The sequence below is a fragment of the Rhabdobacter roseus genome (assembly GCF_014202275.1).
In the GTDB taxonomy this organism is placed as follows: domain Bacteria; phylum Bacteroidota; class Bacteroidia; order Cytophagales; family Spirosomataceae; genus Rhabdobacter; species Rhabdobacter roseus.
In genome coordinates, this window is sequence record NZ_JACHGF010000019.1 from 1 (window position 1) to 57,409 (window position 57,409).

Here is a 57,409-nt window from a genome sequence, read left to right on the forward strand (position 1 = left end):
TCTTCGACTGAAAATTTTCTCCTTGACATAATCCTACTAATTTAAGGGGTTTAATTAGTAGAATCCAGTTCCAGGTTTTTAGGGGGCTAGTACAGGAATTTCAAAAGATTTTGAAAAGTTGTCTATTTATAGTGTAGTCTCAAATGAATATAATAAAACTTTTGATATAGATACTGTCTCCATTGGAAATGGTGGTGATACCGGTATTGACGGAATTGCTATAATTGTTAATGGACAATTAGTGGAATCTATTGAAGAGGTAGATGACTTACTCGATAAAAATAATTCACTTGAAGTTTCCTATATTTTCATTCAAGCTAAGTCCTCTTCAAGTTTTGATAGTGGGTCAATTAATACATTTATTTTTGGTGTTTTAGATTTCTTTTCAGATGCCCCTAGCCTTGTTAGGAATGATGACGTTATTAAACATGCTGAAATTTCTAACTACATTTACAGTAAAGCTCCAAGATTTAAACAAAATCCAGCATTAAAGCTTTATTATATTACTACAGGTAAATGGCTGGAAGACCAAAATCTAATGGCAGTAATAAATAACGGAAAGCAAAGTCTAGAGCAAACTAATTTATTTGAAACTGTAAGCTTTATATCATTCGGTGCACGTGAACTCGCAGGCGCTTATAGAAAAACAAAAGAAGCAATTTCAACTACTATCACTTTCATGAAAAGAATAACGATACCTAATATAAACGGAGTGTCACAGGCATATATTGGGCTTTTGCCTTTCAACGAGTTTAATAAAATTGTTTCTGATACAGAGGGTAATTTATTAAATGTTTTTGAGGATAATGTTCGAGATTTTCAGGGAGAGAATAATGATGTAAATGGAGGTATATCGCTAACAATTAATGGAAATGATTCAGAAATTTTCAGTGTACTAAATAATGGTGTAACTATAGTTGCAAGCTCTATTTCACCTACCGGAGATCAGTTTACAATAAAAGATTATCAAATTGTTAATGGATGTCAAACAAGTAATGTGCTTTATAATAATAGAAAAAGTTTAAATATTAATAAGGTTCATATTCCTGTAAAGCTAATTGCTACAAGTGATGATGAAATAAAGACAAGGATTACTTTGGCAACAAATAACCAGACTCCCATTAAAAAGGAACAATTAGCTGCTCTTACTGCATTCCAAAGAAGCCTTGAGCAATATTATAATTCTTATAATGGTGAAATGAAACTTTATTATGAAAGAAGAGCTAAGCAATTTAACTCTGATAATTCTGTGGTAAAATCTAAAATAATCACAGTTCCACTACAAATAAAATCATTTGCGTCAATGTTTTTAAACGAACCCCATTTTGTTACCAGTTTTTTTGGTAGTATAGTAAAGAGATTGAACGAAGAAAAAGGTCAAATATTTAATTCTGATCATGCATATTCTCCTTACTATACGAGTGCATTTGCTTATTACAAGTTAGAAACTCATTTCAGAAGAAATAATATTGATAAAACGTATAAAAAGGCGCGTTTTCATATTATAATGTTATTTAGAGTATTGTTTGAGAAGGAAAACTTGCCTCCCTTTAATAATATAGCTAAAATGGATAAATACTGTGATACTTTGTTATCTATTTTAGCAGATGATCATAAGTCATTATTAGCGTTTCAAAAATGTATTTCTATTATTAATGATGCTGATTTTGATATTAGTGTTAAGCAAGATTTAAAGTATGTTTATAAGACAAGAATCCTAATTGATTATGTTAGTAGACATGAAAGTAATTTATGATCACATTTGTAAGCGTAATAAATTTATATTAAAAATTGTTACTTCTGAAATATCTCCCATAACTTCACCCTAGGGTGATTTTCCAGACCAAAAGGCTTGAAAAAAACAGGTAGTGGGTTTTTGGCCTAATACGCTTCGTGAGCGGCGGATAGCTCATTTATCCGCCGGTTATGCAACTCCATCGTTTCTTCGTCCAACACAGCCGGTACTTTCTTCTTGCGTCCCATCTTAGAAATGACAATCCCTACACATGTACTATTCCTGCGGAATCGCAACGGCAATACCATGGTTTGCTAGATTGAAATACATAGCAACTACATAATGTACATGTTTAGTACTTTCTATAAATACAATATTCCATGCCGATAGGGCCTTTGTAATCAGTATACGGAACTATCTAAACGGCTTTAGGGACACTTGCTACGGTTTCTCCCTAAATCATCGACAGCATTTTCTCGGTAGCGTCCAGGCCTTCTTTGATGGTCCGGACGGAAGGCGTGCCGTGGTAGTAACCGGCCAGGTGCAGGGTGTCGTAGGCCTCGTTGAGGTAGGAAAGAAGCGTTTTGTTGTATTTTCTCAGGCGGGTGCGGTAGTCGTCGATGCTCCGGGGTTTGGTATACTTGAGCCCTTCTTTCTTTTTGAGGTACTCATCCACGATCATAAGGGTAGCATTGTAGGCCGTTCCAGATGCCATCTGAACGTACTTTATGTCATGGTATTCGTTTCCTTCCTTGCGCGCTTTGGTCCGGAGTATTTCCTTGGCATTGTCCAGATAGCGATTTATTTCACTGTGTGAATCCATTTGTAAAAGGCTTTTTACCAAAGATACAACAAGAATTTTGAAATTGAGTTGCTACTAGTTCCAACAAAGTGCCATAAACACGCCATGTTTGTAGCCCAAAGTACCCCCAATCCCGCCGCTAAAGCGTGAAATCCCCGAGCGCAGCCTTCCGTTTTTTCAACCGGCCCGACCAGATCCTTAGCTAGAAGAACGCCCGTAACGCCACCACGCCCAGCAGGGCTAGCAAGAGGCCGTACTTGGCCGGGCTGAAATTTTTGTTAACCCTAAATCCTTATTTAGTACCCCTACGGGCAATATCAAAAGATCCCACTACGGTGCCGTCATCAATGTACATTTTGGCGTCCAGCTGCTTGGCAGTGGCCTGCACTTTGATGATGGTCCGGGTGCCGCCTTTGGCGGGCCCGGGGCCGGTACCCCAGCCGCCGCCCACGAGTACGGGGTAGTGGTGCGTGGCGGGATTGGCCGGACGGGCCGCGTAGCGGTGTGTATGCCCCGAGATCGCCAAATCTACTTTTCCCTTATTCAGCAGGGGATTGAAAAGCTTGGCGCAGTGCTCTCTGCCGTGCCAGTCCTTGCCTTCAAACATCGGAATATGGATGAACACGACCCGAAAAGCCGCTTTCTTAAACGCCGGGTTCTGGATTTCGGACGCGAGCCACTGGGCTTGCTCCTCCCGGTAGGGGTCAAAGGCTACCAGGCCCGAATACTCGTCGTCCGAGTCGGGCTTGTCTTCACCCGAGTCAAGTACCACAAAACGGACCGGCCCGCGGGTGAACGCGTAGTAACAGCGCTCCTCGGGGTAGTCGAAGTAGTCAAACATCTGCCGGGCAAAATTCCCCCGGGGCTCGTGGTTTCCCTGCACCATTACAAAAGGCAGCGACGTAGAAAACATCGTATTGGACGGCGCGATAAGATCGCTCAGGATAGGACCCTCACCGTCGCAAAAGTCGAAGGCATCGCCGTTGTACACCACAAAATCGTAATCCTTTTCGGGAGCAAATTTTTGCAGCATTTCCGTGATAATGGCCGGATGGTTATGCAGGTCGTTGAATACCACAAAACTTATTTCGTCTTCCTTTTCGGCGGGCGTTTTGAAGGTAAAGGGACCCTGCTCGATGGTTTCGCCGAAGGTCACTTTGTAGGGCTTGAACGAGAGGATTTCCCTCGAAAAAACGCGGTATTCATAGTCGGTGTCGGCGGTAAGGCCGGTGACCCTGATCTTATTGACGCGGTTGTAAGCCTGGTTTAGGCCGTGTTTAGCGGAGGTTACTTTGCGGGGCGTTTCCCCTTTTTTGTTAATCTCGACCCAATTGTACGCCTTGTTGGAATTGACCCACATAATCGTAACGGCCTGCGCCGAGAGGGTCTGGAGGTAGGGGGCCGTCAGGAATACGTTGGGCTCGGCCACCGGGCTTTTTTTCGCTTCCAGGTTCACGACCGGCAACGCGCCGATCAGCCCGGCTTTGGAAAGTCCGCTGAGAAAAGTTCTTCTTTTGATGTTTTTGTTTTTCATGAAGTAAAGGTCTTGCTGCTTGATTTTGAGGCCAATACCCGGATTCGGCGGAAGGTCTGAGAGATGACTATTCTTCCACAGCGGGCGGGATAGGGGAGATGGCAGGCGGGGGTGGTCGCATCCATCCGACTTTTAAAGGTAGAACAAGAATTTTGAAACTGAATAAGCTACGGGTATTGACTAACTACTGGTAACTTTACCCCTACTTTTTTTGCGCGGGCTCATTAGGAAGAAATCAATAAGAACGAGCCGAATCCGTGCCGTAGGCAGGCGATGTTTATAGCCCAAAGTATCCCGTGAACCTGCCCGCGTGCCGCTAGGTACGCAACCCACCGCACGTTGCGTACCTAGTGGCACGCGGGTTCCCCACTTACGTCTTTTCTACAAACATTCGACCGCTACGCGGCCAGGAAGGCGCGTTGTTGATTTGTACGTTTGTATGTAAACGCTTCTGAATTCCTAAAGCACATCCGCGGTTTCAGCGCCCTTGCTCGTTGGTGAAATCCTCAAGCGTAGCCTTCAATTTTTTCAACCGGCCCGACCACATCCTTGCCTGGAAAAACGCCTGTAGGATGACCACGACCAGCAGGGCCAGTAGGAGGCCGTACTTGGCCGGACTGAAGCTGATCACCGAGGCGAAGAACAAAAGCAGGCCGAGGGAAGCCAGTACCCGCACCGCCGTGGAGAGCACGGCCAATCGTTTGAGCTTGGCGTGGTAGGCGGTCAGTGCGCGCAGCAAGTCGGCATCGGCGGCTACTTTCCGGGCGGCCAGGTACCCTGCCGCCGTGTGGACAAGCAGCAAAACCAGCGTGGCCACCAGGGCCAGGTTGGCGTATAGGGGCTTTTGGTGGCCGTCAAAAAAGTCATAATAAAAAACCAGCAGCAGCGAAAAAAAGAACGCTTCGATGGCAAACTGTCGGCGTATCTTCTTCAGTACCGGATGGGCCCGTTCGGCGCGCATTTTTTTTAGCTGGTCGGGTCCTTTTTTGGGGTTGGTTTCGGCGTTCCAGGCCGCTTTGAGTTGGTCAAATTCCATAGCTTAGCTCGTTAGCAGGTTTTGTATTTTTTTCTTGATCCGGTTGAGTTTTACGCCTACATTTCCCACCGAAAGGCCGGTTATCTCGGCGATTTCCTGGTAGCTGATGTCTTCGAGGTACAGGGCTATGAGCGAGCGGTCGGCCTCGTTGAGCTGTTTGAGGGCCCACAGCAGTTGCTCCTGCCGGACGAGTAGGTTTTCGTCCGGCGCGTCCGTTTGCTCCGGCAAAGTACCGGGGTAGTGCAGGCGAGGGGCCTTTTGGCGCAGCGAAGCCAGGGCCGTATTCAGCCCTACCCGGTACATCCAGGTCGTTACCTTGGCGCGTTGTTCGAAGCGCTGTTTGGAGCGCCAAAGTTGGTAGACGATTTCCTGAAAGAGATCCTCGCGGTCTTCGGGCGTGTCGCGGTAGAGGCGGCACAGCTTGTGGATGAGCCCCTGGTGTTGCTCGATCAGGGAGAGGAATTCGGGCTCGGTCATGGTTCCATACGCATAAAAAGGATGTTTTGCCCGCGCCCATCGGCGCTCACCGAGGCAATGGTACCTTCGTCGTTTCTTTGAAAGGTAAACGTCACGGACACTTTTTTGCCAAAAAACCGAAGCTCGGCCGACTTAAAAAGCTCAAATGGCGGATTCCCGCCCAGCTTGGCGTAAAGCTTGCCGTCGGCCGTGAGGATACGAAGTACCTGGCCGGAGGTAGTTTGGTACGCGCCGGGTAGTTGCGTAATATCTTGCTGGGAGGGTACTTGGGCCTCTAGTAGTTCGGGCATCGAAAAGGGCAGCTCCAGCATGATTTTTTCAAGATCTGCCCACAACTGGTTGACGGGTAGAGTCGACACGTTGCTGAGGATGATCAGGCTGGTTTTGGTCCGCGGGTACATCACCGACAGGGCCGAGCACCCGAAGGTACCTCCGCCGGTATAGCGCGCCTCGGGAAGTACCCCCGACGCCCCCCGCAGGTACCAGCCGTAGCCGTAGGGGTCGGTGTGGCCGTTGACACTTCCCGGATTTTGCACCGAAAAGAGCCGTTCTGTCACTTTGGGACTCGTCCAGGTACCTTCCATCAAATGCGCATTCCACCGCACTAGATCCGCCGCTGACGTATACAAATCACCGGAGCCTTTCATCAGACTCATATCCCGGTAGGGAGCTACCTGCAAGCTGTCTCCGGCCAGATGGTAGCCGCTGGTCATGAGAGGTACCACACGACCGGACGAATACAGGCCGGAAGCGCGCATGTCCAACGGCTCCAAAACGTGTTTGTCCAGAATATTCGCGAAGCTATCCTGGTAGATCTGCTCCAGGATCGTAGCCAGCAGGAAATAGCCCGGACTCGAATAGTGCGTACCGGTGCCGGGTGGGAAAAGGAGCGGCATCCCGAAGATTTCGGCCTGGGCCTGCGAAGCACTGAGCGGAAGCCGGGACTTCACGGCCCAGTAGTCGCGGATGCCTTCGTTGTGCGGAATCCCGGCGGTATGGGTCAGGAGCTGATGGAGGGTGATCGAATGCCAAGGGGCGGGGGCCTCCGGAAAAAAACGGCTCAGTGGGGCGTCCAGGTGTAGTTTCCCGTCTTCAACGGCCTTAACGACCAAAGCGGCCGTGAATTGCTTGGTAATGGAGGCGATCCGGAAACGGGAGGACGTACGGATCGGGGCGGCCAGTTCAACCGACGCCAGGCCGATGGTATCCACGAAGACTTCGGCGGGGGTACCTATGAGCACGATTCCCTGAAAACCCATCCGTTTTTGCTGGGTAAGGAGGTACTGATGGATCTTGGCCTGAACGTGAGGTTTAAGCTGGCCGTGCGCGGGCAGGGAGAGGAGGAAGAGGCCGCAAAGTAGTCTGCTCATTGATTTCATTCGTTTTTGGCAATTAGTAGGAAAAACCAGGAAATACTTACAGCGCAGGCGAAAAGGAATTCACGCGGGCACCATACAGGTACCTTAGTATCCTTTTTGGGAAGTCAACTACTGTACGTTATGAAATGGCCGCTATAAACCGTATTTTTACTCTCCGCGCTGAATGGACTATTTTATCCACCTCTATGAATAAACGTATGACGCTTTCTGGGCTCCGTTCGGTTTTATTACCATTTCTCCTGATCCTGCTCTTCCTACCTTTTCCCAGCCAGGCCCAGGATTGCTCCGGTAGGGTCAGCACATTCCGCTTCCAGGACTTTACCATCAGCGAAAGTAGGAGTGAGGGGGGCATTTTGTTTTCAACCTTAATTCTTCCCACGGGCGATACGGTTTTTAGCATTACCGTAACCTTTAAGGCCTGGATGTCCATTCACTCCTTTGATGATATTTGGCTCTTTCCCGGGGAAGATACCTGGCGACCCATTAAGGTAGGTATTACTAATATCCGCCACGGAAAGAGCGAAGGACGGTATATCTACACGGCCAGCGCGCTACTAACCGCCGCCGAAGCTTCCCTGCTAGCGCACCACAAGATAGGCTACGCCCAGATGGATCTGTTTATCGAGCTAGTACCGGACGCCCTGCAAACCGAGCTGAAGCGAGCGGCCTGTTGTACTTTTCTGGCTCAAGCGGCTGAGTAGGGAAAGAGGGTATGCCACCTGGTGAGGTGCCTGCCAAGCCCGCAAAGTACCTAATAATGCCTATACCGTTAGTGCGGGGTACTTTCGTAAACATATGTTTTCTAAAAAAGGAGATTTTCCTACAAAGAGTCATGCACCAAGCGTTGCACGGTTTCTGGGGCCGCGTAGGCAAACCAAGCCAAGGACACAAAAACAGTAGCGTATTTCCAACCTTTAGGTACCTTGCCGGGTCAATCCACGTAAAAAGAAGAAAGATGCGCTACGTACTTTGTTTACTGTTATTGGTAGGTACTTTCGCTTGCCAGAAAGATCGGGTAGGGCCGGAGCGGGTGGCCTTCGTCAGCGGCCAAGATTTTGCCCTATGTGGAGGCTGCGGGGGTTGGTTTGTGGACATAGTCGAAGGGGCCGACACGGCCCGCTACCGGGCCGATGTACCCGCGCCCTTCAATCAGGCAGGTACCCCGGTCTGGATTCGGTACGAGCGTGACCTCAGCGACGGCTTAAAAGAACACGGCCGGTGGATCAACATTCGGTCTATCCGGAACAGAAAGTAAGGGACGAAAGCGCTCTCTTGTACGCCTTTTCTGAAAAAGCACACCAAGTACCCTACCAAAAAAAATCCCGGAGGCAATACCCCCGGGCTTTCTATTTTTTGTATCATTCAACACTATGTCAGTGCTGAATGACAAATATATAATTGTTTTATATATCGAAATACGAAGGAGTGCTATTTTAACTATTTTTTTAGTCATAGTTTTACGCGCTGGGTACTTGCCCGGATTTCGTTGAGCAGCGTGGTGAGTTCTTGTACCTGCTCGGGGTACTTTTGGTAAAGATCCTGGCTTTCGGCGGGGTCGATTTCCAGGTTGTAGAGCTGCCCGGTGGGTTGGCCGGGCTGGGGCGTAAGTACCCTAGGCTCGGTAAAGCCGCCAGAGCCCAGGCCCTCGATCAGTTTCCAGGGCCCCCGCCGGATGGCATAAAAACCGTTGGAAGCGCTGTGCACGATCGCGGGCTGGTGGGGTACTTCCGGGCGGCGGCCCAGCAGCACGGGCAGGATGCTGTAGCTGTCCTCCACGCTTTCTTCGGGGAAAGGTACCCCCAGCAGGTCGGCGCAGGTAGCCAGGAGGTTGGCCAGGGTGGTGGGGGCGTCGCTCACCGTCCCCGGCTTCACCTTACCAGGCCAGCGCACCAGGAAAGGTACCCGGTGGCCGCCCTCGTAGATGTCGCCCTTCATGCCGCGTAGCTTTCCGGCGGCCCGGTGCCCGAAGCGCTCGCTGAAGGCGGGCCGCCAGAAAGGGCCGTTGTCGCTGGTAAAAATAACGAGCGTGTTGGAGGAAAGCCGGAGGCTGTCGAGCGTGCGAAGTACCTGGCCCACCTGCGCGTCGACCATCTGCACGAAGTCGCCGTACTCACCCGCGCCCGACTGCCCCCGGTACTGCTCGGAAGGTACCCAGGGCGTGTGCGGAGCGGCCAGCGCCAGGTACAAAAAGAACGGCCGCGCGGACGACTGCCGCCGCAGGAAATCCTGAGCCTGCCGGGTGAAGGTGGGAAGTACCTGCCCGAAGTCGAACGAAGGTGCCATGAGGCCCGCCCGCCAAAACGGCCCCGTATAGCCCGACTCCAGGCTGTTGCCTTCGGTATGGGCGGTGGGTAGTTCCGTCAGCTGGTCGTTTTGGAGGTAGCAGTAGGGGGGCATGTCCAGCGAGGCGGGCAGGAAGTACGTAGCGTCAAAGCCGAGCTGCCGCGGCCCCGCAAGCGGCGGCTGCGCGAAGTCGATGTGCTCGGGGTCCATCTCGGACTGGATGCCGTAGAGCGGCTGCTGAGCCAGGCTGGCGTAGGCGGGTTGGCTGGCCCAGTCGACGCCCAGGTGCCATTTGCCCACCATACCCGTGTGGTAGCCCGCCTTGTGGAGCAGGGCCGGAACCGTGAGGCGGTCGGGCTCGATGAGGCTGCGGCTGTAGCCCCGAAGTACCCCCACCGGCAGGCGGCTCCGCCAGGGGTAGCGGCCGGTCAGGAGGGCGTAGCGCGTGGGGGTACATACCGAGGAGGGCGAGTGCGCGTCGGTAAAGCGCATGCCTTCGGCGGCCAGGCGGTCCAGGTGGGGCGTCCGGATTTTCCCCTCGGGGTTATACACCGACAGATCACCGTAGCCCAGGTCGTCGGCCAGGATGTACAGGATATTGGGCGGGTGCTGGGTCGTGGCCTTCGGGTGGGTGCAGGCCAGCAGCAGGAGCGAAAGCAGCAGCGGGGCGGAGGTTCGGGCCCGAAAGGGGGGTACCTGTTTTAGCATGGAACGAGAAGGAGGTGTTGGGTAAAAGTACCTTAGCAGAAAGCCCGACACCTCAGCGCTCTACTCATGGAGGCATCCGCAGCCGTCGTTGATGAGGTACATGGCAGAGAAAAGGGGGTACTTATGCCCGTGCTTGGGCTGGAAGCGGCGGAGGCACGAAGTTTTTAGCCATTAGCGCTAAACGATGTGCTACCAACATTTCACCAACTATGAGTACCCCCGAAATTACCAAGGAAATCAATAGCTTCTTCTTACCCATCCTCATGGAGTACGGCCAGGTACCTGCCTGCGAGATTGACTTCACTTCCGAGACCCACGACGCCATGCAGATCCTGTACCGGGTCAATACCAAGGAGCCCTACGCCGCGGACCGGCCGCATTTTTACCTGAGCTATCCGGCTTTTCCCAAGAAAGACTGGAAAAAGATTTTTTACAATGCCTCCTCCATGACCAGCTTTCGGGACGAGCTATACAAGGCCATCAATGCCTACCTGCGTGGGGAATCGGTTGCCGAAAAATCGGGTTTTTTCCTCAGTCCGCAGCTTTCCGAGGAGGTCGAAGCGCTATACTCCAGCCAGGAGTAGGTGGCCAGACAGGTACTTTATTAAGAGAGCGTGCGTTGGTGATCTCCAGCTGCTGGGCAGGGGCGGCACGCCTGAGCCTTTAGGCGTGCGAGGGTACTTCTTTTCCCTTTTCGATATACAAAAGGGGAAGCGGAAGTACTTGTGGCTATTTTTTTGATAATCAATACGTTATTTTTTTGAAAAGCTTTCATTCGGGCGCAAACTGTGCTACCTTTAAGGAGAATCCAAGGGGAACGAATGCCTGCGTCATTTTTTCTGGTGCGAAGCCTTGATTTCAAATTGCCTGTTGCTACTGTTGTTGACTACCACTGCGCAAGGTACTTTGGTAAAAACATCACGATAGAGAGAAGTAAACGTACCGACGATGTTAGGCGGCCTGCCACCTGGGTTAGTGTCAATGGAGGTACTTTATGAGCTGGTTAGCAACCCGTCCGCACCAACGGCTACCGTATGCATACAGAATTCCTCAACGTTTTAAAAACTGATTCAGTAAACGAATGAAAGCACCTAGTACTAAGAAAGCCTACAAGTACCCTGTCCTTACCCGAAGAGGTACTTTGGCTAAGCTCACGTTGAAAACCGGTTCGCTCTCCGACAGCTTCTCGCCCTATTCGGCCTAGCAGAAGTAGGTTTGCCAACCATCGAAATCCAAACCAGTGGCGCTCTACCGAGAGGGGGAGCGCCACTGGTTTGGAGCGGCGCTTCGGGCGTTGCTATTATATCTGAGCCAAGACCGAAATAGGCTGAATAAACCAAGTACCTTTGTAGAATAAGTGAAAATGAAATAATAAACCAATCAACGATTTGTGATTTTGGAAAATTTGAAAGAAGAAATAAAGCTGGGAGATGTAGTATGGCTCAAATCGGGTGGACCCATCATGACGGCCAATAACTGGGATACCATGACCCGCTCCGAACTGGGCTTGAAATGCTACTGGTTTGTGCAGGGCCAACTCTGCGAGGGCATTTTTAGCTCCCACGCCCTCACCAAGACCGCGCCAGACGCGCCCGCCCAGCGCTAAACGGGTAGAGAAGGTACTTGGCGAAGCCCCGGCTTCTCTGGGGTACTTTGGAATGAATGATCCGTAGGTACTGGCCAAGGTACCTATCCAAAACAAGGGCGCCCCGAATTGGGGCGCCCTTGGCATTTGTTCATGAAGTGTAGTATATGCTGCGGCCGGTTAGAGGTCGGCTACTTCCTTACGGATTTCGTCTTTGGTCTTACCTACTTTTTGTTGCAGGCGACCCCACATTTCGTCCTCTTGTCCTTCGGCGTAGGTCAGATCGTCGTCGGTGAGTTCACCGTACTTTTGCTTGATCTTTCCCTTCAATTCGTTCCAGTTTCCTTTTATGGTTTGCTCGTTCATGACTTTGAATCGTTAAGTGTAAAAAAAGCTTCTGTGATTTTGTTGTACTGTACTCTCCCTAGTAAAAAGGTTGTTCCAAGGCCGTTTGCGATGGTGAAATGAGGATTTTGCCGGGTACCTGGTCGTGGGTTGTGAAAAATAGTACGCATTCGGAGGAGAAATAACCCACCGCCTGGCCCAGCAGAGGGTCCCTGAGCCTTCAGCACCATAAAAAACAGCGGTGCCGGACAAACCGACACCGCTGTTCCATACAAAGAATAGGTATTTTACAAACCAAACCCAAGCGCAAAGCCTTTGGTCTGGGCCGGGAAGTCGGCGACTTTGGTGGCCATGCCGTTCGTGAGGTTGATGGAATACAGCCCCGTGCTACCGCCCACGGTAAGGAGCGCGTAGGCGTTGCCGGAAGTACCCCCGATGTCGAAGCCGTTGGCGGCCTCTACGTCTACCCCCAGGTCACCGATCTCCTGCAAACCGCCGTCGTTGGGCGGATTCTGCATGTAGAGCTTGTTCGACTGGCTGTCGATATCGTAGAGCGCGGTGGTGGTGGCTCCGGCGAAGCTATTCGTATAGGCGGCTCCGTTCACAAAAGGTACCCCCATGGCCGGAGCCAGAATATTGAGCGAACCGTCGGTAAGCGTAGCGCCATTCGAAACGTCGATCCGCAGATTTTGACCCGTATTGCTCACCACGCGCAGGCGGTCGGGTACGGGGTTGAAGTCCACACCGAAGCTGGTACCACTCAGCATCACGCTCAGCGTAGCGCGTTCCGCGGCTTCACCGTTAGACAGGTTAATCGTATACAGTACGCTGTTGCTGCCCAGCGCATGCAGCTGGCCGTTGACGGGCCGGAAGTCGATGCCCTCAATGCTCACGCCCATGGGGAGCCCCGTGATGGGCTTCGTGATGAGGGTAAGCGGGTTAGACATGGGGTTGAAAATCAGCAGGTTGTTGGACTGATCCACGGCGTAGGCCACCGGGTTGGTGGGGATGGCGAGCCCGATGATGTTGCCCGAGGGTAGGTCTCCGAGTTTTTGCAGACGCCCGGTGGTAAGATCGACGTAGTTGAGCTCCCAGCTACCCTGAAACTGCACCGACGCGATGCCGTAGTTGTTGTTAGGGGCAATGTCAAAACCACCCACGGCCGTAATGTCCAGGCCCAACAAACCTATTTCCTTTAGGCCGCCGTCGTTGGGTGGGTCCTGCAGGTACAGCTTGTCGGTCATGGGGTCGATGTCGAACAACTGCGTAGACGTGGCGCCCGCAACGTTATTGGTGTAAGCTGCCGCCCCAATCATCGGGTTCATGTACCCCATGAGGGTACCATCTGTAGCCGCCACCGCGCCCGTTTCGGGGTGCAGGCGCAGGTTTTGGGTACTACTGGTTACCAGCCGGATGCGGTCGACGGTCGGGTTGAAGTCAAACCCGACGGTGCTGCCGCTAATCGCGGGCGTAAAAGGTCCGGAGCCCAGCGCCGTAGCGGCTCCCGACTGTAGGTTGATGTGGTAGAGCCTGCTGCTGTTGCCTATGCCGTAGAGCTGGCCCGTAGCGGGCCGGAAGTCGATGCCGAGCAGCAACTCGCCGCTTTGCAGGCCGGTAATAGTGAGCGTGCGCAGGGGCGTCTGGGTACTTTGTACGTTCAGTTCGTACAGCCGGTTGTCGTCGGTAAGGGCGTAAAAGATCTGGTCGGGGAGCTCGGGCGTTGGTGGCGGCAAGCGGTGATCCTGGCAGGCTTGAAGAACCAGTACTGCCCCAAGGGCGCAGGTAGCCAGCAGCTTAGAAAGCGAATGGGAGTTGAAAATCGTCATGGTTTCGTTACGTTAAAGTTGCGTTATGGAATGATTGTAGTCACTACCTACGTCACGAAGCCGCGTTTAGATTTCCTGGGGGTATTTTTTTAGTAAACGATTTGTGAAGAGAGGGGTACTTTTGCCTACCACAAAAGTACCCCTGCGGTGAGCAAAAGCCTCAGAACTGGATCCCAACGTTGAGGCCGGGCCACATCATCACGCGGGTTCGGCCGTTGATGAGCTTATTGTACACACTCCAGCCTACCCACTCCGTACCAATGGTGCCATCGGCGGTTTTGAGCTGCGATACCTGTACGTTAAAGGTAGGCGTGAGGGTGAGCGCTACTTGGTTATGGAAGGGAAAAATAAAGCTGGGGCGAAACTGATTCAGCTGATTGGTTTCTTTCCAGGAGGTTTTTTGCTCGTGGATCTGGTAGGAAAGTACCTCGAGGCTGAGCTGGTTCTTTTTGCCCAGGTCCAGGTTGGTCCCCAGGCCGTAGCCCAAGCCCCAGCGGGTATTTTTGGAGTCGGGTAGGGTCGCGCCCACCGCAAAGAGGCTGTAGAATTTCCGATTGCCACCCATTTTGTAGGCCACGTTGCCGTAAAGCACCTCGCCGCCCCACAGCTCCACGCGCCGGTAGCCGTCTTTGGCCAGGTTGATCAGTCCCAGCTGTACGCCGTCCACGTGGCCCGCTACGTTGATGAGCCCGATCTGCGCGCCCTTTACGTTTCCGGCCGAGACATTGACGATCCCGGCTACCTGGGTACCTTCCACCGCCTCCGCTATGTTGACGATCCCCGCCAATTGCGCGCCGTCTAGGTGCTGGGTGGCCACGTTGGCAATGCCCGCTAGCTGCGCGCCATCTACCCGCTGGGCGGCTACGTTGGCTATACCCGCAAACTGCACCCCGTCCAGGGCTTGGGCTACGTTGACGATCCCCCCAAACTGCGCTCCGGTTACTTCCTGGCGTACCAGGTTGGCAATCCCGCCGAACTGGGTACCTTTCACCGGTCCGCCCACGGCGTTGAAGAGCCCCGCCAGCTGGGTACCCCGCACCGCGCCGGTTTCGACGGCAAAGAGGCTGCTTAGCTCGACGCCCCGCAGGCCGCCACTGATTCCGCCCAGGATATTAAGGGAGAATCCGTTGACGTACCGGGTACTTTGCAGGCCGTTGGTGCTGAGCGGCGGCACGAAGCTCACCTGAACGGCGCGGTAGGTGAGCTCCGGCTCGGCCGGTCCCTCTTCCTGGGCGTACGACGAGGTACTGGCGGCGGTGCTCAGGGCGAGTATAAAGAGTACTTTTTTCATGGCTTTGGTTGGTAAACAGGCGTTCATGGATGACTCGTTGATTTGGTTTGGTTTCAGGACAACCATCGTGCGGTTCACCCTATTTTTTTTGTATTATTTTTTGCAAAGTACCCTGAGCAGGAGGCAGAGGTACTTTTTGCTTTTGGAAAAAAACAAGGAACGGTACTTTGGAAATACTTGTGCATCAGGAGGTACGTCTCAGGGAAGTACCTCTTGCGTACCCGTATTTAGAATAAGAAAGCCAGAAAATAAAAATAGCCCCGACGGGGGCTATTTTGGGAAAAGAGGAAAGAAAGGTACTTAGGGCTAAACGCTCTCGGCTTGGCGCTGAATGAGCTTGTCCAGCCGGATGAGGCTCTGCACCATGGCCCGCACGCTGTGGTAGTTGACTTTCCAGGAGTGGCTCATGTGGGTCCAGATGGACTCGCCCTGGCGGGTCAGGAGGGGCTTCCACTCGCCTACGCGGTGGTCGATGAGGTGGTCAAAAACGAAGCGGTGGGTGGCGTCGTAGGCTTTGAGGTACTTTTCGTCCTGGTACACGCGGTACGCGTCCAGCATCCCGATGAGTACCTCGGCCTGCTGCCAGAATTCCTTCTCGCGGTCGTAGACTTCCCCCGCGTGTGAGCCTTCTACGTACACGCCGCCGTACTCCCAGTCGATGCCATAGGCCACGGCGTGGTCGTAGGACTTCAGCAGCTGGTCGCGGTATTCGTCGTAAGCGATGCCCAGCACGTCGAGGGCGTGCATGAGCAGCCACGCAAACTCCACGTTGTGGCCGTAGCTGGTGTTGTCTTCGGAGGCGCTTTTGAAGCCGTCTTCCGAGAAGCGGTCCCAGCCCCACACAATGTCAAACTTGATTTGCGGGGCCACGCGCCAGTCGGCCCAAAACTGCGGAATCCCCGTACCGTACTCCGGGTGCATGATTTTGCGCACCAGCAGCTCGATGATCTCCAGGAGCTTACGGCGGTGGATCTCCTGGCCGCTGGCCTCGTAGAGCGTTGTGAAGGCTTCCATGAAGTGCATGTGTACGTCGAGCGTTTTGCGGTCGCCGCCCGCCGCGCCGGGGCCTTTCAGGGTCCAGTCGCGGTGGAACATCTCAAAGTACCCCCCGTAGTGGGTATCGGTGGCGTACTTTTGCAGCAGGTCGAAGGTACGCTGGGCGTACTCCAGGCCGCGCGGGTCGCCGGTGGCGAGGGTGTACTCGCTGAGGCTGTACATCACGAAGCTGTGGCCGTAGGCAATCTTCTCGTCAATTAGTACCTCGCCCCGGCGGTTCATGAGCCAGTAAAAGCCCCCGTGCTCGGCATCCCACATCTTCTCGAGCAGGAAATCCACGCCGTGGCGGGCTATGTCGGCGTAGCGGCCGTCGCCGTGCCCGGCGCGGTGGGCCGCCGAAAAGGTATAGACGGTGCGGGTTTGGGCGATCAGCGATTTTTCGTCCTCGCCCGAGTCGTTGCCGTCTTTGTCAAAGTGGGTAATAAATCCGCCGTGGGTGCGGTCAACGCAGCGGTTTTCCCAGAAGGGGAGGAGTTCTTCGGTGAGGTGCTGATGTACTTCCTGGCGGTATTGGGCTAGTATTTCTTGATTCATTACCTTTTAAAAAATAGCGTTAGGGGTTGGGTACTTGTCCATGAAGGAGGAAGCAGCAGCGAACCGCCGCCCTTCCTAACTAAGAACGGCAAAAGGCACGGAATGGACTACTCCGAAAGCCATCGAAAAGTACCCTACCAGGTACGTCCCTGGAGGAAACCGTCGAGCTGCTCGCGGGTCATGGGTACTTTGTCGGGGTTGTCTTTGAGCCACTGCAAAAAGTCCGTCTTGATGGTGTCGTTCCAGGCGGTGTCGATCTCGCCGGGCGTGTACTTGCCTTCGCGCAGGCGCAGGTGGCCAAAGGTATCTTTCAGAGCAATAAACTCGGAGTTGACCACGACCTTCTCGGCCAGGTGCGCCGGGATAAAAATGATGCCCTCCTTTTTGGCCAGAATCAAATCACCCGGCAGCACGGTGGCCTGCCCAATGCGCGTGGGGCAGTTGATGCAGCCTACCACCATGTTTTGGATGTACGACGGATCGTAGCCCCGTACCCAGGCGTTGAAACCCTGGATGGCTTCCAGGCCCTCCAGATCGCGCGCGGAGCCGTCGAAGATAACCCCGTTGCCGGATTTGGCATAAATAGAATTGCCCAGGTTGTCGCCAATGAGGGTACCATCCACAATTTTCCCGAAGCCGTCGGCAATGTAGATGTCGCCTTTGGTGAGCATGTCGATGGGCCAGGAGTTGCTCGCCCCCTTGCGATTTTCCTTTTTGCCTTGCTCCTTGATGGGGTTTTCCAGGTCGGGGCGCGAGGGCATGTAGGTGACGGTGAGCGCCCGGCCCGTCATGGGCTCGTCGGGACGCATGATCTGCCAGCCGCTCACAAACTGGTTGCGGTAGCCTTCGTTGCGAAGTACCCCCCAGGCTTCTTCCAGCGAAATTTTTTTGGCCCGCTCCAAAAGGGCGTCGGGTACTTTGGGGCGGCCGTCGGGTAGTCTTTCACCCTTCCATTCCTGCGAATAGGCCAAAATTTGCGCTTTGGTGTACTGCACCGACTGGGCCTTGAGATTGGAATAAAAGAAGGGAAAACTAGAAAATGCCAAGAGTAGGAATCGTCGTTTCATCGGCTTTATAGGTTATGATTGATGTACTTAAAAGGAATGCCTGTGATTTTATACCCATAGAATTTTTCCCTTTTTCTTTATACCTATATCAATACAATCAACCTGCATGTACCTATGAAAAAACGACTCCAGGAACTCCTCCAAAAAGTACCCGCCCGCCCCGGCGGTACGCCGCCGCCCGCCGCCGATACGCGGCGGGATTTTTTCCGGAAAGCCACCCTCGGCGGGCTGTCGCTGGGCATGATGTTTGACGGGCGTACCGACCAAGAGCTGGAATTCATCACCCAGAAAGTAAAACGCGACTCGCGGCCCTCAGACCTGAAAATCACCGACCTGCGCGTGGCTACTATTGTGGGGGCACCCATGACCTGCCCCGTAATCCGGATCGACACCAACCAGGGCTTGGTGGGCTGGGGGGAAATTCGCGACGGCGCCAGCCCCAACTACGCCCTCATGCTCAAGAGCCGCATCCTGGGCGAGAACCCCTGCAACGTGGAGAAGATCTTTAAAAAAATAAAGCCCTTTGGCAGCCACGCCCGGGGAGCCGGGGGCGTTTGCGGCATCGAAATGGCCCTCTGGGACCTGGCCGGCAAGGCCTACCATGTACCCGCCTACCAGCTGCTGGGCGGCAAGTACCGCGACGAGGTCCGGATCTACGCCGACACGCCGGAGGTAAAAACCCCGGCGGAGTTTGCTACCAAGATGAAAAAAGAACGCCTCGACAAGGGCTACACTTTCCTGAAGATGGATTTTGGAATCCAGCTGGTGGCGGATATGCCGGGCGCTTTGATCGGGGCCGATGGCTGGGACGTAAAACGCCAATGGAGCGGCGGCCAGCCCAAACGCCTGGGCGACTACGGCCTCACGCGCCACCCCTTTACGGGCATACAGATTACCGACAAGGGCCTGGAAGCCATGGCGGAGTACGTGGCGCAGGTACGGGAGGCCATTGGCTACGATATCCCGCTGGCGGCCGATCACTTCGGGCACTTCGATACCAACACGGCCATTCGCCTGGGCAACGCCATCGAGAAGTACCAGCTGGCGTTCCTGGAAGACCTGGTACCCTGGTTTTATACCGACAAATGGAAGCAGATCTCGGACGCCATCAATACCCCCACGCTCACGGGCGAGGACATCTACCTCAAGGAAGATTTCATCAAGCTCATCGACAGCCACGCCGTGGACATGATCCACCCCGACCTGGCGTCGTCGGGCGGACTGCTGGAAACCAAGAAGATCGGAGACTACGCCGAGGAGCACGGGGTACCTATGGCCATGCACTTTGCGGGGTCGCCCATTGCCTTCATGGCCAACGTACACTGCGCGGCGGCTACCGAAAACTTCATCGCCCTGGAGCACCACTCCGTAGATGTACCCTGGTGGGAAAGCCTGGTCAAATCCAGCAAGCCCCTGGTCGTAAACGGCTACGCACCCGTACCCGACGCGCCGGGGCTGGGCGTGGAGCTGGTGGAAGAGGTAGTAAAAGCCCACCTCAAGCCCGGTACCAAACTCTTTGCGCCCACCACCGAGTGGAACACCAAAGACTCCTGGGACCGCGGCTGGAGCTAGCCAGCTAGCAGAGGGTATAAAAGAGGTAGTTGGCGGGTACTTCCCTTCGCGAACTACCTCTTTTTTATGGTAAAAAAATCGTCGCTCAGCCGGCATGGCCGGTACTTTTACTGGGCCGGGGAGAGGCTACGGTCGGTTGTGGTGTTTTATCTTTTCGTTAATCCCTAAAAGCACCGGACTAAAAAGCGTTACTTTGTTTCGTCCGGGTACGATTTATGTATCCCTACAGGTACCTACCGTATCTCCCCAGTTATGACGCGCCCATGGCTCCAAAAACGGCTCAAGAAATGGGGTACCTTTCTCAAACAAGGTACCTCGATCCGGCAGCTCGCCTGGAGCCTGACGCTGTCGCTGCTGCTGGGGGTATTCCCGCTGATCGGTACCGCTAATTTCATCATCACCCTGCTGGCCGTGCGGTACAAGCTCAACCTACCCCTGATGCTGGCCATCAGCTACGCGCTCTACCCGGTGCAGATTTTGCTGTGGGTACCTTTCCTGCGCGTGGGCGAAGGGGTACTTGGCCTGCCCGCCTTCCCCATCACCTGGGAGCAACTCCGGGCTAGTTTCGATCTTGGTATTGGCTTTGCCCTCAATCATTTCGGGCTCGCCATGCTCTGTGCTACCCTGGGCTGGCTGCTGCTGAGTGGCGTCGTGATGATGGGGTTTTACCATGTATTCAAATTTATCCTCCAAAGACTGCTGCCCATTCAGCGTAAAAAAGAGCAGCTCGAGGCCCAGACTACTTCGGCTGATTTGGACGCCTGAGGACGCGGCTGGTTGAACTTGTCGGCGAAAAAAGTACCTTTTGATTAAATTAATACCCAATTTTGCGACCAGCCAAGTACCCTTTTATTGATTCCCATGACCAATTCTGACATCATTGACCAGCTGGAACTCACGGCCAAGCTGATGGAGCTACACGACGTCGACGCCTTCAAGATCCGGGCGTACAGCGCGGCGGCCTTTAACCTGGACAAACTCAAAGACCGGACCATCGCCGAGCTGTCGCTCGGGGAGCTGACGGCCATCCAGGGCGTAGGGAAAGGCGTGGCGGCGAAGATCGTGGAAATGGTGGAAACGGGACATGTCAAGGAGCTCGACGAGCTGCTGGCGCAAACGCCAACGGGGGTACTTGAGATGTTCAGGATCAAGGGCATTGGGGCTAAGAAAATTGCGGTGATCTGGCGGGAACTGGGCATCGAAAGCCTGCGCGACCTGGAGCTGGCCTGCGAGACGGGGCAGATCGCGAAGCTGAAAGGATTTGGCGAAAGTACCCAGCAGAAGATCCTGGACTCACTGGCGTTTTTGAAAGAGCAAGTAGGGAAACTCCGCATGGACCAGGCCGCGGCCCTGGCGCAGCGGGTACTTACAGACTTGCAGCAGCAGTTCGAGCGGGTGGAGCTAGCGGGCGAGGTACGCCGCCACACCGAGACGGTAGGTACCCTACGCCTGCTGGTGGCCTCGGACGCGCCGGTGCGCGTGCAGGGTACTTTGAACACGCTGGATTTTTTAAGCCAGGACGCGCCGGTTTCGTCGCCCTTTGTGTGGCGGGGCAAGGCTTATGACGCCCAGGTGCGCGTGGAGATCGCGGCGGTGCCGCCCCTGCGGTTCGAGAATGAGCTTTTTCTGCAAACCAGCGCCGAAGCGCATCTGGCCCTAACGGGTACCGACGGTCGAACGCTGCTCCAGGTAGGAAGGGGAGAGCCCGTGGCGACGGAAGAGGAAATTTACCAGAAAGCGGGCTTGCCTTACGTAGTACCCGAAATGCGGGAAGGCCTGGGCGAGCTGGCCTGGGCCGACAAACATAGTGCCGACGAACTCGTGACCTGGGACGACCTAAAGGGGATTTTGCACAACCACAGTACCTACTCCGACGGCACCCACACCCTGGAGCAAATGGCGCTCTACTGCCGGGAGCTGGGGTTTGGGTACCTGGGCATGGCCGACCACTCCCAGAGCGCTACCTACGCCAGCGGCCTGCGGCCCGAGCAGGTACTTCGCCAGCAGGCCGAGATCGACCAGCTCAACGCCCGCTTTGCCGCCGAAGGAAGTACCTTCCGGGTGCTGAAAGGCATCGAGTCGGATATTTTGGGTGACGGCGCGCTGGACTACCCCGACGAGCTGCTGGCTACCTTCGACTACGTGGTGGCATCGGTCCACAGCAACCTCACCATGACGGAGGAGAAAGCCACGGCCCGGCTGCTGCGCGCCATCGAAAATCCCTACACCACCATCCTGGGCCACCCCACGGGCCGCCTGCTGCTGACGCGCGGCGGGTACCCCATCGACTACAAAACGATCATTGACGCCTGCGCGGCCCATAACGTGGTGATCGAGATCAACGCCAGCCCCTGGCGGCTCGACCTGGACTGGCGCTGGATACCCTATTGCCTCGAGAAAGGCGTAATGCTGAGCATCAATCCCGACGCCCACGCTAGGGAAGGGTACTTGGATATGCACTACGGCGTCGCCGTGGCCCGCAAGGGGGGGCTTACCAAAAATAGGACGTTTAATGCATTGTCCCTAAGTGAAATGGAAGAATTTTTGAAGAAAAAGAAGGGTACTTAGAGGGCCCCGTTTCTTTCTTTTATGGCCCTGGTGCGCTGTTTTGGGGGTTAGCTACCAGGATTTGGTAAAAAAACAGGAGGGCTCCGCAATCCGCGGCTACGGCGGTGTAAGTAGAAACAGCAGGCCGTATTCTTGTACTAGCAAAAATATTGACTTAGCCAGCCCATGCCGTTTTTTACAACGCGTTTATCCCGCCTGCTTGTCCTGTTTCTTGTATCCATCCGTCTGGCTCTGCCAGAAGCTTCGGCGCAGTCGACGGCCTCTATTTCACTATTCGGCACCGTCCGAAATGCTACAACCCAAGAGCCGCTGGCTAACGCCAATGTATTCCTGGTAGAAAGCCGACGGGGCGTCCAGACCGACCGCAAAGGCTTTTACCTGCTTTCGATGCGTCCGGGCGAGTACACGCTCAAAGTGTCGTTGGTAGGGTACCAATCGTACACCACGACCCTGGACCTGAGGGAAACCCGCTCGCTAAACATTGACCTCTCTGACGACGTCAAGCTGCTGGAGGAGGTAACCGTGACCAGCGATAAACCCGAAGAGAACATCCAAAAAGTAGAAATTGGGGCCTCCCGGCTGACGATCCGGAGCATTCAGAAAATCCCGGCTTTCATGGGTGAAGTGGACGTGATGCGCAGCCTGCTGATGCTGCCGGGCGTCAACACCGTAGGGGAAGGTACCACGGGCATCAACGTGCGCGGCGGGAGTATCGACCAGAATCTGGTGCTGATGGACGAAGTACCCCTGTTCAATACCTCGCATTTGTTCGGCTTTTTTTCGGTTTTTAACCAAGATGCCGTGCGGGATGTCACCCTGCAGCGCGGCGGTATTCCGGCGCGGTACGGCGGGCGGGCGTCGTCGGTGCTGGACGTGCGCCTCAAGTACCCCAACACCGAGCATTTTTCAGGCAGCGGCGGGATCGGGCTCATCTCGAGCCGACTGGCGCTGGAAGGCCCTCTTATCAAAGACAAACTTTCGGTGCTTCTGGCCGGGCGGGCCTCGTTCAACGATTTTCTTTTTCGGCTGGGGCCGGTCAATCTGCGGGGTACCCGGGCCAATTTTTACGACGTGACCGGCAAGCTCTATTGGAAAATCAACGAACGCCAGGAGCTGACTTTCTCGGGCTACCGCAGCAGCGATTCTTTCAAGATTCCCTCCGACTCGCTTTCCAGCGTAGAAGTAAATGCCTCCTCGGCCCTCTTTGGGTACCAAACGACCAGCGGCACGCTTCGGTGGCAGCATCAAATTCGCGAAAACGTAACCTGGGAAGTCGTGGGGGCCCTGAGCCGCTACCGAGCCTCCACCACCGTACCGGATTCGTCCAATGCCCTCGACCTCGTTTCGTCGGTAGACTACCGCAGCACCAAAGTACAGTACACCAACCACGCCGATGACCGCCACAAGTACCTGGCCGGGCTCAGCGTGGTCAGCTACGGCATTCAGCCCAATACCCTCACGCCCGGCCCTTTTTCCAACGTACTACCGGTGGCTCTGGAGGCCGAAAACGCGGTGGAGATCGGCCTGTACGCCGAGGATGAATGGAAGCTGTCGCCCCGGCTGTCGGTAATCCCCGGCCTGAGGTACTCGCATTTTTTGCGGCTGGGCCGGGCGCGGGTGTATCGCTATGTCCCCAATGTACCCCTGTCTGAAGACGTGGCCACCGAAATAGACGCCTACGAGGCCGGAGAGGTAGTACAAGCCTACGGGGGTTTGGAGCCGCGGCTGGCGCTCCGCTGGACGCTCGACCCGGCGACGTCGATCAAGGTGGGGTACAACCGGATGCGCCAGTACCTGCACCTGGTCTCGAACACCACCGCGGCGCTGCCCACCGCCCGCTGGACCACCAGTAGCCCGTACGTGAAGCCCCAGATCGTGGATCAGGTATCGCTGGGGTTGTTCCGAAATTTTAAAAACGAAACCTACGAAACCTCCGCGGAGGTATATTACAAAAAGCTGCAAAATGCGCTCGATTACAAGGATGGAGCCGACCTGGTGCTGAATCCCGCCCTGGAAACGGGACTGCTGCAAGGCGAAGGCCGAGCCTACGGCCTGGAGATGATGGCCAAGAAAAACACGGGTTTCTGGACGGGCTGGGTGAGCTACACCTACGCACGTACCTTTTTGCGCATCAACGGCGCTTTTCCCGAAGAGCGCATCAACAGCGGCAACTGGTACCCCGCCAACCACGACCGCCCCCATACGCTCAACGCCATGGCCATCTACCGGCCCAGCCTTACCGTAACGGTGGCGTTCAATTTTACCTACAGCAGCGGCAGGCCCGCTACGTTTCCCTACGGACGTTTTACGGTATTTGAGCCCACCATTTACGGGGCCAATGTACCCATTTACGTCAATCGTAACCAGGACCGGATTCCCGACTACCACCGGCTCGATTTTTCCATCACCTTTGATCAGGACCCGGCCAAAAAGCCCGAACGAAAGTGGAGAAGCAGCTGGGTGTTTTCTATTTATAACGTCTACGCGCACAAAAATGCCTTTTCGGTATTTTACAGCATAAGGCCCTACTCGCTGGAAGACGCCTACAAGCTGTCCATCTTTGCGACTATTTTTCCTTCCCTGACCTACAATTTTAAGTTTTGATGATCCTGAAAAATAAATATAACCCTAGCACGCGGCGCTGGTTGGGCTGGCTGTTGATGGGACTGGCGGGCTGCGTGACACCCTACGATAATAAACTGGATGTGAGACCGGCGGGTATTGTGGTGCAGGGCTTTGTGTCCAATCAACCCGGCCCTTACCAAATACAGATCAACACACCGGCACAGTACGAGTACAGTAGCCTGAGCTTTGGCGTGAGAGGCGCTTCGGTGTACATCACCGACGACCTCGGCCAGCGCGAAGACCTGATTGAACTACCTACACCCGGCGTGTACCAGACTCGTAACCTCCTGGGCCAAACGGGACGTACCTACCAGCTGCACATCGTAGCCAATGGCAAAACCTACGAATCGAAGCCGGAGCTGCTACGGGCCGTGAGCTCCATTGAAAAGGTATACAGCGAAAGCTACCGCAACGTAAATCCGATCACCCGGCAAGACCAACTGGGCGGTTGGCGGGTGTACATCGACACGAAAGATGCGCCCGAGCAGGGAAACTACTACCGCTGGAATTGGGTCCACTATGCACAAACCAGCCAGTGCGGGGTTATTATGGAGGGCGGGCAGCCCAGATATAGTGTTTACTGCTGTACCGACTGCTGGAATATTTTCCGTTGTACGGGGCCCGGCTGTATCAACGTAGCCTCGGATGCGCTCATCAACGGCAACATCCTAAGCCGCCAACTGGTGGCAGAAGTACCCGTGGGCTGCCGCGACCGGTACTACCTGGAAGTAGAGCAGCAGGCCATCTCGCGGGAGGCGTATGTGTACTGGAAAACCGTGAAGCAACTGCTGCAAAACACCGGAGGCGTGTTCGACGTCGCCCCCGCGGGCCTACAAGGCAACCTTCGTTGCGTCAGTGACCCCAGCGAGCAGGTTTTCGGTTTTTTTGAGGTAGTAGGCATATCCCGGGTGGGGCACTACGTAGACCGCACCCAGAGCGAACGGACCCTATGCCCCATGCCGTTACCCAGTCCGTCAATGCCTCCTCCCTGCCTTCCTTGCCTGGAAAGCGCCTACCGCACGCCTAAAGAACCCGCTTTTTGGGTTAAATAAATTTACCGCCAAGTACCCCGCCCGCCAGGAAAGCTACCCCCCTTCTCCACCGGATCGGACCGTCGTACGGTTGGGGCCGGGGGATGAGATGAGGCAAAAAAAGGGCTAAACCAGCGTTGGTTTAGCCCCAAGGAAAACTACTTCTCCACGAAGTACCTTATTCGTTTACCACAAAATCCCCTTTCTCGACGGTCCAGTCGTTGCCCAGGAAGCCTGCCATTTTTACGCCTTTGATACCTCCTTGGAGCATATCCAGCGAGAAAATCATGACGTCGGCGAAGCCGCTGCCGCCGCTGAAGTACTGGTTGGCGTTGGTGGCGTTCATGCCTTTGAGGCCGGTTCCGGCCACAACGGCCACCGAAGCCGTAGGGCTATCCGCGCGCGGCCACACAAAGTAGGTACCCAGGTCGTCGCCGCTGAGGCGGGTACTTCCGGCCGTAATCTGTCCTTTTTGGACCTGAATGGGGCAGTTGGCCAAAAGGCTGTTCCAGGCGGAATTAGTACTGGCATTGCCGTAAATAATGACCCCGCGGTTGGGGTACTTGGCGGGCGTAAACTCTTTGTCGGCTACTACCTCCACGGCCCCGTTGGCGCGGTAGTACCAGGTTTCCTGGTCAAAGCGAGCCTTGTTATAGGCCCATTCGTTTTCTTCTTTGGTACCCGAAGTACCGTACACGAATACCATTCGGTTATTAAAAGGCTCTTTCAGCGTACCGTAGCGATGGCCGCCCTTTTGGGTGGCTTCCGCGGCCGTGGCCAGCTGCCAGGAGGTACCTTTGCGCAAGTAAATGGTTTCGTTGGCGGTTTTTATTTTGTGCGAAATCGGCGTCAGGCTATCCAGAGTGATTTGCACCGTTTCGCCGGCCGCAAAGCCCGCCAGGTCCAGCGAGAGCAGGTCTACGTTTTGGGTAGTACCCCGGATGGTCCGCTGGGCCGCGCTGCGGTCCAGCTGTACGCGGCTGTACTTGAGCGGGGTCGTTTGCTGGTGAATCCCTACCCAGCGCATCTTGGACGAAATCCCCGGATTGGCCGTCGTAAAATCCAGCGTGGAGTCAACGGCCGCGGTAGGAATGCGGTGCCAGCTAAAAAACTCGAACAGCGGGCCCCAGTCTACGCTCTCGTCGCTGTACCAGTGCGAGCCACCGGGGTACTCGTAGTAGCTAAAGTCGGTATGAAAAGTACCCAACAGCTGCCGCATCTGGCGGGCGTAGGTGACGGGTACCACGCGGTCGGCATCGCCATGGTTGATGTAAATGCCGTGGGCTTTGTAGTTGGTAGCCAGTGCCAGCACGTTGCTGGGGTTGCTGGCCCGGAGCAGCACCGCCTCCATGTCGGAGCGGGCGCTGTCGGGGATCTGCCCGTCGTGTGAGCCGTAAGAGGCCAGGGTAGGGTACCCCGCGCAGGGCGCAATGGCCGCCCACTGGTCGGGGTAGGTAGCGCCCAGGTACCAGGTACCGTGGCCACCCATGGAGTGGCCCGTGAGGTAGATGCGGGCCGGGTCGGGCTTAAACTGTTTTTTGGCAATATCAAGTACCTCCAGGGCGTCGAGACGGCCCCAGTCTTCCCAGTTGAAGCCGCGCGGGCGGCGGTTGGTGGGAGCCACCAGCACGCCCCAGTCTTTGGGCTTGTAGGCCCGCGCCTGGTTGATGGCCTGCACCTCCGCGCCGTGTACCGACAGGAACAGCGCCGGAGCCTTGCCGTCGGGTTTTTGCTGGGGTGCTACGCTGTAGTACTGCACGCTGCCGTCGATGTCGCTCACGAAGGTGCGGCTATACTGCTTGCCTTCGGCGATGGTCTCCAGCTCCAGGGGTACCTGGTCTATTTCCTTGCCGTTGTGCAGGAGCCGGACCGTGGCCTGGTGGGTACCTACCGAAAGTACCTGGCTGGCGTTAATCTTAAAGCCTACCTTGCGGCTGGTCAGGGGGGGCAGGCTCGGCAGCGTCGTCCGCACTTCCCGGCCCGCCAGGGTACTTACGATCTGTAGGGCGCTGAGGGGTTTGTTCGTCGTATTCATGACCACCATACCTACCCACAGCGAGTCGTTGGGCAGGGAGGCCACGATGTGCGGCAGCGTGACATCCTCGGTACCCAGAAAAACGGGCTTTGCCGGAAACGTAAGCTTGGCCGTAATGCCCCCATAGCGACCGTAGCGCGCCACCCGCACGTAAATCTCGTTGAGGCCTTTTTTGAGGCTTACGGGCAGGTGCATCCAGCCGTAGCGGTACATGTCGCCGCCGCGCGGAGCGCCGTTGACGTAGGCCATGTCGTGGCCGGTCAGCGTCAGCAGTACTTCCTGGGCTTTGGGCGAATGATAGGTTAGGTACAGGTACCCGTTGGAGAAGGCATTGCTCCGGAAGCGATGCGCCGTGTCGGCCTGGACGGCCTGCCAGCTCACGGCCTGGCCCGCTTCGTCGGTGAGAAGTACCTGGCCCGCGGCGGGCTTGGCCAAGGTACCTGCGTAAAGCTGATAGGCCAATTGATCCGTATAAAGGGCTTCGCGCCCGTAGGCGTGGCAGGGGCCCACGCCCAATCCTTCGCTGAAGTAGTACTCTTTCTGGGCGTGCAGCGATTGCACAAACGTGAAAAGGACTACCAAGCTACTGAGGAGAAATTTTTTCATGGATTACCAAATAAAGTTCTGATGAGTAGGAATTAGCGGGTTGATTTAACCAGGTATCAATCAAAAATAATCATTTTTCTTATTGAAGGGGTAGATTATTTTAAAATATTTTAAAAAGTACACGCCAATCCTTTTTCCAATCCAGCTAAAATCAAAGACGTAATTTGCTGCCAAAGCCCGAGAAACGCTGTCGTAATGAACCCCTTATATTGTCGCTTTTACACCATCAGCCGCTTCACAATTGTCCGTAAATTTGGGGTATATATGTATCACAAAGTACCTGCGCCAGGCTGCTTCACAAACCACAGGAGCGCTGGACAGGTACCTTACGAAGAGCAGCTATGGTGGAAGTATTTAAAACCAACGTTCGGCAGCGGCGGCAGGCCGCCCGAATCCTGACGGTATTGACCCGGCAGTTTCCCGGCTACCAGCTTCACTTTGATCTGGAAGACTGCGACCGGATCTTGCGGGTCGAGGGCCAGGAAGTACCTCCGGAGCCCATCATGGAGCTGGTGCGGCAAAAGGGGTACTTGTGCCAGGTACTTGAGTAACACATTTCTATGTGATTCATCCAAACAAAAAAATACGATGGCTACCGTACAACCTTACCTGAATTTTCCCGGTACTACCGAGGAGGCGTTTACTTTTTACCAATCCGTGTTTGGGGGCGAGTTTCAGGCCATGCAGCGCTTCAAAGATACGCCCGAGGGCGACAAGCTTTCGGAAGAAGAGCAGGAGATGATCATGCACGTGGCACTGCCCATTGGTCCGCACACCCTGCTCATGGCTACCGACGCGCTGCCTTCGATGGGCTTCACGCTGACGCCGGGCAACAACTTCTCCCTAACCCTGATCACCGAGAGCAAGGAGGAGGCCGAGCGCCTTTTCAGCGCGCTTTCGGCGGGCGGACAAGTGACCATGCCGCTGGCCGACGCCTTTTGGGGCGACTACTTCGGGATGTTGACCGACCCGTACGGCATTCAGTGGATGATTTCTTATGATTACAACCAAAAAGCCTGATGCTCGGGTTTGATTTTGTTGGAATCTGGGCAGGTACCTAGCCGGACCGCCGCGTGGTCGAACGCTCAGAATCCAACGAGGCAGCACCCACCGGCGGGCGGTACTTTTGGAAGGGGATCTTCAGCAAACTACCCATGTGGCTGTGCTCTTCGGGTAGTTGGTGGGTGTCGATGCCGTAGGTAAGCTGGTCGGCGTCGAGGCGGCGGAAGGTACCGAAGAGCCGGTCCCAAATCGAAAAGATATTCCCGTAGTTGCTATCCGTATAGGGCTGTACGTAGTGGTGGTGCACATGGTGCATGTTGGGCGTTACAAGGACCCAGCTCAGTACGCGGTCGAGGCGCTCGGGCAGGGTGATGTTGGCGTGGTTGAACTGCGACAACGCCACCGACAGCGCCTGGTACAGAAACACCAGCCACATGGGCGCGCCCGCCAGTACCACGGCCAGCGTCGTGAACGCAAAGCGAAACACGCTCTCGCCCGGATGGTGGCGGTTGGCGGTGGTGGTATCTACGTGGGTGTCGGTATGGTGGATGAGGTGGAAGCGCCACATCCATTTTACTTTGTGCTCGGTCCAATGAATGCACCAGGCCCCGACGAGGTCGAGCAGGAGCAGGCCTACCAGCGTAAAGGCCCACAAGGGTAGTTGGGGGAGCCACTGAAGTACCCCCACGCCGCGCGCCACGGCCCAGTCGCTGGCTTTGACCAACACAAAAGCCAGGGCGAAGTTGACCACGATGGTCGTGAGCGTAAAGAAAATATTGAGCCCGGCGTGCCGCCATTTGTTGTAAGAAAACCGAAAGAGCGGAAATGCGCCCTCCAGCAGCCAAAACAGCGCTATGCCGCCCACCAGAATAGCCGAGCGGTGCGTGGAGGGAATGGTTTCAAAGTAGGTGATGAGCTTTTCCATGCGCGAACAGTTGCTGCGGTTATTGGTATTATAACAGGATATTTCCGATATAAATTTAGTATTAAGCAAGATATTTTTTCAAATGCTTCCAATCCTAAGCCCGAAAGTTCATCTTTGTGCTAACTTATGTATATAAGTAAACTTTATACAAAGATTGTTTAGCCGCTCATGCCGCTTCTCTCCTTAACCAACGTACAGAAAAGCTACGGCTCGCACCAGGTACTTGCCATCACTGACTGGCAAATCGAGGAAGGGATCTACTGGATTCAGGGAGAAAATGGCGCGGGGAAATCGACGCTCTTCCGGACCCTGGCGGGCATGTTGGCCCACGAAGGAGAAATAGTACTCGACGAGCGCTACTCGCTCCGGCGGCAGCCCGTGGAGTACCGCCTGCGGCTCAACCTGGGCGAAGCCGAGCCGCTTTACCCAGCCTTCCTGACGCCCGCCGACCTACTAGCCTTTGTGGGCGAGGCTCAGCAAAGCCCCGCCGGGCAGATGAAGTACCTCACCGAGGTGCTCGGGATCAACTACCTCGACCAGCCGCTGGGCGGGTGCTCGAGCGGGATGGTGAAGAAGCTGTCGCTGGCGCTGGCTTTTTTGGGGCGTCCGCGGCTGATTATCCTCGACGAGCCCCTGATCACCATCGACCAGGAAGCGCGGGCGGCGCTTTTTGCGTTGATCAAGGCTTACCGCGCCGAGGGCGTATCGTTTCTGCTATCGTCGCACCAGCCTTTTGCGCCCAGCGACTTGCCGATAACGGCCGGGTACGCGCTCCGAAATCGTACGCTTGTTCCCTGGCAGCCATGAGGAAAGGTACTTTGACTAACCTTAAGAAAAAACGATGAACGTCTTGCTGCTGGCTACGGTACGGGAGTTCTTCCGGCAGCGGGCCGGTTTTTTCCTGGTGATGCTCTTCCTGCTCTTCGGGTTTATGAGCTCCCGCGAGCACTACGCCTTTGCCCTTTTCTTTCTCACCGACCCGCACGGCATGAAGTACCTGGCGCTCATCTGGCTGGCCTACGGGGTACTTTGCGGGCACTTTGTGCGCCAGCATTGGGCGCAGCCGTCGTACACCTTTATCTACCGCGCCCGCCTGCTGCCGCCGGGCCGGAGGGTACTTCGGCTCAGCGTGGTGGCGCTGGGGCTACTACAGCCCATCCTGTTTTATGGTTTTTACGTGTTTATGATTGCCCGGCAGGACCAGCTACTCGCTGAGGCCTGGCCCATTCCGGGCCTTTGGTTGGGGGTAGGTACTTTGCTGGTATGCGTGATGGAGCAGCGCCTGCGGCACCCGGAGGTACTGCATCCAAGTACCTCCCGGCCCCGGATTTTTGCCTCTGCAAGTACCTTTCGCCGCCCCGCCCGCTGGACCTACTGGACGCTCGAATGGCTGCTGCGGGAGCGGGGGCTTACGTTGCTGCTGGGCAAGGCCGGTACCTTTTTGTTTGTGACCGGTACGTTGGTCTATTACAGCACAGGTACCTACGACCTGCGCCTGCCCGCCGTGGGCTTCACGCTGGCGTACCTGCTCAACGCGGGCCTCTCCTACGAGCTGTACCAATGGGAAAGCCAGGCATGGCTGTGGGGGCGTTCGCTACCTACTTCGCTGGGGAAGCGCTTCGGCCGGATGGTACTCCTGCACGCGCTGTTGCTATTGCCCGAAACGGCACTGCTCATGCGCTATACCTGGGGTACTTTGGGCGGGCTGGACTGGCTACAGCTATACGGCCTAGGCCTAAGTGCCTTGCTAGGGTACCACGTTTTTTTGTATCGCTCCCAGCAGCTGCTGGAGGATACCGTGCGGGTACTTATGGGAGGCTTTGTGGTCCTTACCCTGCTGGTGTTGTACCACACGCCCCTGTGGGCACTTGCGGCCGCGCTGCTGGCTCTGGCGTATGCCGGTTGGCGGCGGTGGTACTGGTAGGGTACTTTATAGAACGCAAAGTACCTTTGGAATGAATACGAAAAAGCCTCGGGCTTTGTTCTAACCGAAGAAGGTCCGAGGCTTTATCTGCTTACGAAGCACCGTGGCTCAGTAGCCCGGATTTTGCTGAAGCTGAGGGTTGAGCTGCCGGGCCGCGCATTTTTACTTGGGAAAGCTGAGTGTACGCACCTGATGTTGGCTACGTGCTGCGGAAAAAGGGAACAAGAAAACACCCGAAGTCCAATCGCCTACGATCGTGCTTCGGGTGTATATAGGTCAAAAAAGTTGGTTAGTGAGAGGTAGGCTACACCAGGGCACCCGCTTGTACTTGAGCCAGCGTGTCCAGCAGGGCGGGAAAGTCCCACTTCATTTCAAAATCCTGATCGACCTGCACGTTCTGGATGAGGCCGTCCTGATCGACCAGAAAAAGGCCGGGGTAGTACACATCTTCCGAAATCCCCGCCACGCGGTCCCACACGGGCCGGTCTTCGAGGTATACCCCCAGCTGGGTCGCGATGCGGTAGCCTTCGTCATAGCTGATGTCAAACGCCAGCGGCTGGTGTTCCACCAGCTTTTTCAGTCGCTTCACGGGCTCCTGCGTAAGGACCAGTAGCCGTGCCCCGCGGCTGATCAGCTGCTCATTCAACGTGATCAACGCCTCCATGATTTTTGGCGCATAGGCTCCCCAGCATTCGCAGTGAAAAGCCACTACGAGCGGCTGCTCCCGAACGAGATCATGGCTGGTGATGAGGGTCGTTTGCGGTTGTACTCCGGCCCAAACTACCTGCTCGGTGTTTAGTTCAAAATAGGGGAGCTGCTCTCCAGCGGCCCGGCCCGGAAAAGATCCTTTTGTGCCAAGGCGGGGCTTTAGCTCGTAGGAATGTACATTCCCTTCTTCGTCAATGATTTCGTACAACATCGTATGGGGTATTTAAAAGGTCTTCTACAACGGAAAATTCGGGCTCTCTTTGAATCAAGTCCAGGATACAATCAAAATTACTAAGTGGCGACACCTCAATGGCCATCTTGCCGATCATCCGCTTGCCCTTCTTGACCAGCTTCAAACGCTGAATCTTGACACCCTTGATGGATTCCACCGTTGAAGTTAGGCGATACAGGCTTACGTGCGCGGGGTAGGATATATGCAGCTGATACGTGTTCGTCATGCCAACCAGGTAAATTTGATTTTACAAAGCTACAAATAAAAACTATTAAGTCTACAAACTTTATAGACTATTTGTTCCCACGAAATAACCTTTTAATGAGCTTTGAGGATAAATAGTTTACAAAGGCCTTATATAAAGCTTCTTAAGCAAACGAGCAGCCACGTTGGGCTGCTCGTTTGCTTAAGAGAATACGCGAATTAGGCTAGTACTCCCACAGGCCGTGCTCGAGCTCCATGAGCTCCTGCTCAAATTGCAACGACTTCATTAAGCCGGTTTTCTCTCCTTTGTACATATCGATAAACGATTTGTCTTCGGCGTTGGAAAACTTAGTAATGCGGCCGTGGTACAGGTGCAGGTCAAAGGCATCGGCCAGGTTTTTGTGCTGGGCGGTGTTCTGCGAGTTGTACCAGATGTACTTTTTGGAGTCGCTGCGGAACAGCCGCTCCACATCCTTATACTTAAAGGAAGCAATGGGTAGTTCCAGTCCGGTAGAACTCTGCTCGGCGGGCAGGTAAATGGTGATCGACTGAATGTCGTTGTATTGACGCGAACGTTTTTTGTCAAAGGTCCAGTCTTCCTTCACTTCCAGTAGGCTTAGCTGATTCGGAAAAAATTCCTCTTCGGTGCCAGCCAGTGCCTGCTGCTGAAAATCATCGGCCGGTTTTACTTCCTCCACGGGGGCGGGTTCTTCCTTAACCGCGGCAGCGCCCTTCTTGGTATTTTTCGCCGTGGTGGGTTTCTTCACGGGAGTTCCCCAGCCGTCGTCTTCCACAACTGCTGTTTTCTTGGTATCCTTCACGGGAGTCCCCCAGCCATCGTCGGCGGGTTTTGCCGCTGCTTTGGTGTCTTTTTTGGGAGTATCGCCCCAGCCGCCGTTGTCGGCAGGCTGGCCAAAGCCCGCCGCAATTTCCTCGGCCGAAAGTCCGCCTACCTCGTTAGGGACGAGGATCTTTTTACGAAACTCCTCGGGCGTTTGCTGCGTAGCGCAAGAGTCGTTCGTATAAGCAGGAATCAATCCCGCTTTGGCGGCATCGATCAGGTAGCGCGTAATCTCGTTATTCTTCGAGAACATGGGAAGATTTTGCTTTTCGTTCAAATCGACCCGACGCCAGAGCGTACGCTTCATCAACACATCATGCGGGTCGATGGGCCGAGCCGACAGCTGATTCTCGCTGGCGTCATCCCTTTCCTGCGCCTGGGCCGCCGTGGCTCCCAGCGCCAGGGAGAGAAGCGACCATGCCACTACTTTTCCGTTCATTCTCATAGCACTTCGGTTTTTACGATAACTTTCCTAATAACGATCAACAAGCGAAAATTAGTTTAAGGGAATCACAATTGGTTGAGTACCCATTTCTACGTCACTGATTGCTCCCTTGAAGTTGCGGCGTTGTACACCCATGACTTCTACCACATAACGATCGCCGGGTTCTGCTTGTGCGGCCAGCGACGCAATGGACCCGCCTCCGTTCGCTAAGGTTACTACACCCACACGACGAGTACTGCGGGCCAGTGATACTTGTATCTGGGTCACCCGGAACTGGGCGTCCTCCGGAGAAAAGTTTTTAAAACTCTCGTCGGGAATCGCTATAACCGTAATAGAACGGGTACCTGTAGCAGACTCTCCCTGGCGCGAGTTAAAAGCTTTGCCGTTTACCCTTACTTCCAAGCTTGGTTTAGGAACACGCTGTACGCGGAAGTTGTCGCTACCCAGCAAGTTGCCTTGATTGGAAACGTTCAGCGTGATCTGCGCCCGGCTGGGTACTACCGTTACCTCTCCTTTTTTGCTGCCAGGAATCGTTTCCGCGCCGTCAGCACTAAAGGTAGGAGCCCAGAGGGCACCCAATGAAGGGCTTTGAACACTCAAACGGTTGGCACAACCCAGGTACAAGGGTGGGTTGGAAGCGGTTTGATACTGATAAGTAGGCTTCGCTACAAAGTATTCTTGCTCCAACCGCACGGTCGTGTCACGCCCCGATGGGGTAGGGAAGGAGATAGTACCTTGAAGTACCTTCCGGGCCAGTCCTTCGGCGTTGTAGCCGCCACCTTGCGCCGTAAATTCAATGATTCCTTTGCCGTTTTCAACGCGAACCGGAGAGCCGTTCAGGCTCATGCGCGGCGTAATGCCCGATGCCGAAGCGGCAATGAACATTTCCCCTTTAAACTTAGTACCGGCCGCTACTACTTTAGACTCGGAGCTGATCATAGCTAAAATCCGGTCAAACTTGATATCGGCAGCACCTACTTTGCTGGCCAGGAAGTTCAGTACTTCCCCTTCCATGCGGCGCACGTCGGTTTGTTTCTGGCTTAGCACGGCCAGGGCCGCGGCTACGGGCGTTTGGGCAAAGTTTAGCTCGGCAAAGTCTTTATTCCGTTGGTCGGCCCGGTTCTTGGCCACGGGATCATCCTTGGCGTCCAGCGCCAGCGGCTGAAACTGCTGGTTGCTGTACTTGTTGAGCTGCTGGGTGTAATTATTCAGGGTTTGCTTCAAGGCATAGGCCTTGCCGTTGCGTTGCCCGCCAATCATCAGCTCGGCTACTTTTTGCTCTTCCTCGGGGTTTTTGATGGCCCCTTCTTCGTTGAGTCCGCTACCGGCATCGTTGATAATCTGCTGCTTGAGGGTATTGATCTCGTTGATGATATTGGTAGAGAGCGTACGTACTTCTTCGGCCTGTTTCACTACGGCCACGTCGGCGGCCCGGTTCCCGGACTTTTCTACGGCGGCCTTTATTTTAAGTACAGTTTCCTGGTTTATTTTATTTGCGGCGCCAGAAGACAATTCCAATGAATTATTCAGGAGGATGAATTTTTCGATAATGGCCGAGCTTACCTGTAAAGCAAGCATGGCGGTCAATACCAGGTACATCATCCCGATCATCTTCTGACGGGGCGTTTCTTTTCCACCTGCCATATGGTTCAGTGATCAGTTAATCGGTGATGGTTTTGTTTTAGTGTTTGTACTGGTACCCTTCTAGTTAAATTACCAGGTACCTTTTCCGGAATTCGATCAGGCATTGCCACGCATAGCGCTCAACATACTTCCGTATACGTTATTCAGGGAAGAGATGTTGGTAGTCAATTTAGCCATTTCGCTTTTGAACGTCTGCGATTCCCGGGTGGCGTCGGCCATGTTCTCCATGGCGGCCGTGAGGTTACCGTAGAAGGCGTTCATCGCTTTCAGGTGCTTGGTCGTATCCTGGAGCTCGAGCTCGTACACGGCGTTAAGGGCACCCATGTTTTTGGTGATTTGCTGAAACTGCTCGCGGTACGACTGGGCGTCCTTGGTGGCATCGGCCATCGAAGTCATGGCATTGATCGCCACTCCGTACGACTTATTCATGTCGTTGATGGCACTGGAGGCCGTCTTCACGTTGCGGGCGTAATCATTGGTAGCAACCGTAGCGTCAGTAAGGTCGGTGATCTTACCCACGGTTTGGGTCAGGTTCCGGAAGCCTTCACCCAGGTTTTTGAATATATCGGGCGAAATCTGCGCCTCGGCCATCATTTTATCCATGCCCGCCGTCAGACCGTTGGGCACTGCCACCGTGGCACCGGCGGTAGCCTGGGGGCCGTTGTAGTCGTCGGCTAGCTCAGGATATACCCGGGTCCAGTCCGGATCCCGATCGATGGGGCGGGTAAACGTTTGGATGGCGTATAAAAGGAAAATGGCAACTTCGGTTCCCAGACCGATGGTCAGCATTTCGCCGCCACCGTCCCAGTGTTGAATTTTAAAAAGTGCGCCCATGATTACGACGGCGGCACCGGCACTGTACAAGGTTGGTACTAGTCTATCCCAAAAAAAACTAGGTCCGTTATTCTTAGCCATACTTGATTGGATTGATTGGTTTAGTTAATTGAAATGGTTTGGAGTAAGAGGGTAAAAAAGAAGCAGCGACCGCTGCTTCTGTAAAGTTGTGTACCGCTTAGCGGCGCCGGGTTCCGCCCCGGCGGCCATCGACGTTGTCCATCACACAGCGGAAGCCAATGTAGGCACGGCGCTCGGTCTCGAACTCGTAGGAACGGGTACCCGTTTGCAGGAAGTACGCAACGTCTTTCCAAGAGCCTCCCTTGATCACCTTGCGGGGTTCCGCAGGATCATCGTTCTTAGGGTTCATATCCCATAATATTGTGTTAGCGTTGTCGGCGTAGGCGTCCAGCGTCCACTCGGCTACGTTGCCCGCCATGTTGTAGAGGCCGTATTCGTTGGGGTTGTAGGCGTTGGCAGGAGCCGTATAAGGGTAGCCGTCGGCGTCGTAGTTACCACGTTGGGGTTTGAAGTTGGCCAGGAAGCAGCCCTTGCCGTTCATGGTGTAAGGGTTACCCCAGGGGTACTTGGCCCCGGCTTTACCTCCTTTGGCGGCCCATTCCCACTCAGCCTCGGTAGGTAGGCGGAAGCTAGGTGCGTAGAACATGCCTTCTTTGCTACGGTAGTCGTTGTAGACATTGGAGCGCCATTGGCAGAAATACTGCGCGGCGATCCAGTTAACCCCTACTACGGGGTAGGTATCAAAAGCCGGGTGCATGTAGTAATACTCTACCATCGGGTCACCGTTGGAGTAGGCAAAATCCTTTTTCCAGGCGGTAGTATCGGGGTAGTACTTCGTCATGATTTCCTCCTCACCCAGCACCGAAATGGAGTCTACCAACAGAGCATTGACAAACTGACGGTATTCGTTGTTGGTGATCTCGGTGTCGTCCATGTAGAAGGAACTGATCGTGACCCGTTTATTCATGTTGACCATGGTGGCGGCAATGTCCTCATCGGCTTGCCCCATAATAAAGGAACCCGAGGGGATCATAACCATACCGGCGGGGGTCGTTTGACGGTACCCTTTACGGGCTGTTGCGGTAATTTCACCGTTGGAGATGCCGTTATCCCCTCCCTTTCCTCCACCAAAACGCTCCTTGATAAACCCGCAGCTTTGCATAAATACAAGCGAGGCTACCAGCAGCAAACTCTTGACTCCGTACCGATAGAATACATTAACATTCATGGTGATTATGCTCTGTTGTTTGTTAAATGTCAGCTTATAAACGACAACCTTTATTTATCTAGTATACTCTATTTATAACCGATTTTTGTAAAAAGGAACGCCCTCCGATTTTCCTGGTACGTTTTCTTACTCTACTCGTCCTAACGAATTTCGTATCTATTTCGTATAGACTTCGTTTGTATTTCGGCAACAAGCTTCAAATATAGAGGAAGCATTGCAAAGTGTCTAACAACAATGAAGCCAAAAAATAAAAAAATGCCTATATGACAGTTAAATCCATCAAAAACGGAACCGTGGCGTCCGCACAATGGTCTTTTTGCCCAATTTAGGCGCTGGCAATACGTACGTTAGCAAAATTTCGTACGAGCTGGGTGACTTTACCGAGGTACCTCCCACGATGATGTCATAGGCCCCTGCCAGGCGGAGCGATTGGTCGGCCATGAGGTGGATACCGGCCATCACTATAGCTGCTTCCTGATGGCGGTAGGTGGCTCCCATCCAGTACCGTTGGTTGTAGGTAGCGGTAGCTCCGCCCTCTACCGAAAACTCCTTCAGGTCGGTCTTCACCAGCGCGATGGGCCGTACTTCCAGCAGGTACCCGATCTCGATCAGCAGGCCCGCGTTGAGATAATAGGTCGTGAGCTGCGGGTTGGTAGCGGATTCTGTACCAAGCTGGTACTTAGGGCGCAGCAGGTGATTGGCCGATAGCCCTACGTAGTAGCTGTCTCTCTCGTAGCGTAGCCCTACCGATACGTCGGGGTTCATCTGGGCGGCTACTCCCGTGGGTATTATATCGTCGCCGGGCTCGTAAGGGCGAAGCTGGTTGTAATCCAAGGCTTTGCGAAGTAGGCCCGCGCGGGCTCCTACGGATAGGTTTCCTTCGTTCAAGGGGATGCGGTAGGCGGCTGAAAGCTGAATATCCTGGCTGCTCAGCGCCCCGATGCGGTCGTTCAGCGCGTAGAAACCAATGCCAAAATTTTTGAGGGGTACGCTGGCCGTCAGGAGCTGGCTGGAAGGCGCGCCCCCCGGATCGAAGGTACTTTGGTACCCGGCATACTGCGCTCGATGCGTGATTTGTAGCTGACTCACACCGTCAGCTCCGGCGGCGGCAGGATTATAATACAGCTGATTCAGAGAAAATAGGCTAAACTGAGGAGCTTGTTGACCCAATGTCCAGTGCGAGAAAGTCAGTAGAGCCGCAACTGTATAAAAGGTCTTGAAACGTTGGATCATAAAAGTATAGGTCATCCGATTGCTCTGTAATGTACTAACTCAAGGGGAAAAAAGTTTAGAGAATAACGTATAATCCGAAAAAAAATTGAAAATCATGAAAAAGGCCGGAGATTTTTCCCGGCCTTTTTCATGATAACTCCCCAAGGGGTTAAAGGTTGTTCGCTTTTCGAATGTACAGCTCCAGCGCTCCGGTCATGGAGGGGGCATTGGGAAGGGGCGCCTGGATGTCCAGAAAGAGCCCCGCTTCCTCAACGGCCCGGGCCGTGGTGGGGCCAAAGGCCGCGATTCGGGTTTTGCTCTGCTGGAAATCCGGGAAGTTCTCAAAGAGAGATTTGATTCCCGATGGACTGAAAAAAGCGATAATATCGTAGTATACATCCTCAAGAGCCGACAGGTCCGACGAGACCGTCTGGTACATGGTGGCTTCCGTAAAGTGCAGGTCCTCGGTGTCCGCAAACTCGGGGATGTCGTTCTTACGGACGTCGGAGCAGGGGTAAAGAAACTTCTCTTTTTTGTGCTTACGGATGAGATCGATGAGCTCGGCGGCAGTTTTGGTGCCAGAGAATATTTTCCGTTTCCGGATCACGATGTATTTTTGAAGGTAGTTGGCCGTTTGCTCCGAGATGCAAAAGTACTTCATGTCGGCGGGTACTTCGATGCGGCCTTCGGTGCAGATGCGGAAAAAATGATCGATGGCATTGCGGCTGGTAAAAATAATAGCCGTGTGATCGAGAATGTTAACTTTTTGCTTGCGGAAGTCCTTGAATGATACTCCTTCAACTTGGATGAACGGACAAAAATCTACTTTGATGTTGTACTTTCTGGCCAGTTCATAATAGGGTGAATTTTCATCGGCAGGTCTAGACTGGCTTACCAGAATACTTGACACTTTGTTGAGCCGATCCTGATCAAATTTGATGGTCTCACTCATGTATGGTTCATCTTAGATTTTTGCTCGAAAACACGCTTCTTCTTCACAGGGCAAACTTAACACCGATGATAAGGGGGATGATTTCGATGACGCAAAGATACGAAAATAAATGCAGATTCATAAGCGATGCCCGGGAGTTCGTTACAAAGTACAGCGAAAAGAACCTGAGTAAATAAAATGCAACGAAGGGCAGGAGCAAAAATGGACGCATGGACTCAAACCAACCAGGCTCGTGCAGGGATAAGGTGAAAACCAGTAGTCCCAGCAGGCTGTAAAAAAAGTAGGAGGATTGGAGGGCTTTGAGGAAATGCAGATCCACGATGGGGTCAAGATTTAGCATTCCACCCACCAGGCTCATGTAAACGTATTTTAAATAAAATAGCAAAAAAGTAGCCCCGAAGAGCTTCAGGAAGTCGAGCAGGATTTCGGAAAGCTGATCCCGCTCGGACAGTAAGGTACCCGCAGAAAACAGGTTGACATCGTAATTGGCCAGTGCCAACAGCAGGTAGCTCACGATGAGGCTCAGCTGAATCACAAAAAGCAAAACGGGGCGACTGTAAGGCTTGTTGAATTTGTGTATTTCACTTCGGTCGTCCCGGTTGAAGTAGTCCGCGGGGTTGATGAGCCGCCGGTAGGTATTCGGTGAAATGGTGTAGGTAAGGGCATTGAGGGCCAGAAAAAAGAGAAAGACCAGCACGGAAAAATCGCCAAAGGGGGTAGGGAACTTGGGGCGAATGTTAATGAGCGGACTCGTTGATACCGGCAGAGCGGCCACGTTTTCTTTTTTCAAATGCCCTACCAGAACATTTTTATCGTCGACCCCCGGGCTTCCGTAGAGCGTCAGGAGGAGCTCTTCTTTCCGGTAGTTTCGGTACAGACTGTCCAGGCTTAATTCCAGCCAGGTACCGGGCGCAATGCGCTTCTGGAGGGCTCCTTCGATAAAAAGGTAGCTCTCGGCCCGGCTTTGTATCAGCAAGGTATACGGGCGGTTTTTGAGCAGGTCTACCAGCAAGCTGGCCGACGTTTCTGCTTCGTGAATACCCTTGGAAAAAGGTACGTAGTTCTGATAGCGGCTGCTGTACGTCAGCCAGTCGTTTCGCAGGTCATACACCAGGTAGTACTTCTGCCCGGGCCCTACTTCATTGTCGGCCCGCACCGAACGGGAGCTCAGTGCTCCGGCCAGAACCAGCGCAAAAAATAGCAACGGGCGAAGTACGTTCATGGTCAGAAAGAAAGGGCGGAGTTGCCCCAGCCCTTAAAAGTAGAAATCAAGTCGGTATGGCAAAGGTACTTATTTTTTACCCAAAGCGATCAGCATCGTTTCGCCAATGACGGCGGGGGAGTCGGCCACGTGGATACCGCACTCGCGCATGATGCGCATCTTGGCTTCGGCGGTGTCGTCGGCGCCGCCAATAATGGCACCCGCGTGGCCCATCCGGCGACCTTTAGGGGCGGTTTGGCCGGCGATAAAGCCTACCACGGGCTTGGCGTTGCCGCTTTCCTGAATGTAGCGGGCGGCGTCGGCTTCCATGCTTCCCCCAATTTCCCCGATCATCACAATGGCTTCGGTTTCGGGGTCATTCATCAACAGCTCCACGGCTTCTTTGGTGGTGGTGCCAATGATCGGGTCTCCGCCAATGCCGATGGCGGTCGTCTGGCCCAGTCCGGCGCGGGTGAGCTGATCCACCGCTTCGTAGGTGAGGGTACCTGACTTCGAAACAATCCCTACGGTACCTTTTTTAAATATAAAGCCAGGCATGATTCCTACCTTACACTCTTCGGCGGTAATAACTCCCGGACAGTTGGGGCCGATCAGACGGCAGTTTTTTCCTTTGAGGTATTCTTTCGCCAGCATCATGTCCTTGGTAGGAATGCCTTCGGTGATACAGACGATCACCCCGACTCCCGCATCGGCGGCTTCCATGATGGCATCACCGGCAAACGCAGGAGGTACAAATATGATGGCTACATCGGCTCCGGTGGTACGTACTGCCTGATCGACCGTGTTAAAAACGGGACGGTCCAGGTGGCGTATTCCTCCCTTGCCGGGCGTGACCCCACCTACCAGGTTGGTACCGTATTCAATCATTTGTTGGGCGTGGAACGAGCCCTCAGAACCAGTAAAACCTTGAACAATAATCTTAGAATTCTTATTTACTAAAACGCTCATGTTATGGAATCGGTTTTTTTGGTAAAAGTAGAACGAAAAGCCCTAAGTAGCAAAATGTGACGATAATTTGTAAATTGCCCTTCGGCTAATTTGAACCCCTAATTCTTACCTTCTGGTTATGATTGCTCATGTCTTCTCGGACCTGGTCCTTTGCGTGACGGCGCTGGCCGTTTTCCTGGTATACTTTCAAAAACAACCTATATATAACCGCTTGCTGTGGGGGATTTTCATGATGAGTATCTCCCTGACGGCCCTGGCGGGGGTATTTCTTTTTGCGGGCTGGGATGAGCTGGCGTACGTGCGCGAATCGCTGCAACGCCTGGAACTAACGCTGGGAGCGGTGTGCATGGTGGTGGCCTCCTGGGCGCTCATCAACCGCCGCGATACCGGCCGACTGGCCTTCTGGGGTACCATTGGCGTAGGAGCGGGTATCTTCCTGGGGCTGGCCTGGTATGGGCTGGGTGTCATGGTCCAGATCATCCAGCCGCTTTGCCTGGTAATCACGCTCTTGATTGCGTGCCTGGGACTGGCGCGGCGGCAAAAGAGCGCACTGTGGGTCGTTTTTTCCATGACGCTCCTGGCCCTGGCGGCCAAATCCAAGTCTATTCCGCTGCCCATTCACCCCATCGACGTGAACCACTACCTGATCGCCCTGTCGACGTTTTGTGCCGGCAAGGCCGCGCAGTTTGAGTACAGCATTCTTTTTAAGTAATTAAAGTACCTAACGGGGAGCTGGCAGGGATTTCAACAGATCCTGTAAGGTTTCGTAAAGTTGCGCATCCGCCGCCGGAGGTACCTGGTGCTGAGCGAAAGGCGCGCCATCAGGACCGAACATCAGGTACCCCAGGTCGTCATTGGCCAGGCCCAACACAAAGGGGTACTTGCCGGGCGGCGGGGTCTTGGCGGAGGCACCTAGGGGGTACCTGGCTGCCGGTACGGCGATAAAGCTGGCGTCGCCGAGGCTAAAGGCCGTCGCTTCGGAGCGTAGGTAGCCCCAGCTTGTGTAGCCAGCTTCTACTACTCCCAGGGCCACTCCGGCCCGAAACGACTTACTCTGGACCGGCACATCAAAACTTTTCGCCCTCAGGGCTATTCCTGCTTGCCGAGTGGACGGTAGCGTGTCCTGACGCACAGCCTGAAGTACCCGCTGGGCTAGCTGCAGGCCCAGCGCCCGCGCTTTTTCGAAGGAAGGCGTGGTGTAGCTCTGCGCGGTGATGGGGTTGATGATTTCCCGTTGATCGTTGGGCGGTAAGGTACTTTTCGTGGCGGCGCTGACAAACACCGTGATTCCTCCCAGGCCCGGCTCCACCAGACCAAGCCCGGGGGAGTAAATTCCCTTCTCGGTGTATTCGCGGAGGTAGTGCGCAAAATCGGAGGTAATGAAAAGGTTTTTTTTCCAAAGCGTTTGGGGCGTGTAGTCTCCCACCACCAGCGTGCCGAGTGTTTGGCCGTTGCGGGTGTCGGTGGCGTGCATGATAGCCAGTTGGCCGGTTGTGTCCGTCACAAAACGCAAGGTGGTTGGGCGGAGGTGAGTCGCCGCTTCGGCCATGGCGCGGGCCGCTTGCCTTTCCACAAACTGAAGGTACTCCCGATTGACGCCCGACTTAACCGGGCTCTCCCCCCAGAAGCCCAGCAGGTCCGGGGCTTGGTGGTTGTGGGTACTACAAAGAATAGAATGGGTAATCCCGGCGGACTCCGGTATCTGCAAACGAATGCTGAGGATGTTGCTGTGCAGCAAACCCAACAAATCCAGCGAAGCAATAGCCAGGCGGGTTTGGCCGTCGTCGATCACCAGCGCGCGTACCCACAGGTCGTCATGTACCCCGTTGGCAGCCCGGCGACTCTCAAAACCCGCCAACCAGTACGCGTCAAATTTCCCGTTTCGGTTGTAGTCCCGAAAGGAATCACCGTCCCTGGGGTCATAGCGGGCGTCGCCGTTGTTGTCGTACCAGTGCTCCCGGATTTGGGGCGTAATGCGCAGGGCCGCGAAGCCCATGCGGAGCGGCTTGGATGGCCGGAGTGGGTCAATTTGCAGACTAAGCTGGTAGCCGGGATGCCGATCCCGACCGTTGTAGTAGGCAATGAAGCCCATGATGATCACCACAAACATCGTCGCAATCAGGCTCATCCAGAGCCAGGCTTTCCAATTTTTACTCATTGGGGAAGGTTAGGTACTTTTAGGTACTTAGGGTAGTGCCCGAAAAGATAAGGGCTCAGGGGCAGAAAAACAAAATTTGCCCAGGTTCCTACCTGCCTACCGGATGCTTCGCACTACCTCCTGCACCAACGCCGCCGAGTTGCGGGCGGCCACCTTCACAAACCGCAGCATGTCCTCGCGGGCCGTTCCGTCGGCCTTGTCGCTCAGGCTGCGAATCACCAGGCAAGGTACTTGCTGCTGCCAGCAGATCTGCGCCACGGCGGCCCCTTCCATTTCGGTGGCGTCGGCCTGGTAGTCGGTGCGGAGCTGCCGTACTTTTTCTTCCGACGACACAAACACGTCGCCCGTCACGATTCGGCCCACCATGACCCGAGGTACCCGGCTGCTGGCCGAAATGGCTTCCAGGGGTACTTGGTCGACGGCCCGGCGGGTTTTGGCCAGCAGCGCCGAGTCGGCCGGGAAAAAAGCGGGGTTAAACTCGCCCGAAATCGGATTGCGGGTTTGACGGGTCGCTACGTTCTGAAAGCTCACGTAGCCGAAGTCGTGGTGGGCTACTTCCCCGCCAATGACGATGTCGCCCGGTTGGAGATCCGGGTTGAGGCCCCCGGCAATGCCCGTGAAAAGTACCTCGGCGGGCCGGAAGTACTGGAGCGCCAGGGTGGTAGTCATGGCGGCATTCACTTTGCCCACCCCCGTGAGGGCAATCACCACGTCGCGCCCGTGGAGCTTTCCGCGGGTAAATTTAATCCCGTGGATCTGGTACACGCGCGGCTTCTCCACGGTTTGCTCCAGCAGCTTCACTTCGTCGTTAAAAGCCCCGAGCAGCAGGGTAAGGGGCCGGGTTTTGTACACCTGGGCCGTTGCCGGGCCGCAGGTACCTACCAGGAGTAAGAATACGACAAGAGCGCAATTTTTGGCAAAATAAAGCATAAAGAAAGAATATTAATGGGTACCTGATACGAGAGAAAGAATAGCAAAAGCGTCGATGATCAGCAGCGTGAGGGAGACCTCCCGCCACCGGCCCGTCGCTACTTTCAGGGCCGTCCAGCTCAGAAAACCCCAGATGATGCCCTGGGTGATGGAGTAGCTGAACGGAATGAGGCTGATGGCCAAAAAGCACGGAATGGCCTCGTCGAGCGCCAGCCAGTTGATCTTCGTCACGGGGCGGATCATGTAGGTACCTACGATCACCAGCGCGGGCGCCGTAGCCACCGCCGGAACTACCGAGAGCAGCGGCGACAAAAACAAGAAAGGCAGAAAAAACAACGCCCCAAATACTGCCGTGAGGCCCGTGCGCCCGCCCTGCTCGATGCCCACCGCCGACTCGATGTAGGTAGTGCCGGGGCTGCTGCCCAGGAGCCCGGCCAGGGTAGTGGCCACGGCGTCGGTGAGGAGGGAGCGGTGGAGGTGGCGCGGCTGGCCGTCGGCATCTTTGAGGTTGGCGGCTTCGGCCACCCCCAAGAAGGTGGAGAGGCTGTCGAAGAGGTCGGTGAAAATAAAGGCGAAGATCACCGGCCAGAGCGACCACCGCAGCGAGCCGAGTAGGTCGAGCCGCAGCAGCAGGCTGAAATCGGGCGCGGCCAGCCAGCCGTTGGGGGGTACTTGGGCGAGCGGCGTGCCACTGCCCTGCCCCAGCAGGTAGGCCAGCAGGGTGGTGGTCAGAATTCCCAGCACGATGGCCGCCTTGACGCGCCGCACTACCAGGATGGCCGTGACCAGCAGCCCCAGCACAAAGGTGAGCGGAAGTACCTCCGTCAGCGCCGCCGGACCGATGAGCGTGGCCGGGTTGTCGACGATGAACCCGGCGTTGGTGAAGCCAATGAGCGCAATGAAGAAGCCGATCCCCGCCGCGATGGCGTGGCGCAGCGAAGCCGGAATGGCCTGCACCAGCAGCGAACGTACTTTGAATAGTGATAATAGTAAAAACACGATCCCCGCCCAGAATACCGTACCCAGGGCGGTTTCCCAGGCCAGGCCCAGCCCTTTTACGGCCGTGAAGGTAAAGAAGGCGTTGAGGCCCATGCCCGGTGCTACGATCAGCGGATTGCGGGCGTAGAGACCCATCATGAGGCTACTAAAAAACGACAAAAGAACCGTCGCCGTAAGTACCCCGGCAAAGGGCATCCCCGCCTGGCTGAGAATGGCCGGATTGACCACGATGATGTACATCGTAGCCAGAAACGATGACAACCCCGCGATGAACTCGATCCGGACGGAGGTGCCGTTTTCCGTTAGTTTGAAGTAGCGATCCAGCATAGCAGCAAAGTACCTGGTTGGGGGTAGTTTAAAAAGAAAATCGGGCCGCGCCTGGGTACCTTTCAAAGTACCTTTGGGCTAGGGTAGTTTGGGGTGTTTGCGGTGATGATCGGTGGCATCCTGGTAGGCTTTGGCTACGGCAAGTACCTGGTTTTCTTGGAACAGTTGCCCCATAAACGTAATGCTTGTGGGGGTACCTTGCGGGCTGAATCCGTTGGGAAGTACCACGCAGGGGTGGCCCGTTAGGTTGGTAGCGGCGAGGTTGCTGTTGCCGTAGGTAGGCGAAAGGTACACCTCGACGTCGGCTTGCTTAAGTACCTGATAAAAGTCCTGGATCAGCTGGGTCCGGAGGCGGTTGGCCTGGATGTACTCCACGGCCGGAATAAAACGTGAAGCGCGGAAGACGTTTGGCCAGGCGTTTTTGATTTGGCGGGTTAGCTCGTCGTCGCGGTTGGAGCGGGTGAGGTCGTCGAAGGCGGCGGCGGCTTCGGCCGACAGGATCAGCGTCATGTCGCCCACGGGGTAGTCGGGGAGTTCCAGCGGTACGAGCGTAGCGCCCAGCTTTCGAAGTACCTCCAGCGTAGCCTGGTCGTGGGCGCGGTTGGGGTAGTTGCTGTCAAAAGCTTTTTGTAAGTACCCCAGGCGCACTCCTTTCAGCGAAGCGAGCGGCGCGTAGTTGAAAGGTACCTCCAGCACGGTAGCATCCTTGCCGTCGGGGCCGTAGATGGCGTCGAAGACCAGCGCGCAGTCTTCCACTGCCCGGCAGATGGGCCCGAGCTTATCCATGCTCCAGCTCAGGGCCATCGCGCCGTGCCGACTCACGCGCCCGTAGGTAGGCCGCAGCCCGGTGGTGCCACAGATGGTCGAGGGTGACACAATGGGACCTAGCGTTTCGCTGCCGATGGCAAAAGGCAACAGCCCCGCCGCCACCGCCGAAGCCGAGCCCGCCGACGAGCCGCTGGAGCCCTTGTCCGGCGCCCAGGGGTTGCGGGTCAGGCCACCAAACCACACGTCGCCCCAGGCCAGGGCACCCAGGCTGAGCTTGGCACAAAGTACCGCCCCGGCGGCTTCCAGGCGCTGGATCACCGTGGCGTCCAGGTCCAGGGTTTGGTCCTGGTAGGATTTGGCGCCCCAGGTTGTTTTGTAGCCTTTCTTGGCCAGCAGGTCCTTGGCTCCGTAGGGGATGCCGTGCAGCGGCCCCCGGTAGGTACCTGCGGCCAGTTCGGCGTCGGCGCGGCGGGCCTGGGCCAGCGCCAGGTCGTCGGTGAGGGTAATGACACAGTGCAGCTGGGCGTCGTATTTTTTCAAACGGTCCAGAAAAAACGTCGTGAGCTCCACCGAACTGATCTGCCGCGTTTTGATGAGCTGCCCCAGCTCCGCCACGGTGTAGTAGGCCAGCTCGTCGCGGTTTTTGGGAAGGGGTACTTTACCCAAGGTACTTGGTTGCAAGGGCTTTTTTTCGCGCTCAAACGTAAAGCCTTCGGGCAGCGGGTTGAATTGCAGCGCAGGCACCACGTCGTTCGGCAGAGGTACCTGGCGGAGGCGCGCGTAGCTGTCGCGGTTGTTGGTGAGGTTGGTCAGCATGGAGTCGCGCTCGGGTTCGGTGAACGTCAGGCCCAGCAGCTCCGCGGCGGCTTCTACCATGGCGTGGCCAATGGGTTGAGAAACCGGTGCCGACAAAAAAGACCCCAGCGCGAAGCTCCCGCCCAAGCCCAGTCCCAGCAACAGGTAGCGTAGCTTTTTATTCATCGTTTTGTATAAATTTCCAATGTTTATTTTATAAATACCCAAAATAACCAGGGGTGCTTTGGCGAAAGTACCAACAATTTCAAAACCTTCTCCACCCAGGGCAGTTTCTTTTTGGGGTAAAGTACCCTTTTGTATTGGATGTAGTACCACTAAACCTATACTATGAAAATCACTTATTTTGGCCATTCCTGCTTCGGGATCGAGACCGCCCACCACCGCCTTCTGTTCGACCCTTTCATTACACCTAACCCGCTGGCGGCGCGTATCGACGTCGATGAGATCCAGGCCGACTATATCTTTATTTCGCACGGCCACGAAGATCACGTCGCCGATGCCGTGCACCTGGCCAAGCGTACGGGCGCTACCGTGGTGGCGGCCTTCGAGATCATCGAGTGGCTCAAAAAACAGGGTGTGGACGCTGCCCAAACCCACCCTATGAACACGGGCGGTAAGTGGACCTTCGACTTCGGACAGGTACAGATGGTACCGGCGTTTCATTCCAGCAGCTTGCCGGATGGTACCTACGGCGGGAGCCCCATTGGCTACGTGATTCAGCTCAGCGGCAAAACGTTCTACTACGCGGGCGACACCGCCCTCTATACCGACATGAAGCTGATCGGGGAGCAGTACCAGATCGACTTCGCGTTCCTGCCCATCGGGAGTAATTTTACCATGGATATGTACGACGCCATGACCGCCGCCCGGCTGGTCAATACCCGCACGGTGATCGGGATGCACTACGATACTTTTCCCTACATCAAGATCGACCACGAGGCCGCCCGGAGCCTGGCCGAGAAGTCAAGCATCGACTTGCACCTCATGCCCATCGGGGGTACTTGAATGTCTAAAAAACCAAAGGGTACTTTGCCGCTGCGGCAAGTACCCTTTTCAAGTACCTCCCTGGTACGGTACCTTAATGTATACTATTCCCGTTGTTATCCAGGATGGAGAATTGCTTCATTTTCCAGGGCATAACCTTCAACTCGCCGTTGGGGTGGACAACTCCTTCGGCCTATTTATTTTTTTCAATCGGCGCTATCAACCCGCAAATTTCTGTATCATAAAAAACACCTTCAAAGTAAAGATTGTCTTTTAATAACCCTTCCCGCTCAAACCCCGTCTTTAGGAGGACTTGCCTTGATGCCCCATTATCGGGACTATAATTTGCAAATATCTTATGCAATCCCAGCGTATTAAATCCATAATCTAGCACAATTTTTAAGGCTTCAGAAACATAGCTTTTTCCCCAATGATCCGGGTGAAGGAGATAACCCACTTCTGCCTTAAAGTTAGCCAGATCTGTGCGATAATACCCCATCGAGCCTATCATTCGAGCCGGGTCTTCTTTAAGGCAGATGGCCCAGGAGATATTTTCAAATTTTGCGTAGGCCGTTGCGTATTCTGAAATTACCGCAAGCGTATCCTCCACTGTTTTATGCAAGGGTTTTAAAATGAACCGCATTACCTCCGGGTTTGACCTCAACTCAAAAAAGGCTGGGGCATCTGCCGACACCAGTTCCCGCAACAACAGCCGTTCTGATTTAAGAACAGGAAAGGTTTCGGGTAGATTTAATTTCCGCATAGCACTGTCTCTCGCTCAAAAGGGTTGTATAAATTGAATATGGATAATTTTTAGGATTTGTACTTACGCGGAACGGGATCTCAAAATGGTCTTTATCATATACAGGTTAGGCTCAACTCTTAGCTGTAGCGGTCGTTGCGCCAGGGGTAGGCGGTGTCGGAGTAGCCGCGCTCTTCCCAGAAGCCCAGCTTATTTTGCGGCAGAAACTCGATGCGCTTGATCCACTTCGCGCCTTTCCAGGCGTAAAGCTGCGGGGTGATCATCCGGACGGGCCCGCCGTGGTCGCGGGGGAGGGGTTGGCCGTCGGCGGTATGGACCAGCAGCACGTCGGGCTTGAGGGCCTCTTCCAGCGAAACGTTGGTGGTGTAGGTGTCGTAGCCGTAGCACATGATGTGCGTAGCGGTAGCGTTGGGCTGTACCAGCGCCGCCAGATCCAGCAGGCGCACGCCCACCCAGGGTACATCCATCCGCGACCAGGTCGTGACGCAGTGAAAGTCGCTGACATCGGTGGTTTGGGGCAGCGCCAGGAAGTCGGCCCAGGTAAGTACCACCGGGTTTTCTACCTCGCCGTCCAGCCGCAGCCGCCAGCGCTCCAGGGACACATCGGGTTTGTAGCCCAGGTCCAGCACCGGCCATTTTTGGGTTTCAAATTGTCCCTCGGGTAGTTTGGGCATGCCGTGGCGGTTGGCGGGGCCTGAGCCCAGCGGCTGGTCGTCGGCCAGGCTGGGGGTACTTTTTATCGTTTTCTCAAAGCGCTCCTTGAGCTTCATCCGCGCCTCGATGATTTTGTCCAGCTTACGATTCTCTTCCATAGGTTATTTTTTTAATGGTCTCCATTCCATTGCGACTCCCCATGCCATGGTCTTGATGCCTGCTTGACCCTGGCTAGTAAGGCCTTTCCTGCCTCGTAGGGATTATGTTGCTTGAGAGCCTTACTAACGTGCTTATTTTCCCCCTCTCTACTTTCCTTAGAACGTGTTTGGGAATTAAGAAGTACGGAGAGTCATCAGATCTTTGTATCGACGGCCGGGCGACCCCGCAAAATGCAAAGCCATGACCAGACAGTTCATTAAACTGACGGCACTGGCCGCCCTGAGACTCTCAGTGGGCTGCAATATCGGCCTTTTTACTGCTCAATCGCAAACGCAAAACGGACCTCTGCGAAGCCATGAATGCTACTCTATGGCTTTTGTGTAAGAAACAAAAAGACGCAGACGCAAAAAGCCACCGAAAGACCGAATACATTGATGGCCGTGTACCCTTTGCTTTTCCAAAAGGTACGCGGCTATTTTGAAATAGGTTCTGATCAGGGCTTTAAACGGCTAGTTTTAGTAATATAGCTTACAAGAGTTAAGGCAGCATCCGAGCCTTTGCTCAAAAAAATTACTCGCTACGCAGGCTTTTCACCGGGTTCATCAGGGCTGCCTTTAAGCTTTGGAAGCTCACCGTCAGCAACGTGATAGCCAAGGCCCCCGCGCTCGTCACCGCGAAAATCCACCACGACAGCTCCGTGCGGTAGGGGTACTGCCGCAACCAGCCGTCCATGAAGTACCACGACAGCGGGGTGGCGATCAGCAGGGCGATGAGAACCAGCAGCACAAAATCTTTGGAAAGCAGCCCCCACAAACTGACTATGCTCGCCCCCAGCACCTTGCGGACGCCGATTTCTTTGGTGCGTTGCTCGGCCACAAAAGAGGCTAAGCCAAACAAGCCCAGGCAGGAAACGAAAATGGCCAGGACGGCGAAGCATGAGGCCAGTTTGCCGATGCGCTCCTCGTCGCCAAATTTTCGGGCGTAGTCGTCGCTCACAAAATGATATTCGTAGGGTACGGTAGGACTGTACTTGGTAAACACTGCCTTGAGCTCTGCCAAAGCAGGACGAATCCCCTTGTCAGGATTGAGTTTTAGCACAATCACATTCTCCCATCCCCGGGATAGGCGGTACACGGACGCCCGGACGGGTTCGTAAGGGGACTGCACCACCATGTCCTCGATGACGCCGATCACTTGGTACGGTTCATCGTCGCTATAGATAATTTCACCCACGGCCTCCCCCTCAAACCCCATAAACTTGGCTGCGGCCTTATTGAGAATGATAGCTGACGTATCGGTTGAAAATGACCGGGAGAAGTCCCTTCCTTCACTAAACTGCCAGCCGACCGTTTTTCCGTAGTCATGCGAGACGGAGTTGGAGGGAAGGTCGACGGCCAAACCGGGGTCTTTGCCCCGCCAGTTGAAACCAGACCGGGGGTTCAAAGTACCGGCCCGACTTGATAAACCGCTTGTCTCCATGAACCAGGAGTTTGTTCGTCGAAGAGGATTGCAGCACATGCGTGAAATCGCTGCCATATTGCGCCCGGATTTCCGGCCCCAGCAGGTACGGATTGATTCCCTGCGTTACCTTTTTTCCGTTCTGCGTGATATGCTGCATTACCTGCACAATGCGGTCGTAGTTCTGAAAATTCTTATCAAACGACCGTTCATCGGACATCCAGAGCCCAATGGGCATCGCCACGGCCATCCCCAGGGCCAGCCCGCCGATGTTGATGAACGAGTAGCCCTTGTTGCGGGTCAGGTTTCGGAAGGCGATTTTCAGGTAGTTACGAAGCATGACACTGGGGTTCGGGCTGTGAAGAATTCTGGGTGAAGGAAGCCCAATGGCTTCTCTTCAGCGGACTTCCACAAAAGCCGTTCCAAGTGAAAAATATTATTGATTACCAGACTGTTACTAGATATGATCCAAGCAGAATTGTCCGTTATCGGACAGGGATGTTCATTTCCCGACAGGCTGCTGATCAACCAATACAGGTACTTGGCTCCTGCGGACGTTCTAAGTCAGGGGAAAAGGGATCTGGATTTTTGGCTAAGCATTTTCGCTTAGGTACCTAGCGCCGTAGCGCTGCTTCTTTTGCCTGCTGGCAAGTACCCATACCGCCAGCTGAAGCAAATGGCTCAGGCTCAGCAGGGGTACTTTGGGTACTTTATCAGGTAGCCCTAAGGAAACCAGGAAGGGGGGACTTTCTGATGCGCTTTCCCGAGCAGCGGTGCTAATCCGTTTAGGGTACCTCGCCGACGATTTTCTACCTGGCTCAGGTACTTCCCCAGGCTGTTTTTAAAGGACGTGGGCATCCAGGAAGGAGGGGGATAGCCCCGACACCCATTCCACACTCCTTCTCCAACGGATACATCCCCGTCCGAAGCAACGCCGACGGGGATGTATCTGGATAGGGAGGTCCTTTAATTTTTAGCCTGAATTCTCTTTTCAATTACACTTTCGGCGATGGGCAGGGCGGCGGTGTGTATCTTAACTTGCTGTTCCATTTGCTGAATGATTTCAGGGTACTTGGCGGCCAGATTATACTTTTCAGACGGGTCGTGCTGCAGGTTGAACAGCTGAACTTCGTCCAGTTTTTCAACCTTGGCCGGATATCCCAACGGGTTGTTTTTGTAGTAGTAAAGCTTGAAGTCGCCCTGCCGGGTCGCAAAAAGTTTGGAGCCGTGATAAAAGTACAGGTCCTTGCGTGGATTGGCCCCTGTGCCCAGCCACACGCCTGATAAGTCGAAGCCATCGTACACGCGGTCGTTGGGAAGGGTGGCACCGGCCAGTTTACAGATGGTAGGCAACAAGTCCAGCGTACTGCCCAGGCTCGACACCACCTCGGGTCTGACGCGGCCCGGTCCCCAAATAAGGGCCGGAACCCGCACACCACCTTCGTAGCTGGTTCCTTTGGCCCCGTAGAGCAGCCCAGCGGAGCCTCCATGTTCGTTAAAAATGGCCCAGGGGCCGTTGTCAGAGGTAAAAACCACATACGTATTTTTGTCCAGTCCTTCGCTGCGGAGGGTATTGAGTAGTTGGCCTACGCTCCAGTCAATTTCCTCGATCACGTCGCCGTAGAGTCCCCGTTCACTTTTTCCTTTGAAATCCGCCGAGGCAAACAGCGGAACGTGTGGCAGCGAGTGCGCCATGTACAAAAAAAACGGCTTCTTTTTGTTGGCTTTGATGTAAGCAATGGCCTCGGCCGTATAGCGTTTTACGATCGTGGTCTGATCGGCAGGGCGTTCTATTTCTTCCGTATTACGCAGGATAGGTACCTGAAAATACTCGGTTTTGGGATTAATAAAAGACTCCGCGTATTCCACACTATTGACCCGGTCCATGTCATTGCTGTACGGGATTCCGTAGTAGGAGTCGAATCCGTGGCTTGTCGGCAAATAGGCGGGCAGGTGTCCCAGGTGCCATTTTCCGATGGCCGCCGTGCTGTAGCCTCCGGTTTTCAGCAGCCGGGCTATGGTGTTTTCACTTTGGGGAAGTCCACCGTCCGAATCGGGGAAAAGCACGCGGCGGTTGTCTCCATACATGCCGGTCCGGACGGGGAGGCGGCCCGTCAGTAGGCCGGCGCGGGAAGGAGTGCAGACATTGGCAGCGACATAAAAATTAGTCCATTTCTGGCCTTCTGCAGCCATCCGATCGAGGTGTGGCGTTTTGATACTAGGATGCCCAAAGCAGCCCAGGTCGCCATAGCCCTGATCGTCCGTAAAGATGATGATAAAATTGGGTTTGGCATTTTTTTGGGCCTGAACGGCGTCCAAACCCGTTAGACCGATGAGGCTGGCCAGACAAACGAGGCGTGGGCATACCGCCCGTACAAAAGAGAAAAAGGTCGCAGGAGTTGACATACATGGATGGTTTAAGAGCGAAAGGAAAGCTTCAGTGGGATGGATCGGGTTTCTGCCAGGGTACTTTACCGCCTTGCTGTATGTGCTGCATCAGCAAGCCGTTTAGCTTTTTATAGACCTCGGGCTGTTGCGCCAGGACGTTTGTTTTTTCCAGGGGATCGTCAACCAGGTTATAGAGCTCCAGGGGTTCAAAGGGATTATTTTGCAGTAATTTCCAGGGGCCAAGCCGCAGGGCGTAGATACACTGCCCGGCGTAGTCGGTGCCCCCTTCGCGGCGGGTAAAATACAGCGGACGGGCTTCGGGGGAGGGTGACTGACCGCGCAACGTTGGCAGAAAACTTCGTCCGTTTAGCCAGGGATCGGGCGTCAGGCCAGCCACTTCCAGTAAGGTGGGGTAGATATCCATGGAAAGGTTCACCTGATCGGAGACCGTACCCGGCTTGATTGTGCCTGGCCAGACCATACTCGCCGGTACGCGTAGGCCTCCTTCGTACATACTCCCTTTGCCATCCCGGGTGGGGCCGTTGTTGGCCAGGCTGGGCAGGTGGCCGCCGTTGTCGCTCGTAAAGACAATGAGCGTATTGGCGTATTGGCCGCTTGCTTTGAGAGCCGCGATGACTTTCCCGATGCCGTCGTCCAAGTGTTCTAGGAGGGCAACCAGTTCGGCCCGTTTCGGCGAGATCCCCGGTTGGCGGGCTTTTACTTTTTGCAGCCATTCGGCGGGGGGCTGTACCGGCGTATGCGGAGCATTATAGGCCAGATACAAAAAAAACGGGCGCGCATCTTGGGCCTGCTGATGGATATAGTCTACTGACCACTGGGTGAAAAGATCGGTCGCATGTCCCTTCGGATCAATGGTTGTGGTGTTGTCGCGCATGTAGTTGATCTCGTGGCGGCGTTTCTGCCAGTAGTCGTCCATCATGTCTCCCAGCCAGCCTTTAAACGTATCAAAGCCCCGTTCGTTGGGCGTATTGGGTGATTCCAGCCCCAAATGCCACTTGCCGATCAGGGCGGTATGGTAGCCCGCTTTTTTAAGCTGTGCGGGCAGCAGGCTGGTTCGTGGTGCGAGGTAACCCCAGCTGTTTTCGGCATGCGTACGGATCACCCCCGGTACACCCACCTGATCCTGATACTGCCCCGATAGCAACGCCGCCCGTGTAGGCGAACAGACGGTGCTATTGGCATAAAAATGATCAAAACGCATGCCCTCCCGGGTCAGCTGATCCATATGGGGGGTGCGCAGGTCGCTGGTGCCATAGTAGCCCACATCGTGAAAGCCCTGATCGTCGGTGAGAATCAATAGGATATTGGGTTTTTGCGGCACGTTTGGGGGCTGCGGTAGGAAGGTCATGCCACTGAAGACGACCCCACCCAACGCCATGCCAAATACTTTTAGGAAATCGTTTTTCATGAATAGGAGTAATGGGTCCAATAACCGAAGGAAGTATGATTGGGAAGATACAGCTACGAGAGCGGTGAATTGAACTTCCCCGCTCTCGTGGCAGGCACCTCAGTACCCCGGGTTCTGTATCAGGTTAGCGTTGGCGTTCAGCTCGGTGATGGGTAGCGGAAACAGTACGTGGAAAGGCTGCGCGTTTCTCCCCCTGGCCTTCGCATTCGATAGGAGTTTTCCGTGGCGGATCAGGTCCTCCCGCCGCTTCATTTCCGTGTAAAACTCCCACTCTCTTTCCTGCAAAAGGCGGTCGCGGAGGCTGTCTTTGGTGAAGTTGCCCAGCTGGATAGGGGCTGCTCCAGCCCGGGCGCGTACCTGGTTGATCAGGTCGATCGCTGCCTGGGTAGGACCGTTCAGCTCGTTCAGGGCCTCGGCCCTGGATAGCAGAATATCCGCGTAACGTACCACGGGAATATCGTTGCCCTGCACGGCCCCGGCGGCGTTGGGGTCAAACTCGTACTTGCCGGAAAGGGATTGGTTGCTACCTAACAATTTGGTGAACCTGCCCGAGGTACTGGTGTACTCAGTAACGATCAGGTCCCGGCGTGTGTCTCCCGGCTCAAACGAATTCACAAAGCTGTCGAAGAAGTACGAACGCGCGGCAAATACCTGCTGGTTGGGTTGGGGCAGGGGATAGTCCGTCGGAAAGGTCAGGGCCACCAAGTTATGACCCGCCTGGGCTGAGGCCGGGATCACCCACAGCATTTCGGCGTTGCCTTCATTGGCCAGGGCAAATACATTTTTGTAGTTGGGAACCAGTACATACTTCTTCAGCTCCATGATCTGTCCAGTCACATCTGCGGTCTTTTGCCACTGCTTGGTATTCAGGTAGAACTTGGCCAAGATACCCAGAGCGGCCCCTTTGGTCGCTCTGCCGTACTGCGTCTGGTTCAGGGGCAACACCGCCGCTACGTCGAGCAATTCTTTCTCTAGGAAGGTTTTCATTTCCTCGTCGGTAGCCCGGGCCAACTTGAACTCCGACGGCGTCGAGGTAAGGTATAGCGGAACGGGCCCAAACCAGTCGTACAGCTGGTAGTACGCCAAGGCACGCACAAAACGCGCTTCGGCATTGAGCTGCTTGTCCAGGGCCGTGGCGT

Annotated in this window: 50 protein-coding genes (1 of these 50 cut by a window edge); 17 read left to right on the top strand and 33 right to left on the bottom strand. The window is 54.7% G+C overall.

The features are described 5' to 3' along the window. The first annotated feature begins 118 nt into the window (after positions 1 to 118). A complete protein-coding gene (locus HNQ92_RS27550; protein ID WP_221307567.1) occupies positions 119 to 1,756 on the top strand; it encodes an AIPR family protein in 1,638 nt (545 codons plus the stop codon). Between the two features lie 433 nt (positions 1,757 to 2,189). Here the strand turns inward: HNQ92_RS27550 and HNQ92_RS27555 are convergent, their stop codons facing one another. From HNQ92_RS27555 to HNQ92_RS27575, 5 genes are all read right to left on the bottom strand, one after another. Then, complete coding sequence (locus tag HNQ92_RS27555) at positions 2,190 to 2,558, bottom strand: DUF5618 family protein (protein ID WP_184179717.1); 369 nt, start codon at positions 2,556 to 2,558, stop codon at positions 2,190 to 2,192. A gap of 271 nt (positions 2,559 to 2,829) precedes the next feature. Further along, the gene (locus HNQ92_RS27560) at positions 2,830 to 4,071 is read right to left on the bottom strand and encodes a purple acid phosphatase family protein (RefSeq protein ID WP_184179719.1); all 1,242 of its coding nucleotides are present in this window, start codon (positions 4,069 to 4,071) and stop codon (positions 2,830 to 2,832) included. Positions 4,072 to 4,549: 478 nt separating this feature from the next. Then, positions 4,550 to 5,107, bottom strand: a complete 558-nt coding sequence (locus HNQ92_RS27565; RefSeq protein ID WP_184179722.1) for a hypothetical protein — start codon at positions 5,105 to 5,107, stop codon at positions 4,550 to 4,552. A gap of 3 nt (positions 5,108 to 5,110) precedes the next feature. Next, a complete protein-coding gene (locus HNQ92_RS27570; protein ID WP_184179724.1) occupies positions 5,111 to 5,584 on the bottom strand; it encodes an RNA polymerase sigma factor in 474 nt (157 codons plus the stop codon). Further along, complete coding sequence (locus tag HNQ92_RS27575; protein WP_184179727.1) at positions 5,581 to 6,954, bottom strand: serine hydrolase domain-containing protein; 1,374 nt, start codon at positions 6,952 to 6,954, stop codon at positions 5,581 to 5,583. The genes HNQ92_RS27570 and HNQ92_RS27575 overlap by 4 nt, the downstream gene beginning before the upstream one ends. A 206-nt stretch (positions 6,955 to 7,160) precedes the next feature. Between HNQ92_RS27575 and HNQ92_RS27580 the strand changes: the two genes are divergently transcribed. Both HNQ92_RS27580 and HNQ92_RS27585 read left to right on the top strand, forming a co-directional pair. Continuing rightward, entirely contained in the window at positions 7,161 to 7,664 is a 504-nt protein-coding gene (locus HNQ92_RS27580; protein WP_184179731.1) for a hypothetical protein, read from the top strand. Positions 7,665 to 7,918: 254 nt separating this feature from the next. Continuing rightward, complete coding sequence (locus HNQ92_RS27585) at positions 7,919 to 8,218, top strand: hypothetical protein (protein ID WP_184179734.1); 300 nt, start codon at positions 7,919 to 7,921, stop codon at positions 8,216 to 8,218. A 194-nt stretch (positions 8,219 to 8,412) separates the two neighbouring features. Here HNQ92_RS27585 and HNQ92_RS27590 read toward each other — a convergent pair whose 3' ends face one another. Further along, positions 8,413 to 9,954, bottom strand: a complete 1,542-nt coding sequence (locus HNQ92_RS27590) for a sulfatase family protein (RefSeq protein WP_184179737.1) — start codon at positions 9,952 to 9,954, stop codon at positions 8,413 to 8,415. 209 nt (positions 9,955 to 10,163) lie between these two features. Between HNQ92_RS27590 and HNQ92_RS27595 the strand changes: the two genes are divergently transcribed. From HNQ92_RS27595 to HNQ92_RS27600, 3 genes are all read left to right on the top strand, one after another. Continuing rightward, entirely contained in the window at positions 10,164 to 10,538 is a 375-nt protein-coding gene (locus HNQ92_RS27595; RefSeq protein WP_184179740.1) for a hypothetical protein, read from the top strand. A gap of 497 nt (positions 10,539 to 11,035) precedes the next feature. Beyond that, positions 11,036 to 11,158 carry a hypothetical protein gene (locus HNQ92_RS29015; RefSeq protein ID WP_281380786.1) on the top strand — a complete coding sequence of 41 codons (123 nt, stop codon included), beginning with the start codon at positions 11,036 to 11,038 and terminating at the stop codon, positions 11,156 to 11,158. A 192-nt stretch (positions 11,159 to 11,350) separates the two neighbouring features. Next, positions 11,351 to 11,560 (top strand): DUF2158 domain-containing protein, encoded by a 210-nt coding sequence (locus tag HNQ92_RS27600; RefSeq protein WP_184179743.1) that lies wholly within the window; start codon positions 11,351 to 11,353, stop codon positions 11,558 to 11,560. Between the two features lie 159 nt (positions 11,561 to 11,719). Here the strand turns inward: HNQ92_RS27600 and HNQ92_RS27605 are convergent, their stop codons facing one another. The 5 genes from HNQ92_RS27605 to HNQ92_RS27625 all read right to left on the bottom strand — a co-directional run bounded on the left by HNQ92_RS27605 (position 11,720) and on the right by HNQ92_RS27625 (position 17,658). After that, entirely contained in the window at positions 11,720 to 11,905 is a 186-nt protein-coding gene (locus HNQ92_RS27605; RefSeq protein ID WP_184179747.1) for a CsbD family protein, read from the bottom strand. 266 nt (positions 11,906 to 12,171) lie between these two features. Further along, positions 12,172 to 13,710: a DUF4394 domain-containing protein gene (locus HNQ92_RS27610; protein ID WP_184179750.1), complete on the bottom strand. Its 1,539-nt coding sequence runs from the start codon at positions 13,708 to 13,710 to the stop codon at positions 12,172 to 12,174. Positions 13,711 to 13,870: 160 nt separating this feature from the next. Next, positions 13,871 to 15,001, bottom strand: coding sequence for a hypothetical protein (locus HNQ92_RS27615; RefSeq protein ID WP_184179753.1), 1,131 nt, complete (start codon positions 14,999 to 15,001; stop codon positions 13,871 to 13,873). Positions 15,002 to 15,307: 306 nt separating this feature from the next. After that, the gene (locus HNQ92_RS27620; RefSeq protein ID WP_184179756.1) at positions 15,308 to 16,591 is read right to left on the bottom strand and encodes an AGE family epimerase/isomerase; all 1,284 of its coding nucleotides are present in this window, start codon (positions 16,589 to 16,591) and stop codon (positions 15,308 to 15,310) included. 134 nt (positions 16,592 to 16,725) lie between these two features. Continuing rightward, complete coding sequence (locus HNQ92_RS27625) at positions 16,726 to 17,658, bottom strand: RraA family protein (protein WP_184179759.1); 933 nt, start codon at positions 17,656 to 17,658, stop codon at positions 16,726 to 16,728. A gap of 114 nt (positions 17,659 to 17,772) precedes the next feature. On the opposite strand from HNQ92_RS27625, the gene HNQ92_RS27630 reads away from it, so the two are divergent. The 5 genes from HNQ92_RS27630 (at position 17,773) to HNQ92_RS27650 (ending at position 25,475) form a co-directional block, all read left to right on the top strand. After that, positions 17,773 to 19,230, top strand: coding sequence for a mandelate racemase/muconate lactonizing enzyme family protein (locus HNQ92_RS27630; protein ID WP_184179762.1), 1,458 nt, complete (start codon positions 17,773 to 17,775; stop codon positions 19,228 to 19,230). 252 nt (positions 19,231 to 19,482) lie between these two features. Continuing rightward, positions 19,483 to 19,995: a DUF2062 domain-containing protein gene (locus tag HNQ92_RS27635; RefSeq protein ID WP_184179765.1), complete on the top strand. Its 513-nt coding sequence runs from the start codon at positions 19,483 to 19,485 to the stop codon at positions 19,993 to 19,995. A gap of 96 nt (positions 19,996 to 20,091) precedes the next feature. Then, positions 20,092 to 21,798 carry a DNA polymerase/3'-5' exonuclease PolX gene (locus HNQ92_RS27640; protein ID WP_184179768.1) on the top strand — a complete coding sequence of 569 codons (1,707 nt, stop codon included), beginning with the start codon at positions 20,092 to 20,094 and terminating at the stop codon, positions 21,796 to 21,798. A 165-nt stretch (positions 21,799 to 21,963) separates the two neighbouring features. Next, positions 21,964 to 24,402, top strand: a complete 2,439-nt coding sequence (locus HNQ92_RS27645) for a TonB-dependent receptor (RefSeq protein WP_184179771.1) — start codon at positions 21,964 to 21,966, stop codon at positions 24,400 to 24,402. Then, positions 24,402 to 25,475 carry a DUF4249 domain-containing protein gene (locus HNQ92_RS27650; protein WP_184179774.1) on the top strand — a complete coding sequence of 358 codons (1,074 nt, stop codon included), beginning with the start codon at positions 24,402 to 24,404 and terminating at the stop codon, positions 25,473 to 25,475. Before HNQ92_RS27645 ends, HNQ92_RS27650 begins: the two co-directional genes overlap by 1 nt. 157 nt (positions 25,476 to 25,632) lie before the next feature. Here HNQ92_RS27650 and HNQ92_RS27655 read toward each other — a convergent pair whose 3' ends face one another. Then, positions 25,633 to 28,095, bottom strand: a complete 2,463-nt coding sequence (locus tag HNQ92_RS27655; protein ID WP_184179777.1) for an alpha/beta hydrolase-fold protein — start codon at positions 28,093 to 28,095, stop codon at positions 25,633 to 25,635. A 341-nt stretch (positions 28,096 to 28,436) separates the two neighbouring features. Between HNQ92_RS27655 and HNQ92_RS27660 the strand changes: the two genes are divergently transcribed. Then, positions 28,437 to 28,646: a hypothetical protein gene (locus HNQ92_RS27660; protein WP_184179780.1), complete on the top strand. Its 210-nt coding sequence runs from the start codon at positions 28,437 to 28,439 to the stop codon at positions 28,644 to 28,646. 37 nt (positions 28,647 to 28,683) lie between these two features. Continuing rightward, positions 28,684 to 29,115, top strand: a complete 432-nt coding sequence (locus HNQ92_RS27665; RefSeq protein ID WP_184179783.1) for a VOC family protein — start codon at positions 28,684 to 28,686, stop codon at positions 29,113 to 29,115. A gap of 37 nt (positions 29,116 to 29,152) precedes the next feature. On the opposite strand, the gene HNQ92_RS27670 is transcribed toward HNQ92_RS27665, so the two are convergent. Beyond that, positions 29,153 to 30,022, bottom strand: coding sequence for a sterol desaturase family protein (locus HNQ92_RS27670; protein ID WP_184179786.1), 870 nt, complete (start codon positions 30,020 to 30,022; stop codon positions 29,153 to 29,155). A gap of 168 nt (positions 30,023 to 30,190) precedes the next feature. On the opposite strand from HNQ92_RS27670, the gene HNQ92_RS27675 reads away from it, so the two are divergent. Next, the gene (locus tag HNQ92_RS27675; RefSeq protein ID WP_184179789.1) at positions 30,191 to 30,829 is read left to right on the top strand and encodes an ABC transporter ATP-binding protein; all 639 of its coding nucleotides are present in this window, start codon (positions 30,191 to 30,193) and stop codon (positions 30,827 to 30,829) included. A gap of 34 nt (positions 30,830 to 30,863) precedes the next feature. Next, a complete protein-coding gene (locus HNQ92_RS27680; protein ID WP_184179792.1) occupies positions 30,864 to 31,946 on the top strand; it encodes a hypothetical protein in 1,083 nt (360 codons plus the stop codon). 304 nt (positions 31,947 to 32,250) lie between these two features. Here the strand turns inward: HNQ92_RS27680 and HNQ92_RS27685 are convergent, their stop codons facing one another. From HNQ92_RS27685 to sucD, 9 genes are all read right to left on the bottom strand, one after another. After that, a complete protein-coding gene (locus HNQ92_RS27685) occupies positions 32,251 to 32,865 on the bottom strand; it encodes a redoxin domain-containing protein (protein ID WP_184179795.1) in 615 nt (204 codons plus the stop codon). Positions 32,866 to 33,314: 449 nt separating this feature from the next. Continuing rightward, the gene (gene porN, locus HNQ92_RS27690; RefSeq protein WP_184179882.1) at positions 33,315 to 34,370 is read right to left on the bottom strand and encodes a type IX secretion system ring subunit PorN/GldN; all 1,056 of its coding nucleotides are present in this window, start codon (positions 34,368 to 34,370) and stop codon (positions 33,315 to 33,317) included. A 57-nt stretch (positions 34,371 to 34,427) separates the two neighbouring features. Continuing rightward, positions 34,428 to 36,020: a type IX secretion system motor protein PorM/GldM gene (porM, locus tag HNQ92_RS27695; protein WP_184179798.1), complete on the bottom strand. Its 1,593-nt coding sequence runs from the start codon at positions 36,018 to 36,020 to the stop codon at positions 34,428 to 34,430. A gap of 96 nt (positions 36,021 to 36,116) precedes the next feature. Further along, a complete protein-coding gene (gene porL / locus HNQ92_RS27700; RefSeq protein WP_184179802.1) occupies positions 36,117 to 36,935 on the bottom strand; it encodes a type IX secretion system motor protein PorL/GldL in 819 nt (272 codons plus the stop codon). Positions 36,936 to 37,032: 97 nt separating this feature from the next. Continuing rightward, on the bottom strand, positions 37,033 to 38,103 hold the full coding sequence (porK, locus tag HNQ92_RS27705; protein ID WP_184179820.1) for a T9SS ring complex lipoprotein PorK/GldK: 1,071 nt from the start codon (positions 38,101 to 38,103) through the stop codon (positions 37,033 to 37,035). 279 nt (positions 38,104 to 38,382) lie between these two features. Further along, positions 38,383 to 39,336 carry a PorP/SprF family type IX secretion system membrane protein gene (locus HNQ92_RS27710; RefSeq protein ID WP_184179823.1) on the bottom strand — a complete coding sequence of 318 codons (954 nt, stop codon included), beginning with the start codon at positions 39,334 to 39,336 and terminating at the stop codon, positions 38,383 to 38,385. Between the two features lie 148 nt (positions 39,337 to 39,484). Then, on the bottom strand, positions 39,485 to 40,267 hold the full coding sequence (locus HNQ92_RS27715) for a uroporphyrinogen-III synthase (protein ID WP_184179826.1): 783 nt from the start codon (positions 40,265 to 40,267) through the stop codon (positions 39,485 to 39,487). A gap of 43 nt (positions 40,268 to 40,310) precedes the next feature. Next, positions 40,311 to 41,489 carry a DUF4271 domain-containing protein gene (locus HNQ92_RS27720; RefSeq protein WP_184179829.1) on the bottom strand — a complete coding sequence of 393 codons (1,179 nt, stop codon included), beginning with the start codon at positions 41,487 to 41,489 and terminating at the stop codon, positions 40,311 to 40,313. Positions 41,490 to 41,558: 69 nt separating this feature from the next. Beyond that, a complete protein-coding gene (gene sucD / locus HNQ92_RS27725) occupies positions 41,559 to 42,437 on the bottom strand; it encodes a succinate--CoA ligase subunit alpha (protein WP_184179832.1) in 879 nt (292 codons plus the stop codon). A 118-nt stretch (positions 42,438 to 42,555) separates the two neighbouring features. On the opposite strand from sucD, the gene HNQ92_RS27730 reads away from it, so the two are divergent. Then, positions 42,556 to 43,149 (top strand): DUF6962 family protein, encoded by a 594-nt coding sequence (locus HNQ92_RS27730; RefSeq protein ID WP_184179835.1) that lies wholly within the window; start codon positions 42,556 to 42,558, stop codon positions 43,147 to 43,149. Between the two features lie 9 nt (positions 43,150 to 43,158). On the opposite strand, the gene HNQ92_RS27735 is transcribed toward HNQ92_RS27730, so the two are convergent. The 4 genes from HNQ92_RS27735 to HNQ92_RS27750 all read right to left on the bottom strand — a co-directional run bounded on the left by HNQ92_RS27735 (position 43,159) and on the right by HNQ92_RS27750 (position 48,600). Next, positions 43,159 to 44,595, bottom strand: a complete 1,437-nt coding sequence (locus tag HNQ92_RS27735) for a hypothetical protein (protein ID WP_184179838.1) — start codon at positions 44,593 to 44,595, stop codon at positions 43,159 to 43,161. Positions 44,596 to 44,691: 96 nt separating this feature from the next. Beyond that, positions 44,692 to 45,525, bottom strand: coding sequence for a 5'-methylthioadenosine/adenosylhomocysteine nucleosidase (locus HNQ92_RS27740; RefSeq protein WP_184179841.1), 834 nt, complete (start codon positions 45,523 to 45,525; stop codon positions 44,692 to 44,694). Between the two features lie 12 nt (positions 45,526 to 45,537). Continuing rightward, positions 45,538 to 46,851, bottom strand: a complete 1,314-nt coding sequence (locus HNQ92_RS27745; RefSeq protein ID WP_184179883.1) for an NCS2 family permease — start codon at positions 46,849 to 46,851, stop codon at positions 45,538 to 45,540. A gap of 78 nt (positions 46,852 to 46,929) precedes the next feature. Beyond that, positions 46,930 to 48,600, bottom strand: a complete 1,671-nt coding sequence (locus HNQ92_RS27750; protein ID WP_184179845.1) for an amidase — start codon at positions 48,598 to 48,600, stop codon at positions 46,930 to 46,932. A gap of 162 nt (positions 48,601 to 48,762) precedes the next feature. Here HNQ92_RS27750 and HNQ92_RS27755 point away from each other — a divergent pair, with 162 nt between their 5' ends. Next, positions 48,763 to 49,440, top strand: a complete 678-nt coding sequence (locus HNQ92_RS27755) for a metal-dependent hydrolase (protein ID WP_184179848.1) — start codon at positions 48,763 to 48,765, stop codon at positions 49,438 to 49,440. A gap of 172 nt (positions 49,441 to 49,612) precedes the next feature. Here HNQ92_RS27755 and HNQ92_RS27760 read toward each other — a convergent pair whose 3' ends face one another. The 7 genes from HNQ92_RS27760 to HNQ92_RS27785 form a co-directional block, all read right to left on the bottom strand. Further along, entirely contained in the window at positions 49,613 to 50,182 is a 570-nt protein-coding gene (locus HNQ92_RS27760) for a GNAT family N-acetyltransferase (RefSeq protein WP_184179851.1), read from the bottom strand. A 119-nt stretch (positions 50,183 to 50,301) separates the two neighbouring features. After that, positions 50,302 to 50,994 (bottom strand): sulfite oxidase-like oxidoreductase, encoded by a 693-nt coding sequence (locus tag HNQ92_RS27765; RefSeq protein WP_184179854.1) that lies wholly within the window; start codon positions 50,992 to 50,994, stop codon positions 50,302 to 50,304. A 571-nt stretch (positions 50,995 to 51,565) separates the two neighbouring features. Then, complete coding sequence (locus HNQ92_RS27770; RefSeq protein ID WP_246440945.1) at positions 51,566 to 52,393, bottom strand: ABC transporter permease; 828 nt, start codon at positions 52,391 to 52,393, stop codon at positions 51,566 to 51,568. Next, positions 52,356 to 52,793, bottom strand: a complete 438-nt coding sequence (locus tag HNQ92_RS28830; RefSeq protein ID WP_246440953.1) for an ABC transporter permease — start codon at positions 52,791 to 52,793, stop codon at positions 52,356 to 52,358. The genes HNQ92_RS27770 and HNQ92_RS28830 overlap by 38 nt, the downstream gene beginning before the upstream one ends. Positions 52,794 to 53,419: 626 nt before the next feature. After that, positions 53,420 to 54,859 (bottom strand): sulfatase family protein, encoded by a 1,440-nt coding sequence (locus HNQ92_RS27775; RefSeq protein ID WP_184179860.1) that lies wholly within the window; start codon positions 54,857 to 54,859, stop codon positions 53,420 to 53,422. Between the two features lie 31 nt (positions 54,860 to 54,890). Next, positions 54,891 to 56,270 carry a sulfatase family protein gene (locus HNQ92_RS27780; protein WP_184179863.1) on the bottom strand — a complete coding sequence of 460 codons (1,380 nt, stop codon included), beginning with the start codon at positions 56,268 to 56,270 and terminating at the stop codon, positions 54,891 to 54,893. 99 nt (positions 56,271 to 56,369) lie between these two features. Beyond that, positions 56,370 to 57,409 carry the 3' portion of a RagB/SusD family nutrient uptake outer membrane protein gene (locus HNQ92_RS27785; protein WP_184179866.1) on the bottom strand. The gene runs 370 nt beyond the window's last position, so only the last 1,040 of its 1,410 coding nucleotides appear in the window; the start codon falls outside the window, past its right edge — the gene reads right to left on this strand; it ends in the stop codon at positions 56,370 to 56,372.

Bases quoted from the DNA above. Each gene is read 5' to 3' on its own strand.
- HNQ92_RS27555 (WP_184179717.1), bottom strand. From the start codon at position 2,558: ATGGATTCACACAGTGAAATAAATCGCTATCTGGACAATGCCAAGGAA.
- HNQ92_RS27560 (WP_184179719.1), bottom strand. From the start codon at position 4,071: ATGAAAAACAAAAACATCAAAAGAAGAACTTTTCTCAGCGGACTTTCC.
- HNQ92_RS27565 (WP_184179722.1), bottom strand. From the start codon at position 5,107: ATGGAATTTGACCAACTCAAAGCGGCCTGGAACGCCGAAACCAACCCC.
- HNQ92_RS27570 (WP_184179724.1), bottom strand. From the start codon at position 5,584: ATGACCGAGCCCGAATTCCTCTCCCTGATCGAGCAACACCAGGGGCTC.
- HNQ92_RS27575 (WP_184179727.1), bottom strand. From the start codon at position 6,954: ATGAGCAGACTACTTTGCGGCCTCTTCCTCCTCTCCCTGCCCGCGCAC.
- HNQ92_RS27580 (WP_184179731.1), top strand. From the start codon at position 7,161: ATGACGCTTTCTGGGCTCCGTTCGGTTTTATTACCATTTCTCCTGATC.
- HNQ92_RS27585 (WP_184179734.1), top strand. From the start codon at position 7,919: ATGCGCTACGTACTTTGTTTACTGTTATTGGTAGGTACTTTCGCTTGC.
- HNQ92_RS27590 (WP_184179737.1), bottom strand. From the start codon at position 9,954: ATGCTAAAACAGGTACCCCCCTTTCGGGCCCGAACCTCCGCCCCGCTG.
- HNQ92_RS27595 (WP_184179740.1), top strand. From the start codon at position 10,164: ATGAGTACCCCCGAAATTACCAAGGAAATCAATAGCTTCTTCTTACCC.
- HNQ92_RS29015 (WP_281380786.1), top strand. From the start codon at position 11,036: ATGAAAGCACCTAGTACTAAGAAAGCCTACAAGTACCCTGTCCTTACC.
- HNQ92_RS27605 (WP_184179747.1), bottom strand. From the start codon at position 11,905: ATGAACGAGCAAACCATAAAAGGAAACTGGAACGAATTGAAGGGAAAG.
- HNQ92_RS27610 (WP_184179750.1), bottom strand. From the start codon at position 13,710: ATGACGATTTTCAACTCCCATTCGCTTTCTAAGCTGCTGGCTACCTGC.
- HNQ92_RS27615 (WP_184179753.1), bottom strand. From the start codon at position 15,001: ATGAAAAAAGTACTCTTTATACTCGCCCTGAGCACCGCCGCCAGTACC.
- HNQ92_RS27620 (WP_184179756.1), bottom strand. From the start codon at position 16,591: ATGAATCAAGAAATACTAGCCCAATACCGCCAGGAAGTACATCAGCAC.
- HNQ92_RS27625 (WP_184179759.1), bottom strand. From the start codon at position 17,658: ATGAAACGACGATTCCTACTCTTGGCATTTTCTAGTTTTCCCTTCTTT.
- HNQ92_RS27630 (WP_184179762.1), top strand. From the start codon at position 17,773: ATGAAAAAACGACTCCAGGAACTCCTCCAAAAAGTACCCGCCCGCCCC.
- HNQ92_RS27635 (WP_184179765.1), top strand. From the start codon at position 19,483: ATGACGCGCCCATGGCTCCAAAAACGGCTCAAGAAATGGGGTACCTTT.
- HNQ92_RS27640 (WP_184179768.1), top strand. From the start codon at position 20,092: ATGACCAATTCTGACATCATTGACCAGCTGGAACTCACGGCCAAGCTG.
- HNQ92_RS27645 (WP_184179771.1), top strand. From the start codon at position 21,964: ATGCCGTTTTTTACAACGCGTTTATCCCGCCTGCTTGTCCTGTTTCTT.
- HNQ92_RS27650 (WP_184179774.1), top strand. From the start codon at position 24,402: ATGATCCTGAAAAATAAATATAACCCTAGCACGCGGCGCTGGTTGGGC.
- HNQ92_RS27655 (WP_184179777.1), bottom strand. From the start codon at position 28,095: ATGAAAAAATTTCTCCTCAGTAGCTTGGTAGTCCTTTTCACGTTTGTG.
- HNQ92_RS27660 (WP_184179780.1), top strand. From the start codon at position 28,437: ATGGTGGAAGTATTTAAAACCAACGTTCGGCAGCGGCGGCAGGCCGCC.
- HNQ92_RS27665 (WP_184179783.1), top strand. From the start codon at position 28,684: ATGGCTACCGTACAACCTTACCTGAATTTTCCCGGTACTACCGAGGAG.
- HNQ92_RS27670 (WP_184179786.1), bottom strand. From the start codon at position 30,022: ATGGAAAAGCTCATCACCTACTTTGAAACCATTCCCTCCACGCACCGC.
- HNQ92_RS27675 (WP_184179789.1), top strand. From the start codon at position 30,191: ATGCCGCTTCTCTCCTTAACCAACGTACAGAAAAGCTACGGCTCGCAC.
- HNQ92_RS27680 (WP_184179792.1), top strand. From the start codon at position 30,864: ATGAACGTCTTGCTGCTGGCTACGGTACGGGAGTTCTTCCGGCAGCGG.
- HNQ92_RS27685 (WP_184179795.1), bottom strand. From the start codon at position 32,865: ATGTTGTACGAAATCATTGACGAAGAAGGGAATGTACATTCCTACGAG.
- porN (WP_184179882.1), bottom strand. From the start codon at position 34,370: ATGAACGGAAAAGTAGTGGCATGGTCGCTTCTCTCCCTGGCGCTGGGA.
- porM (WP_184179798.1), bottom strand. From the start codon at position 36,020: ATGGCAGGTGGAAAAGAAACGCCCCGTCAGAAGATGATCGGGATGATG.
- porL (WP_184179802.1), bottom strand. From the start codon at position 36,935: ATGGCTAAGAATAACGGACCTAGTTTTTTTTGGGATAGACTAGTACCA.
- porK (WP_184179820.1), bottom strand. From the start codon at position 38,103: ATGAATGTTAATGTATTCTATCGGTACGGAGTCAAGAGTTTGCTGCTG.
- HNQ92_RS27710 (WP_184179823.1), bottom strand. From the start codon at position 39,336: ATGATCCAACGTTTCAAGACCTTTTATACAGTTGCGGCTCTACTGACT.
- HNQ92_RS27715 (WP_184179826.1), bottom strand. From the start codon at position 40,267: ATGAGTGAGACCATCAAATTTGATCAGGATCGGCTCAACAAAGTGTCA.
- HNQ92_RS27720 (WP_184179829.1), bottom strand. From the start codon at position 41,489: ATGAACGTACTTCGCCCGTTGCTATTTTTTGCGCTGGTTCTGGCCGGA.
- sucD (WP_184179832.1), bottom strand. From the start codon at position 42,437: ATGAGCGTTTTAGTAAATAAGAATTCTAAGATTATTGTTCAAGGTTTT.
- HNQ92_RS27730 (WP_184179835.1), top strand. From the start codon at position 42,556: ATGATTGCTCATGTCTTCTCGGACCTGGTCCTTTGCGTGACGGCGCTG.
- HNQ92_RS27735 (WP_184179838.1), bottom strand. From the start codon at position 44,595: ATGAGTAAAAATTGGAAAGCCTGGCTCTGGATGAGCCTGATTGCGACG.
- HNQ92_RS27740 (WP_184179841.1), bottom strand. From the start codon at position 45,525: ATGCTTTATTTTGCCAAAAATTGCGCTCTTGTCGTATTCTTACTCCTG.
- HNQ92_RS27745 (WP_184179883.1), bottom strand. From the start codon at position 46,851: ATGCTGGATCGCTACTTCAAACTAACGGAAAACGGCACCTCCGTCCGG.
- HNQ92_RS27750 (WP_184179845.1), bottom strand. From the start codon at position 48,600: ATGAATAAAAAGCTACGCTACCTGTTGCTGGGACTGGGCTTGGGCGGG.
- HNQ92_RS27755 (WP_184179848.1), top strand. From the start codon at position 48,763: ATGAAAATCACTTATTTTGGCCATTCCTGCTTCGGGATCGAGACCGCC.
- HNQ92_RS27760 (WP_184179851.1), bottom strand. From the start codon at position 50,182: ATGCGGAAATTAAATCTACCCGAAACCTTTCCTGTTCTTAAATCAGAA.
- HNQ92_RS27765 (WP_184179854.1), bottom strand. From the start codon at position 50,994: ATGGAAGAGAATCGTAAGCTGGACAAAATCATCGAGGCGCGGATGAAG.
- HNQ92_RS28830 (WP_246440953.1), bottom strand. From the start codon at position 52,793: ATGCTTCGTAACTACCTGAAAATCGCCTTCCGAAACCTGACCCGCAAC.
- HNQ92_RS27775 (WP_184179860.1), bottom strand. From the start codon at position 54,859: ATGTCAACTCCTGCGACCTTTTTCTCTTTTGTACGGGCGGTATGCCCA.
- HNQ92_RS27780 (WP_184179863.1), bottom strand. From the start codon at position 56,270: ATGAAAAACGATTTCCTAAAAGTATTTGGCATGGCGTTGGGTGGGGTC.